This window comes from Trichocoleus sp. DQ-A2 (assembly GCF_039961915.1).
Classification (GTDB): Bacteria; Cyanobacteriota; Cyanobacteriia; order Cyanobacteriales; family FACHB-T130; genus FACHB-T130.
Map to the genome: position 1 here is coordinate 1 of NZ_JAMPKD010000030.1, position 57,671 is coordinate 57,671.

55 protein-coding genes and 2 pseudogenes (1 of these 57 running past the window's edge) are annotated in these 57,671 nt (G+C 46.7%); 31 read left to right on the forward strand and 26 right to left on the reverse strand.

Going from position 1 to position 57,671, the window contains the following annotated elements; genetic code table 11:
* The 4 genes and pseudogenes from NC997_RS23495 to NC997_RS23510 all read left to right on the forward strand — a co-directional run.
* A pseudogene (locus tag NC997_RS23495) lies at positions 1-335 on the forward strand (IS701 family transposase); the annotation flags it as partial.
* Between the two features lie 151 nt (positions 336-486).
* Positions 487-1,674, forward strand: a complete 1,188-nt coding sequence (purT, locus tag NC997_RS23500) for a formate-dependent phosphoribosylglycinamide formyltransferase (RefSeq protein WP_190525231.1) — start codon at positions 487-489, stop codon at positions 1,672-1,674.
* Positions 1,675-1,828: 154 nt separating this feature from the next.
* Positions 1,829-2,608: an S-layer homology domain-containing protein gene (locus tag NC997_RS23505; RefSeq protein ID WP_190525232.1), complete on the forward strand. Its 780-nt coding sequence runs from the start codon at positions 1,829-1,831 to the stop codon at positions 2,606-2,608.
* The gene (locus NC997_RS23510) at positions 2,608-4,575 is read left to right on the forward strand and encodes a WG repeat-containing protein (RefSeq protein WP_190525233.1); all 1,968 of its coding nucleotides are present in this window, start codon (positions 2,608-2,610) and stop codon (positions 4,573-4,575) included. The genes NC997_RS23505 and NC997_RS23510 overlap by 1 nt, the downstream gene beginning before the upstream one ends.
* Before the next feature lie 35 nt (positions 4,576-4,610).
* On the opposite strand, the gene NC997_RS23515 is transcribed toward NC997_RS23510, so the two are convergent.
* Positions 4,611-5,432 (reverse strand): M48 family metallopeptidase, encoded by an 822-nt coding sequence (locus tag NC997_RS23515; RefSeq protein WP_190525268.1) that lies wholly within the window; start codon positions 5,430-5,432, stop codon positions 4,611-4,613.
* Positions 5,433-5,814: 382 nt separating this feature from the next.
* On the opposite strand from NC997_RS23515, the gene NC997_RS23520 reads away from it, so the two are divergent.
* Positions 5,815-6,084: a GlsB/YeaQ/YmgE family stress response membrane protein gene (locus NC997_RS23520; RefSeq protein WP_190410490.1), complete on the forward strand. Its 270-nt coding sequence runs from the start codon at positions 5,815-5,817 to the stop codon at positions 6,082-6,084.
* A gap of 386 nt (positions 6,085-6,470) precedes the next feature.
* Here NC997_RS23520 and NC997_RS23525 read toward each other — a convergent pair whose 3' ends face one another.
* The 6 genes from NC997_RS23525 to fusA all read right to left on the reverse strand — a co-directional run bounded on the left by NC997_RS23525 (position 6,471) and on the right by fusA (position 12,850).
* Entirely contained in the window at positions 6,471-7,178 is a 708-nt protein-coding gene (locus NC997_RS23525; RefSeq protein WP_190525234.1) for a molybdopterin-dependent oxidoreductase, read from the reverse strand.
* A 159-nt stretch (positions 7,179-7,337) separates the two neighbouring features.
* A complete protein-coding gene (locus tag NC997_RS23530) occupies positions 7,338-7,946 on the reverse strand; it encodes a cytochrome b/b6 domain-containing protein (protein WP_190525235.1) in 609 nt (202 codons plus the stop codon).
* 93 nt (positions 7,947-8,039) lie between these two features.
* On the reverse strand, positions 8,040-8,402 hold the full coding sequence (locus NC997_RS23535; RefSeq protein ID WP_190525236.1) for a DUF4864 domain-containing protein: 363 nt from the start codon (positions 8,400-8,402) through the stop codon (positions 8,040-8,042).
* A gap of 159 nt (positions 8,403-8,561) precedes the next feature.
* Complete coding sequence (locus NC997_RS23540) at positions 8,562-9,680, reverse strand: response regulator (protein ID WP_190525237.1); 1,119 nt, start codon at positions 9,678-9,680, stop codon at positions 8,562-8,564.
* Between the two features lie 400 nt (positions 9,681-10,080).
* Positions 10,081-10,647 (reverse strand): Uma2 family endonuclease, encoded by a 567-nt coding sequence (locus NC997_RS23545; protein ID WP_190525238.1) that lies wholly within the window; start codon positions 10,645-10,647, stop codon positions 10,081-10,083.
* Positions 10,648-10,780: 133 nt separating this feature from the next.
* Positions 10,781-12,850 carry an elongation factor G gene (gene fusA, locus NC997_RS23550; protein ID WP_190525239.1) on the reverse strand — a complete coding sequence of 690 codons (2,070 nt, stop codon included), beginning with the start codon at positions 12,848-12,850 and terminating at the stop codon, positions 10,781-10,783.
* 147 nt (positions 12,851-12,997) lie between these two features.
* On the opposite strand from fusA, the gene NC997_RS23555 reads away from it, so the two are divergent.
* The 3 genes from NC997_RS23555 to NC997_RS23565 all read left to right on the forward strand — a co-directional run bounded on the left by NC997_RS23555 (position 12,998) and on the right by NC997_RS23565 (position 15,015).
* A complete protein-coding gene (locus NC997_RS23555; RefSeq protein ID WP_190525240.1) occupies positions 12,998-13,561 on the forward strand; it encodes a Uma2 family endonuclease in 564 nt (187 codons plus the stop codon).
* A gap of 93 nt (positions 13,562-13,654) precedes the next feature.
* Positions 13,655-14,308, forward strand: a complete 654-nt coding sequence (locus NC997_RS23560) for a hypothetical protein (RefSeq protein ID WP_190525241.1) — start codon at positions 13,655-13,657, stop codon at positions 14,306-14,308.
* Entirely contained in the window at positions 14,305-15,015 is a 711-nt protein-coding gene (locus NC997_RS23565; RefSeq protein ID WP_190525242.1) for a PIN domain-containing protein, read from the forward strand. The genes NC997_RS23560 and NC997_RS23565 overlap by 4 nt, the downstream gene beginning before the upstream one ends.
* Before the next feature lie 253 nt (positions 15,016-15,268).
* Here the strand turns inward: NC997_RS23565 and NC997_RS23570 are convergent, their stop codons facing one another.
* Both NC997_RS23570 and NC997_RS23575 read right to left on the reverse strand, forming a co-directional pair.
* Entirely contained in the window at positions 15,269-16,345 is a 1,077-nt protein-coding gene (locus NC997_RS23570; RefSeq protein ID WP_190525243.1) for a spore photoproduct lyase family protein, read from the reverse strand.
* A gap of 74 nt (positions 16,346-16,419) precedes the next feature.
* Positions 16,420-16,776 carry a hypothetical protein gene (locus NC997_RS23575; RefSeq protein ID WP_190525244.1) on the reverse strand — a complete coding sequence of 119 codons (357 nt, stop codon included), beginning with the start codon at positions 16,774-16,776 and terminating at the stop codon, positions 16,420-16,422.
* Positions 16,777-17,110: 334 nt separating this feature from the next.
* Here NC997_RS23575 and NC997_RS23580 point away from each other — a divergent pair, with 334 nt between their 5' ends.
* Positions 17,111-18,550 (forward strand): RtcB family protein, encoded by a 1,440-nt coding sequence (locus tag NC997_RS23580; protein WP_190525245.1) that lies wholly within the window; start codon positions 17,111-17,113, stop codon positions 18,548-18,550.
* Positions 18,551-18,696: 146 nt separating this feature from the next.
* Positions 18,697-20,004: a low temperature requirement protein A gene (locus tag NC997_RS23585; protein WP_242031261.1), complete on the forward strand. Its 1,308-nt coding sequence runs from the start codon at positions 18,697-18,699 to the stop codon at positions 20,002-20,004.
* Between the two features lie 193 nt (positions 20,005-20,197).
* Here NC997_RS23585 and NC997_RS23590 read toward each other — a convergent pair whose 3' ends face one another.
* Complete coding sequence (locus NC997_RS23590) at positions 20,198-21,769, reverse strand: dolichol-phosphate mannosyltransferase (protein WP_348257828.1); 1,572 nt, start codon at positions 21,767-21,769, stop codon at positions 20,198-20,200.
* Positions 21,770-22,528: 759 nt separating this feature from the next.
* Between NC997_RS23590 and NC997_RS23595 the strand changes: the two genes are divergently transcribed.
* From NC997_RS23595 to NC997_RS23620, 6 genes are all read left to right on the forward strand, one after another.
* Positions 22,529-22,660: a hypothetical protein gene (locus tag NC997_RS23595; RefSeq protein WP_277881788.1), complete on the forward strand. Its 132-nt coding sequence runs from the start codon at positions 22,529-22,531 to the stop codon at positions 22,658-22,660.
* Complete coding sequence (cofH, locus tag NC997_RS23600; RefSeq protein WP_190525246.1) at positions 22,657-23,817, forward strand: 7,8-didemethyl-8-hydroxy-5-deazariboflavin synthase subunit CofH; 1,161 nt, start codon at positions 22,657-22,659, stop codon at positions 23,815-23,817. Before NC997_RS23595 ends, cofH begins: the two co-directional genes overlap by 4 nt.
* Positions 23,801-23,941 (forward strand): hypothetical protein, encoded by a 141-nt coding sequence (locus NC997_RS23605; protein ID WP_190410479.1) that lies wholly within the window; start codon positions 23,801-23,803, stop codon positions 23,939-23,941. Before cofH ends, NC997_RS23605 begins: the two co-directional genes overlap by 17 nt.
* An 8-nt stretch (positions 23,942-23,949) precedes the next feature.
* On the forward strand, positions 23,950-25,644 hold the full coding sequence (locus tag NC997_RS23610; RefSeq protein ID WP_190525247.1) for a DUF3352 domain-containing protein: 1,695 nt from the start codon (positions 23,950-23,952) through the stop codon (positions 25,642-25,644).
* Positions 25,645-25,878: 234 nt separating this feature from the next.
* Positions 25,879-26,952, forward strand: coding sequence for a c-type cytochrome biogenesis protein CcsB (gene ccsB, locus NC997_RS23615; RefSeq protein ID WP_190430387.1), 1,074 nt, complete (start codon positions 25,879-25,881; stop codon positions 26,950-26,952).
* A gap of 121 nt (positions 26,953-27,073) precedes the next feature.
* Positions 27,074-27,916 (forward strand): KGK domain-containing protein, encoded by an 843-nt coding sequence (locus NC997_RS23620; protein WP_190525248.1) that lies wholly within the window; start codon positions 27,074-27,076, stop codon positions 27,914-27,916.
* Between the two features lie 223 nt (positions 27,917-28,139).
* Here NC997_RS23620 and fmt read toward each other — a convergent pair whose 3' ends face one another.
* Together fmt and NC997_RS23630 are read right to left on the reverse strand one after the other, a co-directional pair.
* Positions 28,140-29,138: a methionyl-tRNA formyltransferase gene (gene fmt, locus NC997_RS23625; RefSeq protein WP_190525249.1), complete on the reverse strand. Its 999-nt coding sequence runs from the start codon at positions 29,136-29,138 to the stop codon at positions 28,140-28,142.
* A gap of 79 nt (positions 29,139-29,217) precedes the next feature.
* The gene (locus NC997_RS23630; RefSeq protein ID WP_190525250.1) at positions 29,218-30,075 is read right to left on the reverse strand and encodes an OmpA family protein; all 858 of its coding nucleotides are present in this window, start codon (positions 30,073-30,075) and stop codon (positions 29,218-29,220) included.
* A gap of 658 nt (positions 30,076-30,733) precedes the next feature.
* On the opposite strand from NC997_RS23630, the gene NC997_RS23635 reads away from it, so the two are divergent.
* From NC997_RS23635 to NC997_RS23645, 3 genes are all read left to right on the forward strand, one after another.
* Positions 30,734-31,423: a hypothetical protein gene (locus tag NC997_RS23635; protein ID WP_190410893.1), complete on the forward strand. Its 690-nt coding sequence runs from the start codon at positions 30,734-30,736 to the stop codon at positions 31,421-31,423.
* 533 nt (positions 31,424-31,956) lie between these two features.
* On the forward strand, positions 31,957-33,525 hold the full coding sequence (locus NC997_RS23640) for an abortive infection protein (protein ID WP_347276052.1): 1,569 nt from the start codon (positions 31,957-31,959) through the stop codon (positions 33,523-33,525).
* A gap of 55 nt (positions 33,526-33,580) precedes the next feature.
* Complete coding sequence (locus NC997_RS23645; RefSeq protein ID WP_190525251.1) at positions 33,581-33,829, forward strand: hypothetical protein; 249 nt, start codon at positions 33,581-33,583, stop codon at positions 33,827-33,829.
* A 14-nt stretch (positions 33,830-33,843) separates the two neighbouring features.
* Here NC997_RS23645 and NC997_RS23650 read toward each other — a convergent pair whose 3' ends face one another.
* Positions 33,844-34,554 (reverse strand): VTT domain-containing protein, encoded by a 711-nt coding sequence (locus NC997_RS23650; protein ID WP_190525252.1) that lies wholly within the window; start codon positions 34,552-34,554, stop codon positions 33,844-33,846.
* A 174-nt stretch (positions 34,555-34,728) separates the two neighbouring features.
* Positions 34,729-35,760 (reverse strand): glycosyltransferase family 2 protein, encoded by a 1,032-nt coding sequence (locus NC997_RS23655; RefSeq protein WP_190525253.1) that lies wholly within the window; start codon positions 35,758-35,760, stop codon positions 34,729-34,731.
* A gap of 83 nt (positions 35,761-35,843) precedes the next feature.
* Between NC997_RS23655 and NC997_RS23660 the strand changes: the two genes are divergently transcribed.
* Positions 35,844-37,568, forward strand: a complete 1,725-nt coding sequence (locus tag NC997_RS23660; protein WP_190525254.1) for a glycosyltransferase family 39 protein — start codon at positions 35,844-35,846, stop codon at positions 37,566-37,568.
* Here NC997_RS23660 and NC997_RS23665 read toward each other — a convergent pair.
* Complete coding sequence (locus NC997_RS23665; RefSeq protein WP_190410468.1) at positions 37,565-38,203, reverse strand: hypothetical protein; 639 nt, start codon at positions 38,201-38,203, stop codon at positions 37,565-37,567. The two genes, NC997_RS23660 and NC997_RS23665, sit on opposite strands and share 4 nt — an antisense overlap.
* A gap of 206 nt (positions 38,204-38,409) precedes the next feature.
* Between NC997_RS23665 and NC997_RS23670 the strand changes: the two genes are divergently transcribed.
* Complete coding sequence (locus NC997_RS23670) at positions 38,410-38,844, forward strand: hypothetical protein (RefSeq protein WP_190410892.1); 435 nt, start codon at positions 38,410-38,412, stop codon at positions 38,842-38,844.
* Between the two features lie 80 nt (positions 38,845-38,924).
* On the opposite strand, the gene NC997_RS23675 is transcribed toward NC997_RS23670, so the two are convergent.
* The 3 genes from NC997_RS23675 to upp all read right to left on the reverse strand — a co-directional run bounded on the left by NC997_RS23675 (position 38,925) and on the right by upp (position 40,523).
* Positions 38,925-39,206 (reverse strand): YggT family protein, encoded by a 282-nt coding sequence (locus tag NC997_RS23675; protein WP_190410467.1) that lies wholly within the window; start codon positions 39,204-39,206, stop codon positions 38,925-38,927.
* A 78-nt stretch (positions 39,207-39,284) separates the two neighbouring features.
* A complete protein-coding gene (locus tag NC997_RS23680; protein WP_190525255.1) occupies positions 39,285-39,680 on the reverse strand; it encodes a hypothetical protein in 396 nt (131 codons plus the stop codon).
* Positions 39,681-39,872: 192 nt separating this feature from the next.
* The gene (gene upp, locus NC997_RS23685) at positions 39,873-40,523 is read right to left on the reverse strand and encodes a uracil phosphoribosyltransferase (RefSeq protein WP_190431668.1); all 651 of its coding nucleotides are present in this window, start codon (positions 40,521-40,523) and stop codon (positions 39,873-39,875) included.
* Between the two features lie 490 nt (positions 40,524-41,013).
* On the opposite strand from upp, the gene crtH reads away from it, so the two are divergent.
* Positions 41,014-42,537 carry a carotenoid isomerase gene (crtH, locus tag NC997_RS23690; protein ID WP_190525272.1) on the forward strand — a complete coding sequence of 508 codons (1,524 nt, stop codon included), beginning with the start codon at positions 41,014-41,016 and terminating at the stop codon, positions 42,535-42,537.
* Between the two features lie 183 nt (positions 42,538-42,720).
* On the opposite strand, the gene NC997_RS23695 is transcribed toward crtH, so the two are convergent.
* From NC997_RS23695 to NC997_RS23705, 3 genes and pseudogenes are all read right to left on the reverse strand, one after another.
* Entirely contained in the window at positions 42,721-43,599 is an 879-nt protein-coding gene (locus NC997_RS23695; RefSeq protein ID WP_190525256.1) for an IS982 family transposase, read from the reverse strand.
* Between the two features lie 75 nt (positions 43,600-43,674).
* Positions 43,675-43,938, reverse strand: a pseudogene (locus tag NC997_RS23700) (type II toxin-antitoxin system PemK/MazF family toxin); the annotation flags it as partial.
* Positions 43,938-44,144, reverse strand: a complete 207-nt coding sequence (locus NC997_RS23705) for a hypothetical protein (protein WP_190410464.1) — start codon at positions 44,142-44,144, stop codon at positions 43,938-43,940. The pseudogene NC997_RS23700 and the gene NC997_RS23705, both read right to left, overlap by 1 nt.
* A gap of 209 nt (positions 44,145-44,353) precedes the next feature.
* Between NC997_RS23705 and NC997_RS23710 the strand changes: the two genes are divergently transcribed.
* A complete protein-coding gene (locus tag NC997_RS23710) occupies positions 44,354-45,667 on the forward strand; it encodes a pentapeptide repeat-containing protein (RefSeq protein WP_190410463.1) in 1,314 nt (437 codons plus the stop codon).
* Between the two features lie 259 nt (positions 45,668-45,926).
* A complete protein-coding gene (locus tag NC997_RS23715; protein ID WP_190410462.1) occupies positions 45,927-46,880 on the forward strand; it encodes a glycosyltransferase family 2 protein in 954 nt (317 codons plus the stop codon).
* A gap of 126 nt (positions 46,881-47,006) precedes the next feature.
* Here NC997_RS23715 and NC997_RS23720 read toward each other — a convergent pair whose 3' ends face one another.
* Positions 47,007-48,008, reverse strand: coding sequence for a Gfo/Idh/MocA family oxidoreductase (locus NC997_RS23720; protein ID WP_190525258.1), 1,002 nt, complete (start codon positions 48,006-48,008; stop codon positions 47,007-47,009).
* Positions 48,009-48,429: 421 nt separating this feature from the next.
* Between NC997_RS23720 and NC997_RS23725 the strand changes: the two genes are divergently transcribed.
* Complete coding sequence (locus NC997_RS23725) at positions 48,430-48,726, forward strand: ferredoxin (RefSeq protein WP_190410460.1); 297 nt, start codon at positions 48,430-48,432, stop codon at positions 48,724-48,726.
* A 240-nt stretch (positions 48,727-48,966) separates the two neighbouring features.
* Here NC997_RS23725 and NC997_RS23730 read toward each other — a convergent pair whose 3' ends face one another.
* Entirely contained in the window at positions 48,967-50,583 is a 1,617-nt protein-coding gene (locus tag NC997_RS23730; protein WP_242033086.1) for a SpoIID/LytB domain-containing protein, read from the reverse strand.
* 299 nt (positions 50,584-50,882) lie between these two features.
* Here NC997_RS23730 and NC997_RS23735 point away from each other — a divergent pair, with 299 nt between their 5' ends.
* The 5 genes from NC997_RS23735 (at position 50,883) to NC997_RS23755 (ending at position 53,830) form a co-directional block, all read left to right on the forward strand.
* A complete protein-coding gene (locus NC997_RS23735; RefSeq protein WP_190410890.1) occupies positions 50,883-51,146 on the forward strand; it encodes a sulfiredoxin in 264 nt (87 codons plus the stop codon).
* Positions 51,147-51,295: 149 nt separating this feature from the next.
* Positions 51,296-51,847 carry a DNA starvation/stationary phase protection protein Dps gene (dps, locus tag NC997_RS23740; RefSeq protein ID WP_190525260.1) on the forward strand — a complete coding sequence of 184 codons (552 nt, stop codon included), beginning with the start codon at positions 51,296-51,298 and terminating at the stop codon, positions 51,845-51,847.
* Between the two features lie 145 nt (positions 51,848-51,992).
* On the forward strand, positions 51,993-52,607 hold the full coding sequence (gene grpE / locus NC997_RS23745) for a nucleotide exchange factor GrpE (RefSeq protein WP_190525273.1): 615 nt from the start codon (positions 51,993-51,995) through the stop codon (positions 52,605-52,607).
* 131 nt (positions 52,608-52,738) lie between these two features.
* The gene (locus NC997_RS23750) at positions 52,739-53,281 is read left to right on the forward strand and encodes a Dps family protein (RefSeq protein ID WP_190410457.1); all 543 of its coding nucleotides are present in this window, start codon (positions 52,739-52,741) and stop codon (positions 53,279-53,281) included.
* Between the two features lie 60 nt (positions 53,282-53,341).
* On the forward strand, positions 53,342-53,830 hold the full coding sequence (locus tag NC997_RS23755) for a hypothetical protein (protein WP_190410456.1): 489 nt from the start codon (positions 53,342-53,344) through the stop codon (positions 53,828-53,830).
* A gap of 267 nt (positions 53,831-54,097) precedes the next feature.
* Here the strand turns inward: NC997_RS23755 and NC997_RS23760 are convergent, their stop codons facing one another.
* The 3 genes from NC997_RS23760 to NC997_RS23770 form a co-directional block, all read right to left on the reverse strand.
* Positions 54,098-54,874, reverse strand: a complete 777-nt coding sequence (locus tag NC997_RS23760) for a DUF1350 family protein (RefSeq protein WP_190428694.1) — start codon at positions 54,872-54,874, stop codon at positions 54,098-54,100.
* Positions 54,875-55,056: 182 nt separating this feature from the next.
* Positions 55,057-55,578, reverse strand: coding sequence for a thermonuclease family protein (locus tag NC997_RS23765; protein WP_190525261.1), 522 nt, complete (start codon positions 55,576-55,578; stop codon positions 55,057-55,059).
* A gap of 262 nt (positions 55,579-55,840) precedes the next feature.
* Complete coding sequence (locus NC997_RS23770; RefSeq protein WP_190525262.1) at positions 55,841-56,104, reverse strand: hypothetical protein; 264 nt, start codon at positions 56,102-56,104, stop codon at positions 55,841-55,843.
* Between the two features lie 284 nt (positions 56,105-56,388).
* Here NC997_RS23770 and NC997_RS23775 point away from each other — a divergent pair, with 284 nt between their 5' ends.
* Positions 56,389-57,671, forward strand: the 5' portion of a protein-coding gene (locus tag NC997_RS23775) for a nucleoside transporter C-terminal domain-containing protein (protein ID WP_190525274.1). The gene runs 445 nt beyond the window's last position; the window shows 1,283 of its 1,728 coding nt (coding positions 1-1,283); its start codon is at positions 56,389-56,391; its stop codon lies off the right edge, out of view.

Below are 57,671 nucleotides of genomic sequence, written 5' to 3' on the forward strand. Positions count from 1 at the left end.
TCCAACATGTTGAGAGATGGTGGGAACTAATTTTTTGTGTTTACACAATGATTAGTTTAAATTCTCCAGCCTTTTTAGGCTTAAATCAATCTTGTAAAATTGAGACTGAGGTACAAAAAACTAGTTCTATTGATTTTTCAAATCATCAACAATAGAACCATGAATGCGGATGGAGAAATACTATAAATAATTGGCGTCTAATTATTCAACCACTCTTACTATTTTGGGTAATTTATCCCTAGCTAAACATTTTCCCTGATTCACATTTATTACTAGGATTTAATCATTTAATTGCTGCAATGAATCAATTTAAACCCTGCTATGCTTCTGGATAATTTTACTTATTTACTACTTGCTTACTTCGGAAAGTGACAGAAGAAGGTTAGGAAAGGATAATGTATAAATTTTAGGCGATCGCGATCTAAATAGCGCTGCTTAGTTTTACAATGAATTGGCGAAATCTGGTAGCTCAAAGTCAAAAAATCAATGGGACACTCTCTGAAGCTTCCTCAAAAAATCATGCTGCTTGGTTCAGGAGAACTCGGCAAAGAATTTGTCATCGCTGCTCAACGTCTAGGCAACCATATCATTGCAGTGGATCGCTATCATAATGCTCCAGCAATGCAAGTAGCTGATGAATTTGAAGTAATTTCTATGCTCAGTGCTGATGACCTAGAAGCCGTCGTGCAAAAACATCAGCCAAATTTAATTATTCCGGAAATTGAAGCAATTAGGACGGAGAAACTGATTGAATTTGAAAAGAGAGGGTTTACAGTCATTCCAACTGCTACTGCTACCCATTACACGATGAATCGAGACCGAATTAGAGAACTTGCCCATCAGCAATTAGGACTTAGAACTGCTAAATATGCGTATGCAACAACGCTGGAGGAATTTATTGATGCTTGCGACAAAATTGGGTTTCCCAATGTAGTGAAACCTGTGATGTCATCCTCTGGAAAAGGTCAATCGGTTGTCAATTCGAGCGATGAAGTTGAAGCGGCATGGAAGTACGCAATTGAAGGTTCTAGAGGAGATACTCAAAAAATTATTGTTGAAGAGTTCATTCCTTTTGAATTAGAAATAACCTTGCTAACGATTAAGCAGTGGAATGCTCCAACTATTTTCTGTCCTCCTATTGGTCATCGTCAAGAAAGGGGGGATTATCAAGAATCTTGGCAACCCGCAGCAATGCCAGAAAACTTGCTTTTGGAAGCGCAGGCGATCGCGCAAAAAGTTACTGATGCTTTGGGAGGCGCTGGAATCTTCGGGGTGGAGTTCTTTATTACCAAAGATTGTGTAATTTTCTCCGAACTTTCTCCCAGACCTCATGATACAGGAATGGTGACATTAATTTCTCAAAATTTGAATGAATTTGAATTGCATTTAAGAGCAGTTTTAGGCTTGCCAATTCCTAAAATAGAACTATTAGGAAATTCAGCAAGTGCAGTCATTCTGGCAAGTAAGCATTCAAATTCAATCGCTTTTATGGAGGTGCAAGAGGCTTTATCTGAACCGAATGTAGATATCCGATTATTTGGAAAGCCAAATTCTCGCCCTAACCGCAGAATGGGAGTCGCTTTGGCGAAAGCAAGTAATGTCCAAGAGGCGCGGAATAAAGCGACTAAAGCCGCTAGCAAGATTAAAATTGTTAATCAAGACGATCATTATTGATGCTTGATTATTAGAAATCCCCCAACCCCCCTTTTTAAGGGGGGCTAGGATAAGATTCTACCTTTTGCCAAAAAATATAGGGTGAAGCAAATATTTTGTCTTTAAATATGACAATTATATTAATAGATAAATTAGAAGTCAGGAGTTAGTCAAGTTGAACGAGCTTATCTTTTCTGATATTCAAAACCATTGGGCGCAAGAGTGTATCAAACAACTACATGAACGAAATCTAATTAGCGGCTACCCAGATGGCAGTTTTCGTCCGAATGCACAGGTGACGAGGGCGGAGTTTGCGGCGCTGGTGCGAAAAGCGTTTCCCAATACTGTCCCGATTCGGAATGCGATTAACTTTGTGGATGTACCTTCAAGTCATTGGGCTTATCAGGCGATTCAAATTGTTTATCGGGCTGGTTTTTTGTCTGGCTATCCAGATCGCACATTTAAGCCCAGCCAGCCGATTCCGCGAGTGCAAGCTTTGGTGGCTTTGGTGTCGGGGTTGAAGTATGGCGCTACCACAAATCCTAGCGAGATATTAAAAAAGTATTTTGAGGATGCAGCGCAGATTCCTAATTATGCAATTGGCGCGATCGCATCTGCAACCGAAAAATATCTCGTCGTCAATTATCCGAATGTCCGACGCTTTAACCCCAATCAGAATGCCACGAGAGACGAGATTGCGGCTTTGATTTGTCGCGCTTTGAGTATTCCTGGCGTGCCCTTGCAGTATATTCCAGGGATGGAATTTGTGGTGATTCAACCGCAATTTGATGAAGCTGAAGCTTTTTCGGAAGGATTGGCACGAGTCAAAATTGCTGACAAGTGGGGTTATATCGATAAAACAGGTAAACTCGTAATCTCGCCACAATTTGATGAAGCGGATGCTTTTTCTGAAGGAGTGGCACTGGTTAGACAATACGCGCCAAAGAGGCAGTAATGGAAACTCGCGGTGTCTGGATTACCACGACAGATAGCAAAGTCCTGAATTCTCGGCAAAACATTGCTGCGGCGATGGATTTCCTCGCTCAAACTGGGTTCAATGTGGTTTTTCCTGTTATTTGGAATAGTGCCTTTACGCTATATCCCAGTAAAGTGATGCGAGACAATTTTGGGGTCGAAATTGATCCGCGATATCGCGATCGCGATCCCTTAGCTGAAATGGTAACTGAGGCGCGTCGAGTCGGACTTGCGGTGATTCCCTGGTTTGAATACGGATTCGCCGCTTCTTACAATCAAAATGGCGGGCATATTCTCGCGAAAAAACCTGATTGGGGTGCCCGCGATAACAGCGGGAATTTAGTTAAAAAGAACAGTTTCGAGTGGATGAATGCCCTTGATTCTGAAGTGCAGGAATTCTTACTCAATTTAGTGCTAGAAGTTGTCAAAAATTACGATATTAGCGGCATTCAAGGGGACGATCGCCTGCCTGCACTTCCAAGCGAAGGGGGCTACGATCGAAGAACAAGCGATCGCTACTTTCAGCAGTTCCTCCAAAATCCTCCGCAAAACCCAAAAGATCCGCAATGGCTTCAGTGGCGTGCGGATATTCTCACCGATTTTTTAACTCGTCTCTACCAAGAAGTCATTAATATTAAGCCAGACTTGCTGATTTCACTGGCACCAAGTCCCCACGGTTGGGCACTTCAAGAATATCTGCAAGATCCCAAAGCTTGGAGCGATCGCGGGTTAGTTGATATGATGCATCCACAGTTGTATCGCCGCGATTTCTCTAGTTACAAACAACTGGTTGATAGTCTTGTCGCCCAGCAATTTACCGCCGCACAACTACCAACCCTGATACCCGGTATTTTACTCAAAGTCGGTGGATATCGCATCAGCGCCGAATACTTGTTGCAAGCGATCGCTTACAATCGCTTTCGTGGCATCCAAGGCGAAGTTTTCTTCTTCTACGAAGGTCTGCGAGAAGACAATGACGCCTTAGCGAAAGCCTTGCGTTCTGGCCCCTACTCCCAGCCTGCACCCTTTAATCCCTCACCATTAAAACAGCTTGGCTTTACCAATCGCAGAATTGGTGGCAAATATAGCTATATCGACACGACCGGGAAAAGTGTCAGCCAGCCCCAATTTGACTGGGTGGATTCTTTTCATAGCGGGCTGGCGCGGGTCAAAATGGGCTACAAGTGGAGCTTTATTGATACTACTGGAAAATTGATTAGCCGATTCCAATTTGATAGCGCTGAGTATTTTAGAGAAGGGATGGCAGCGATAAAAATTGGTAGCAAATATGGTTATCTCGATAATACGGGGAAACTCGTCATTCCGCTGCAATTTGATGAAGCTAAGTCTTTTTCAGAAGGGTTGGCAGCAGTCAAGATAGAGAACAAGTGGGGCTACATCGATCGGAGGAACACTAAGGCGCTAGATGCTCCTCAGGGTTGGATCAACAACTTTCTGCTTCGCTTCCAAACTATTTTTAATCCAAACACCCTCACAATTCCTCCGCAATTTGATAGCGCTGATGCCTTTTCGGAAGGAATGGCACGCATTGGTGTTGGTGGAAAATATGGTTATATTGACACGACGGGAAAGCTGGTAATATTGCCACAATTTGAGGACGCTAAATCTTTTTCAGAAAAATTAGCAGCGGTAAAACTTGCTGGGAAATGGCAGTATATCGATAAAACTGGGAAGGTGGTAATTTTGCCGCAATTTGAGGATGCTGAGTCTTTTGTAGAAGGGCTAGCAGCAGTCAAAATTGCTGGCAAGTGGGGCTATATTAACAAGATAGGAAAGCTGGTCATTCCTACAGAATTTGACAACGCGCAATCCTTTTCCCAAGGATTGGCGCTGGTTAATATTGGTGGATCGTGGCGTTCCGGTGAGAATGGGGAATTGTCTTTCAGCGGCGGGAAGTGGGGCTACACTCGGAATGTGCTGTCTTGAAGGGCTGAGGGCTGTAAGGGTGAGTTTCCCGGTCGCTACTGAGTTGCGGGTGGCAAACGCGATCGCACAGACTGAGCAAATTCCTCGCGTCCAATCTCCAATTGTGGTGGAACGCCGTTGGGATAGGTTTGAGAGATCAAAGCTTGTAGTTTTTGAATTCGGTTCTCAGGGTTGGGGTGGGTGCTGAAAAACTCCGGAGATTGACCGCCACTCCTGGCACTCGCCAGAATCTGCATCACTTCAACACTAGCTTTAGGGTTGTATCCAGCTTGCGCCATAAACTGAACGCCAAGGCGATCGCTTTCTAGTTCGTCCTCCCGTCCGTAGCGCAGATTGACAATCTGGTTCACTGCTTGGGCAATCACTTGTGCCTGCCGACCGCCACCTTGGTCGTCACTCGCCGCAACTCCAACCGCTGTTACCAGTGCTGTACCAAGTTGCTGCTTTGCCAAGCGTTCCGCCCCGTGTCGTCCCACAACGTGCCCGACCTCGTGCCCCAACACAGACGCCAGTTGTGCTTCAGAAGAAAGACGACGCAGCAAACCCGCAGTAATGAAAATTTGTCCTCCCGGCAACGCGAAGGCATTAATCGTTTGAGGGTCGCGCAGCAGATGAAATTCAAAGGGATAGCCGGAAGTCTTCGCCTTTGACTCCTGCACTACCTCATTTCCTACTTTGTCAATATACTTTTGTAGCGCCGGATCTGGGTACAGACCGCCAAATTTCGCCGCCATTTGCGATCGCGCTTGCAGTCCCAAGACGACTTCCTCCTTTGGCGAAAGTTGCACCCGCTGCTTTTCCCCAGTTACCGGGTTCTCCACTGTCGTAGTGCAGTAACTAACTAACCCAAATAGCATAAGTAACAGTGCAATTCCCAGCCGGATCAGCGCTCTCACTGCTTATTCCCCCGATTTATTCGTCCGGAGATTATCATACTGCTCGGCAATCTAACATCAGTCCGAAGGATGCTTTATTTAACTTTTTTGTAGGATAAAGGCAATTCTAGAGCTTGAAGCTAAGCGTTTATCTTCTTTTACCCCAATGTTAAATATTATTAATTGACTGGAAAGTTCGGTGCAATCAATAGAGGAATTAGCGCTGTAGGAACCTGAACGTGAAAAGAATACTGTTTGCCTATCTTTTGGGGTAAAGACACTTATATCGTGTGGCAGATAGGATTGCTCTATTTGAACTGTTAATCTGTAAATGTAAAGAAGAGACTATTAAGGAATCAGAACCATGAACATTATTGCTTGGATCGTTTTAGGTCTGATTGCTGGTGCAATTGCTAAAGCTATTTATCCGGGTCATCAAGGCGGTGGTATTCTAGGAACCATCGTACTAGGAATCATTGGAGCTTTCGTAGGCGGTAGTATCGGTACTTTCCTGCAAACGGGGACTCTACAATTAGCAGCTTCTAGCTTGAGCATTCCTGGAATCATTGTCGCTGTTTTAGGCGCAATTGTTGCAGTCTTCCTGTGGAACTTACTCACTCGCCGCGCCGCTTAAGTAGCGCTACATCTGCCACTTCGTTCGGCAGATTCACAATGCTCAATCTGCGATCGCAGCTCTTGGGCAAGTCTTGGGCAACTGATTAATTTTCAAGGAAGTGAAAATTGCGTTGTAATAGACGACAGGTAAGTAGTATACGCCTCGTCAGTAGGGGAGTATCATAGACTCCCCTACACTTTCAATGCAATGAGATCGAGGAACGCGATCGCTTGGAGCAAGATTGATATTTTTTGATTGAAGTATGATTCGGGAATTCTCAATCTTGCTATACATAGTTATTTTATGGCTTTGAAAATAGCTTTAAAATAATTGCCAGAGCCTTGCATCTACCATTCGTATAAAAGTTCAAGATAAAAATTGAAGTGTGAAACCGCAGGCTGCAACTATAGCCCTGCGAACCATTCATAACCTTGATCTTCCCAATAGCCCTTATAAGGTAACAAATCGCCAACTAGCGTAATGCTTGTCACCCATTTGCTTTGCTTGTAGCCGAGTTTAATCGGGGAAGCTAGACGTAGAGGGGCACCATTTTCAACCGATAAAGGTTGACTATTTTTTTGATACGCCATGAGAGTTTGGGGATGCAACGCAGAAGCGATATCCCAACTTTCGTAATAACCATCCGCCGATTTAAAGTAAGCATAGCGGACATTCGCTTTTGGTTGCGCTAGAGATACAATTTCCCGCAGTTGGATTCCCCCCCACTGCACAATTGCCGCCCAACCTTCGACGCAGACATGGCGAATTGTCATTGAGGATAAAGGCATTTGCTGAAGATCCGCCATACTAAGACTCAAAGGATTATTAACCTCGCCATTTACATTTAGGCGAAACGCAACAGGGTCTATTTGTGGCGTAAAGTCAAATGTATTAATAATTAAAGCATCTGGCTCAATCTGGCTAGCAGGAAATTCAGGTACAGGTTTTTGCGGATTTAGCAGTAACTCTTCAACACTTTGGTTGAGGGGTTCAAAAGCTTTACCTGCAATCCCCTCAAACACGCTGAACGCACAACCCCCCAGAAGTAAGCTAATACTAGAAAGTCCTGAGAATTGCAGAAATCTGCGACGGGGAACTTGAATCAAGTTCATAAAATATCTCTACTAAAATATTCAATAACTTAAATAGCAACCTCTTCCTTTAAGAGTTCCTGTAAGAAACCCAGTGAACTCATTTTAAAGAAGGAAACTAGATTGATAATGAGCTTTAGGATTGTTGTAATCCAACCTACAGCTCATTATAAAATACCGCTACCAGAACATAGAATCAATTAAACGAGAACCTCCTACTTTAAGAGCTAGCCAAGAGTGAACCATTGCAAAGAGTATGACAGTTGGCACACTCATAAAGTGAACAATTCGCAATGCTTGCCAATCGCCAAATAAATCAACAATCCAGTGAAATTGAGCTGGTTTATACATTCCCAGTCCGCTTAGCAAAGCGAGCAGTAAAATCGGAATAATCGCGGTGTAAGCAATTCGATGCCAAGCATAAGCAATGCGCTTGGGGTTGTGGCTCAATTGCAGTGCCTTCACATCCTTCTCACCTACAAATCGATGCTTCCAGCGCCGAGTTATCAAAATATAAATCCCGTACCAAACTAAATTTAGAGCAAATAGCCACATGGCAGCAAAATGCCAGTGTCTACCTCCAGCAAGCCAGCCGCCTAGCAAAAACAAGGGTGGAAAATGCCAACCACCGCGTCCGCCAAAAACCGGATTAGCATTGTAAATCTGTAGTCCGCTGGTAATCATTAAAAGCAAGCTAATAATGTTGATCCAGTGAAATGATTTTACCGCCAAAGCTTGTGTCGGTAGCAGTGGGGGGCGAGGTGTTTGGGAGGAAATAGACGAACTCATAGATTTATAAGTATAAATTTATCTTTTTTTGATTTCATCTTAAACACTATCTTCTCACATCAAAACTCAAAACTCTTCTTACCAATTTTCTATTCAAACCGTTTCTCCTTTTACTGGCACTAAATAACACCCAGTAATTTTCCATTTACCCTGAGATTGCTTTTTCATCAGATAAAGTGCCCTGATCAAATTCCCATCTCGATCGAGTAGAAGCACTTGCTGAGCTGGGAATCCTTCAATTGTGGTCATGTTCTCAAACATCACGGAACGAGGACGATGAACTGGTTGATAAGCAGCCTTCACCATCCTTAAAAAGTTGTCTGGCGTCCCGAATTGAGCTTGAATTTCAGAGCTAGCAAAGGAGAAAGCTCCTTCAGCATCGTCTTTCTGAAATGCTTCCAGTTGGTTAGAAATCACAGAACGGATAATCAGGCGATCGCTATCAGTTACTTCCATTTGTTGAGCTTTAACAGGTAAGGTGAGCGGTAAAAAAGCCAGCAAGAATTTCAGGAAACAACGGACGCAACGCATCTGAAAATTATTTTGACCTATCGGAGATTTTAATCTGGATTAGCAAGCCGGATTGGAATGAGCCAAGAACTCCGTTAGGCTCAATCAACCAGATTTAATCTGAGACAATCTATCTTGCATTTCTACATCCACCGACACCGAGCGAATTTTGCGCCCGATTGCTGGAGGCTGCCGCAGTTCGCATCGGAGATCCGCAACTAATTCGCACAAGTGTTGCGCTATGTCCCGATCCAATGGCGTCTCTGGTTGAAAGCTATGTTCAATCTGACGAGCTAGTTGAGAACCCCACGGAAAGCCAAACATCCCTAAAGAACCCGCTAGCTTGTGAGCTGCCCAAACTGCTCGGTGGCGCTGTTCCAACCCCAATTCGTCTCTCAATAAGGCAGTCGTTGCCTCCTCAACAACATCTATCCGAGAGATAATCTCTCCTTGCAAGCGCTCCCAAACTTTCATCACTGCTGCCTGCGTTTGAGCAAGCGTCGGCGGCTGGTGTAGGGCGGAGGATACCGCTTGTGTTGGAGGATGAGATTGAGCTGGCTTGAGGCGATATCCTAGCCCATAAACCGTCTCAATCAGATCGGTGGGAGCGCCCGCGGCTCTCAGTTTTTGCCGCAACCCTTTAATGTGAGATCGGACGGTTTCTTCAGCGGGTGGTTGCTCAAACGACCACAGGTGTTCCAGAAGCTCGCTGCGGCTAAAGACTTGATTCGGACAGCGCACAAACAGTTCTAGTAGCGCATACTGTTTGGGGGTAAGATGCAAGTTTTTCCCTTCATAGCGTCCCTCTAAGGTAGGCGGGTCAAGACCTAGGCTGCCATTCTTCAGAATTGGCGGCTTTAATAAACAGCAATGACACAGGAGAGTGCGGACACGAGCCGCTACTTCTTCTAAATCAAAGGGTTTGAGGACATAATCATCCGCACCAGCATCCAGCGCAATGACTTTATCGCCATCAATTTCATGGGCAGCGTATAAAAGAATCGGCATCAACCGCCCTAAAGAACGTAGCCGCTGACAAAGACTGATGCCATCCAGTGTGGGGAGCATCACATCTAGCAAAATTAAGTCATAAGTACCAGCCCGTGCGAATTGCCAGCCTGCTTGCCCATCGGCTGCCCGGTCAATTATATAATTGCGATCGCTGAGGGTTTTGGTGAGAGCTTGTGCCAAACGCTCATCATCTTCCACTAGCAGAATGTTCACTTTGAGATTTCCCCTAATCCTGATTCGCTTCCCGTCAAGCACTGGCGACAGACGCCCGCAGGCATTTTCTACATATATCAATTAATTTGTCAATAGTGTTTTAAAAAATAAGCATTTCTATGAAGTTATTTAAACTAAGTTTGCCTGATATTAAAGATAAAAGCAAAAAGGCAAATACTAATCATTACGATTGGCCTTATGCTGGCAGCAGTAACCGTAGCAGTGAAGCATCTTTTGAAATTGGCAATTGCGGTGGGTTTTAGAAAGATTTTTAAGTACGACAATCACTAACGATGGCTGTCTCTGCAACAATAACATCTAGCAATTTTTCGTTGTGCTATTCGATTCATCTTGGGTTCGCAATTCAAGGCAAATTGCGATCGCTAATTTCCGCTAACTTCTAACTAAACAACCGCGCCACAGGACAAGTAAACCCGGGAAGCAAGGGCGAAGTCAGTTCATTGCTGGCAAACAATGTTGCTGTTAGCACCAGTGTTGCCCCCTCCCGTCGATAAATCTGAATTTGCTGCAAACGCCAATCAACTATCCAGTATTCTCTGGCTCCCTGCGATGCGTAGAGTTTTAGTTTCACCTGTCTATCTCTGCGTTCATTCTCCTCGCCTGGAGATAGCACCTCAACCACCAACTCTGGTGCTGCGGTTAAATGCCCTGCATCATCTAACACAGCAGCTAATCGTTCCTTGCTTGCCCAAACTACGTCAGGAATCACGTTATCAGCATCCGTAAAAATGATGCCAGCACCACTTGCAGATTCTCCTAAACCAGTCTGTCGCGACCAAAAATTCAACTCTGTACAAATATTGCTACATACCCTTTGATGACCCCAGTGTGGTGCGCGTGTCACAAATAATTCTCCATCCACAATCTCATAGCGATTCCCGTTATCTGGCAACAACTCCAGATCGGCAACTGTCCAACGTACTCGATCGGTAGTGGTCTGGCTCATCAGGTACTCCTTGAGTGTGTTACTCCATTTTATTAGTGCAAAGAAAAGACTGAGAACTAGATTTTCAGTCCTCAGTCCGCGAAGAGAGTGCCGCTACGCGAACACTCCTTAGTTCTATTTTCAGATGAAGGTTTTAGCCGCGCAGATGGGCAGCGTTTTCCATCAGTTGCTGTTGCAGGTTGGCGGGTACCGGCTTGTTGGAGGTAAACTCCATTGAGAAGTTAGCTTGACCGGAAGAAAGCGATCGCAACTGTGCAGAATAACCGAACATTTCCACGAACGGCACTTCGGCACGGATGACGGCGTAGTTTTCCATCGTCTCAGAACCCAGCAGGACGCCGCGACGAGACGAGAGATCGCCCTGCACTCGCCCGACAAACTCGTTAGGTGTCTCCACTTCCACGAGCATAATCGGTTCGAGGATCACTGGCGCTGCTTTGGCAAAAGCTTGCTTGAGTGCAAGACTAGCCGCAGTTCGGAATGCCATTTCCGAAGAGTCAATCGCGTGGTAGGAACCCGCTTCTAGTATCGCTTTGACACCAACAATCGGATAACCGATGAGATGTCCGCTAGCGATCGCTTCGCGGAAACCTTTCTCGCAAGCGGGGATGAATTCTTTAGGAATTGCACCACCAACCACCCGATTCTCGAACGCAAACGGGTCTTCACAGGGTTCAATCCGACCGATAACATGAGCATATTGACCGGGACCGCCGCCTTGCTTCTTGAGCCTGTAGTCGAAGGTTGCCGACTGGGTAACGGTTTCGCGGTATGCTACGGCGGGCGCACCGACGTTAACTTCGGCGTTGTATTCCCGCTTCATGCGTTCGATGTAGATTTCTAGATGCAGTTCGCCCATCCCCGAAATTAGGGTCTCCTTGGACTCCGGATCGATGCTGACGCGGAAGGTGGGATCTTCTCGTGTAAAGCGATTGAGCGCTTTTGACATTTGATCGGCATCTTCCCGTTTCTTAGGCGCGATCGCTAGCGTCATTACGGGTTCTGGCACAAATATCCCCTCCAAAGAGAGGTTAGTTCCGTCCGAGCAGAACGTATCGCCAGAAGCGCAGTCTACACCCAACAGAGCTACAATCTCCCCTGCGGCGGCACTTTCGACCTCCTCGCGTTTGTTCGCGTGCATGCGTACAATTTGGCTGACTAGCACCCGTTGGTTGGTGCGAGTGTTGTAGATGCGTTGTCCCTCACGCAGCGTCCCGGAATAGATGCGGGTATAAGTCAGTTGCCCGTACTCATCTTTGGCAATTTTGAAAGCCAAGGCAACCAGTGCGGCTTCCGTGTCTGGATAGACATGAATCGGCTCATTGGTCGAAATCGCGATCGCTTTCACCACTTCTCTATCCACTGGTGACGGCAAGTAAAGAGCAACAGCATCTAATAAGTTCTGAACCCCCTTATTTTTGAAGGCGGAACCTATCAAAACTGGCGTTAATTGCAAGCTTAAAGTTGCCCGACGAAGGGTTTCCCGAATCATTTCTTTGGGAATTTCTTCGCTCTCAAGTAGCATCCTCATCATTGATTCGGAGAAGATAGAGAGTTGATCGAGCATCTTTTCTCGTGCTTCTTTTGCCTCATCCTGTAAGTGTTCGGGAATCGACTGAATGACGCGAATTTCGCCTTTTTCTCCAGCAAAATAGTTTGCCGTCATTTCAATCAAATCAATGACGCCTTCAAACTTATCCTCGCTGCCGATAGGATACTGAAGCAGTACCGGGTTCAAACCGAGTTTTTCTCGCAGCGATCGCACGACTCGGAATGGATTTGCACCTGTCCGATCCATCTTATTAATGAAGGCAATACGCGGCACTCGGTAGCGCTTCATCTGCCTATCTACAGTGATAGATTGCGATTGCACACCAGCAACCGCGCACAGCACCATAATCGCACCATCAAGAACCCGCAATGCACGTTCAACTTCAATCGTGAAGTCCACGTGTCCAGGAGTATCGATCAGGTTGATCTGCGTATCATTCCATACGCAAGTTGTCGCTGCTGAAGTGATGGTAATGCCTTTTTGTTGCTCTAACTCCATGTAGTCCAATGTCGCGCGATCGCTACCTCCCCGAACTTCGCCAATCTTGTAAATTTTGCCCGTGTAGTACAGAATCCGCTCGCTGAGGGTGGTTTTACCAGAGTCGATGTGAGCGGAAATACCAATATTACGGATGCGCGTTCGGGGAATCATAGGACAATGCTCTACCTTATTAGAGCCATGAAAAGACGTTTGCCACTTGTGCGGCAATATTTATACTACATGAATACTACAAAAGTGTCAAGGGTGTGGGAAGTGCAGCTAATCTAGAATATATGGCTACTCACAAGGATTGCTTTTATGAGTCAAACAGTAAATCAAGAGGTACGCTGGACTACCGCAGATTTGGAACTATTACCAGAGAACGGTACGCGCTACGAAATTATTGATGGAGAGTTGTTTATGTCTAGATCCCCCCACTTGAGCCATCAACGCACTTGTGGCAATATGTACCGAAAGTTACAAGATTGGTCAGAAGACACTGGGCTGGGGGAGGCGTTTATTAATCCAGGCATTATTTTCACGGAAGCTGATAATGTAGAGCCGGATGTGATTTGGATTAGTAAAGAAAAATTAGCTGCTCTGGTAGATGATTCAGGACACCTAACAGGCGCACCAGAGTTAGTTGTAGAGGTATTATCTTCTGGAGTGCAAAATGAACGCCGAGATAGAGAAGCTAAGCTTAAATTATACTCAGTCCGAGGAGTACAAGAATACTGGATTGTTGATTGGCGCTTGCAGAAAATTGAGGTTTATCGCCGTAGCAACTTGATTTTACTATTGACTGTAACATTGTTTAGTAATGATGAAATCAGTTCACCTTTATTGCCTAATTTTAGTTGCCTAGTTTCAAAACTTTTTTAAAGCCAAGAATGAGTAATTGTACTATCATAGTATAACTTTAAACAGCTACATAGATAGCCAGTAATGTGCCTAGTTAGAACCAAGGAGAAGTTAGTGAAGGTATTTCGTGACTTGAAGCTTACTGGACAACCGGAAACCTTGCAAGAGGTTATTCAAAAGATAGAAAAAATTCTCGATAACGGTTGGTATAAGGACACACAAGCAGAAGCCGAATTAAATTCTCGTCAGGTATACGACTTAACGATGTACTGCTTTAGTTGCTCAGAAACTGAGGCGCGTCGAGCAAGTAGCCTGTGGTTTGGAGATCCTCAGTACGGCAAGTTATCGGTATCTAACATAGTTCCGCAGAAAGTTTCCGAACTCTCCTACGATGAGTACAACCATATTTTGGAGGAGTTTTTCAACCGCTTTGTTGTCCCTGCGCTAAAGGGTATGGAAGAAGTGATAATTGACTGGACCGATCCAGAGTTTGACCTTGAGGAGTCGGCAAGTCCAGAAGGAGCTTTCTTTTTACTTAAGTTTTCTGAGGCTGCGAATAAGTCTACAGCAGCTTCTCACCCTATGGACGAGGAACGCTGGTATGCCTTCCTAGTCGCCGCCCACAAAAATAATGCGGCTCTCGATTCTTCTAATCTAGTGCGTTGGCTAAGGGAAGAAGGGGGCTGGTCGGAAGACATTGCCTTTAAGTTGGCAGCTCAGTATGAGTCTGCTAGGTCACTATTAAACTACTATGACCGCAGTAAATGAAGACTCCTGTAACGATTTTAGATGCCGCACAGTACATAGCTGTCTCTCCTGCGCCAGTTGTACTCATAGATACCTGCACGGTGTTGGATGTTATTCGGGCACCCCAAAGGGAATCTACTCACATCATTTCTGCGGCAAGCAACATGACATCAAGAGCATCAGTGAATCCGAAACAACTCTGGGTCGTTGCTACAGAACTTATCGATAATGAGTGGAAAGATAATTGTCAGAAGGTTGAAGATGAACTAACAGTTCATATCAAGAAGATTGATAGCCAGCATAGTAACCTACGGATAGCTGCAACATACTTCCATCCTGTTAATCTGGTTAAGCCATTAACATTAGGAGGACTTAAACTACCGATGCACTTGCGTCGAGTAGCTCAATCTTTACTTGATTCAGCTGTTCTTATCGCTGATGATGGTAATTACATAATCCGTGCCAGAAACCGGGTGAGGAGGGGAGAACCACCGGCTCAGAAGGGTAAGCAGGAATATAAGGACTGCGAAATTATTGAACACTACCTCGCTTTTTGTAAGGAGCTACGCGACAAAGGATTTCGAGAGAAGTGCGTGTTTACTTCATCTAACACGCAAGACTATTGCGACAGCAAGAAAAAACTTCATCTCAGTTTACAGACTGACTTTGATGCACTAGGGCTTGAATATGCAAGAGATATCGCCCACGCATACTCGTTGGTGAAGTAAAAAGCAACACAGCGATCGCTCTCCTTGCAAAACTGCTTACGCGATCGCTTCTTGTCCTTTGTTCCAGCTCAAGTTATTCAGCGCGATCGCGTAGTATTGGGAACGCGAAGTGTGTAGACGCCGAAAAGAAGGAATCAGCTGGATCAGCTCTCCAGAGCGATCGCATTCTCCCCCTTGGCAAACTTGCTCAAAATATAAAAAAAGCTGACCTGTAATTTTAGTCAGCTCATCAGATTAGATTTAGCGACAAGTCTTAAGTCCAGTAGAGAATACGACCTTGAGGAAAGCGCTTAGTAATCTCACCTTCAAAAAAGCGCCGTAGCGTCTTCATCGTGTCAGTGTCATAAACATACTTGGTACCGCCAAACTTGTTACGCTTAACAGTGCGTGTTTCTTCGTCCATGTCCAGCTTTGATTGGGGATACCAAGTTTGCAAAACCTCTTTTGAGCCAGGGGTGAAGCGGTGGGAAATCAACTCGAAAGTCAGGTCACAATCGAAATCGAGTGCTTCGCTAATCGAGTCAAGCAAACGAGTGTAGTGTGTCTCCCAATCCTCTATCGGCATAATCGGTGCAATCACTAAACCCACTGGATACCCGCCACCACCAGAAGATTGAGGTAAAGCCAACCGCCGCAAAGCTTGCAGCCGGGAAGCGACTGAGGCTGTACCGCCTTCAAACCGCCGAGACACCGGATCGGCATTCACACTGATTCGACAACGGGTGTGACCATTGTGTGGTAAGTCGAGTAATTCATCCACCGCATCGAACTTGGAAACCCAACGCAGATGTCCGTTCGTCCGCGTGCCAAAGTAGCGGATACATTCTGCAAGGCTGCCAGTTAAATGTTCAATGCCCAAGGGATCGGTGTAGCAGCTAACCTCAAAACTTGTGGCGTCGCTTCCTTCGTAAGCTGCTAGATTCTCCAATATTTGCGGCAAGTTCGCAAAGACGCGAATTACTGGTGGCCCTGATAAACTACCAGCTAAATAACAGTATTGACAGTGTGCTGGACAGCCTTCCGCGATGTGAAATTGCCAGTCAGCCGATGGAGGGATGGGGCTAAGTTTGAAGGAACTAGGCGGTGCGGTGACGACAGCGAGGGTACGCTTAGCAATGTTGTAGGTATCGCGATCGCTCTCGCCACGCAAACCAGTGAGGCGGTTTCGCGGCAACTCTTCGATAGGTAAATTGAGCGACTGGACGCGAGAAAGTATTTGCTGACCGTAAGGCTCTTCTAAGGCAGCGGGTGTGAATAAAACTCGCTCCGGCATCCACAAACGAGTGGATGGCGCTTCGGGTGAGGAAATGTTGTCTGCGATCGCGTGCATACTGTCAGATTCTGCGTATTGATCAATTTGGAGCTGAAGTCAGGGGCGATCGCGATCGCCCCTTCCCGATGACCTTAATTTTCTAAAACTTGGCGGATGCGTCGTTCCAACAGTTCCAGATCCAGACCGCCTTCATCACGGCTAATCCGACGCACCGTTGAGTTAACGTTGCTCAAATCCACCAATAAATCTTGGAGAATTTCTTGCTGTTGACGCGCTTGGGTGACTTCACGCGGTTCTTGTACCAAGTCACGAACGATGGTGTCTTCAGCCCGCGAGGCAACGATGGGGTCAGCTTCTCCCTGTAGATGAACGAAGGTTCGCCGCCCCGGTCCGCGCTCTTCCTCAATGGGGATAATTGCTGTCACCTGGTCGGAGCGCACGTATTTTCCGAATCCTAGATGGACTAAAACCGATGATTGTAGTTTCATTTAGAAGAATGTTTATTTTGTCCCTTACTTCTATTTTAAACGCCCACCAAAAGACCTGAGACCTAGAACTGGAGCGGGTTTTACTCCCTTAAGAGTAGTAGTATCCGGTGGCGATCGCGCGACTTTTTAACACGGTTATTATTGACGAAAAAATGTCTGTTCGCGAAAAAGAGTTATCTGCATCTTGACAAATTACGATTTTTATGGAAGTTTGGGATTACGGTAAGGATGTTGCCTTCAACTTCTTTGCATCCAGACTGCGGCTGCTGAACCGAAGTCTCCTAAACTCTTCACAAAATTGGGGTCACACTGTGACCCGTAAAGGAACTTATTCATGCAGCCAAAAAATCTGAATAGACTCCTCCGGGCTTTGACCCGTGAGGGACTTGACGTAAGTTACGAAAATAGAACTTACTCTGTTCGCCTAAATAATTCTCTCGACGCACCAGCAGCAGAAGTTCTGCTTCCCGAAGATTTTCCCGTAGAAGCTAAGGCGCTTAAGCAACTAGCAAATCTAGCCAATGTGCGTCATCCTAGCGGGGGTCATGTTTGCAAGTGCTGTGCTACGCCTGACTTTCATCCTGGTGATGCTGGGGTTGCTATTGGCTCAATTTTGGAAACTAAAGGGATGCTAATCCCTGCTGCTGTCGGTTCGGATATCAACTGCGGGATGCGATCGCACGTTGTAGACTTGTCGCTTGAGGAATTTTTGGCAAAGCGCGATCGCTTCGTGGAATTGATGAAAGGCGATTATTTCTTCGGAACTCGCGATGTCACCATGACAGCCAAAACTGCTCGTGCCTTGTTCCAGTACGGGATTCCCGGCTGGTTGGATGCAATGCTAGATTCCCCTATGGGTAGTATTGTCAAGTCTGACTTAGACCAATTGGCGGCGGAATGCGATCGCGTCTACTTAGGCGGTTCCATGAACGGCGATGTCAAGTTTGCACCAGAGGAACTAATTCCAGAAGACGGGTTAGTGCGGGATGGTGGACTAGCTACCATCGGCGGCGGGAACCATTTTGTCGAAATTCAGGTGGTGGAACGGGTAGAAGACAAAGCGACAGCTTACGCCTGGGGGGTCCGAGAAGGACAACTGGCGTTTATGATTCACTCAGGTTCGCGCAACGTGGGGAAGTATATTGGGGGAATGTGGCGCGATCGCGCTAAATCTGCATGGGCTAAAGGTGCAAAATACCCTGAATTTGGTCTTTTTCCCCTCTCAGTTGCAGCAAATCCGGAACTTGTCACCCGTTACCTGCAAGCTGAGGCGACTGCTGCTAATTACGCCTTTATTAATCGGTTGCTGTTGGCGGAACTGTTGCGCCTGCGCCTGCGGGAAGTTTACGGTAATGTCGAGGCTCCCCTCGTCTACGACTTGCCACATAATATTACCCTCAAAGAAGGTGCTGGATGGGTGACTCGCAAAGGTGCTTGTCCCGCCCATCCCGGACAACCTGTGATTATTCCCGGTTCGATGGGTGCTGCATCTTACTTGCTGATTGGCAAAGGGAACCCGAAATTTTTAAGTTCTGCTTCTCATGGTGCAGGAAGAATGAGGTCGCGTTTCGATCTCACCCGCCAAGGTGCAGACCAAACTGAAGCAACTTTGGGCTTAACGGGAGTAGACTGCATCACTTTGCGCGAAGAACGCAGAATCGAAGAAGCACCCGCAGCGTATAAGCCAATTGTGCCTGTAATTGATGCCCAAGTTGAGGAAAAAATGGTTAGCGTAGTGGCAAAGATGAAACCTGTATTGACTTTTAAAGCGTAGGAAAGAATACTGTGGCATTGGAGCGATCGCGGTGTTGGATAACTGGTATACAGTAAGGCGATCGCTCATTTTACCCACTGCTTGCGATCGCTAAGATTCCAACATCTAACACACCAGATAGTTTCTATTTTCCTCTGTTTAGAAGGATGAAGAAGGAACCGCAGAACATAAGGAAGTTGGCATTGCGGGCGATCGCTACAGAAAGATTCGATTTTCTATGGGATATTATCTGCATAATCCTCTCGGAAATTAGAGAGTGCAAGATGATTAAAACTTTGTGGCAACCTCCCCGCCTGCGGACGCCTGAAGAGAACGAAAAAGAACGCCGCGCGACTTGGTTAGAACTCTTTTATGACTTGGTATTTGTGGCAGCGATCGCGGAAGTCGCGCATACTCTTAACGAACACGTTTCGCTACCGGGTTTTTTGGGTTATATGCTGCTGTTTGTGCCGATTTGGTGGTCTTGGGTTGGGGCGACTTTTTACGCAAGTCGGTTCGATACTGACGACTTAGGACACCGACTACTGACATTACTGCAAATGATTGCGATCGCAGTGCTGGCAGTAAACGTGCATTACGGCTTAGGAAAAACTTCCGACGGCTTTGCCCTTTCCTACGTAACTGTTCGATGTATTTTAATTTTCCAGTATCTAAGTGCTGGATACTTTGTGGTGGCAGCGCGGAAGTTGACAACTTGGTACGTGATAGGCTTTAGCATCGCCGCCGCCATCTGGCTAATCTCAATTTTTGTCCCAATTCCTTGGCGTTTTTGGCTTTGGGGATTGGGATTTTTGATTGACTTTGGCACACCTCTCACCGCCAGACAGTTGGCTGCCAAGGTGCCGCCGAGCTTTTCACACATCCCAGAACGTTTAGGCTTATTTACGATTATCGTGTTGGGTGAGGCGGTAATTGGCGTAGTCAAAGGCGTTTCTCAGCTGCAATGGGGTCTTGCATCTGCCACTGTGGCTGTGCTGGGGATGATAGTTGCTTTTAGCCTGTGGTGGATCTACTTTGACAGCGTGGATGGCTCACCTCTGCGGAGGATGGGAACTGGCAACCTGAACTTTGGTTTAATCTGGCTCTATTCCCATTTACCCCTCGCCATTGGCATTGCTGCTGCTGGTGTAGGTGTGGAACATATTGTCGTGTCCAGCAAAACGGCAGGAGCGTTACCCAGTAACGAACGATGGCTGATCTGCGGCGCTGTGACGATGTGTTTGATAGCCTTGGCGGTGATTCACCTGATTACCTGTACTTTAGGGACAAAGCGACATCGTAAGATTTTAGCCGCCTATCGTTTGGGTTCTGCGGCTTTTATTCTGGTGATTGCGATCGCGGGTGCGGCTTTGTCACCGATTACAGTCGTTAGTTTGGTAGCTTTAGCTTGTGCTGTGCAAGTGGTGCTGGGTTTCCTGATAACCCCTCACGTTCAGCCTGAGGCAAAGTGCTGATCGATACGATAAAGGTATTCAGCCAGCCTCAGGCTTGGGAAAGCGATCGCCTACTTTCCTCAAAATTGCGTGCGCTCGCGAGAATTCCAACCTCTAACGCACTCGATAGTTTCTAGCTTCCTCCCTCTAAAGGGATGAAGCAGGAACCGCAGAAGAGGATGAGGCTGGCGCTACGGGCAAACAGCTTAACAATTTATCTTCGATTGCTGAAGGCAGGAACCGCAGAAGAGGATGAGGCTGGCGCTGCGGGCGATCGCTGCCCAATCGATGCCTGGAATATAGGATAATTCCCATATTTTCCTAAAGGTAAGAATTCCATCGTAAACTGCTGGTTTTTTAAAGGCAGCTTTACCTCTTCAGGCTTTTTCTCAGAGATTTGGCAGGAACGAGTGTAATAGCAGACATAAATAAACTTCTCTTTTTTCTGCTCAAGTAACACCTCGCCCAAAGTTTGTAAATCCTGAGGTTCTTTCGTCAGGAAAAATACTTTTTCAAGTAGGGGTGCTTGGAGAACTTGAGCAACATATTGGTTGGACATCGCGACTACTGTTTCTGGTTGCGATCGCAAAAACTGAATAGCTGGAGAAATCCCTTGATAATTTTTACTGAGATAAGCCGTACCGGAGTAGGTGTTTTTATAAACCCCAATTATAAAAAGCACCAAGAAAATAACCGTACCTATTTTTTTGATACTTCTGTTCGCCAATCTCCGGACAAATTCAAACTCTTTGATTGCGACTAAGCAAATTAGCGGTACCAAAACCAGCAAAAATCGAGACCCCCATTGTTTGCCTCCAGCACCAGCCGGAACCATTACCGCAACCGCTACAGTAAATAAGAAACAGATTGCATAGATAACCGTCATTCCCAAGCTTAGTTTTAGCTTTTGTCGGCTAAATAAACTCACTCCTAAATATAAAATTGCAAATAAGGTTAGGGGAAAATACTCAAACAAGCCAGAACTCATTTGATTAAAATTTGCCACCGCCACTAATAATCTATCGACTAGCGAGAATTTCTCTACTATCTGAACGGAATGCATTCCTAGAGGATGCTTATAAATCAATGTATTCAGCACAAAGAAGATGGCAATCGTTAAAAATGTGCTGACAACAAAGAGTTCCTTTCTTCTCGCTAAAAACTGAACTTTTTTTAATTTTAAAAAAGATGCAGCATAAACCAGGACAGTCAAAAACGCGACGATGCCTAGAATTTCTTCTCTAAACCAAACAGATAAGCCAATAAATACCCCACTTAATACAGCATCTTTTTTAGACAACCCTTCTGTTCCCGGTATTAATAAAGTTGCCATTCCGTGAAAGCAAAGCGCTACAGCGAGGCTATGTTCCCAATACATCGCGCTATAGATAGATAAAGGGGAAGCAAAAATTAGGATGGCAAGCGCGATCGCTGTACTAAAAGCTTTTAATTTCAACCGTCTGCAAGCAAAATAAAAACTTACCCATACAGCCCAAGTAGCAATCAAGGGAACGATGTATAATCCTCTATAGCCGAAAAGCGCTTGGAAAGGTGCGGTAACAAGGGGAAAAGTAAACGGAAAGGTAATGAAGTACTGCCCAAATCTGTTATAAACAAACGGTTCTTGAAACGGGTATAATCCACTTTGCCAAAGATTCCGAACCCAGTCTTCTACAGGTAAGTTTAGGTCAAAGCGAAACTGCCCGCTGCTAAATTGCTTCGCTAACAAAGCTTTAAGCCCAGCATCTCCACTAAAAAAGACATCGTTTGGGAGTTGCGATTGCAAAAACAGTGAAAATAAAACGCCCGCTAAAATGACAAGTAAAGGAAATCTATATTGGTTGATTTTAGCTTTACTATCAGAATTGCTAGGATCGGATGTAACATCTCTCCACGTTTTTGACATATAATTCTTCATTTTTTATTTCCTCAACTTACAAGCATTAATATTAAAGACAATATTCACAACCGGCTCCCATTTGGGTAGAGATTCCTCCCACAATTTTTACTAACCATCCCTTTACCTGGGTACTGTAAAAATCAGCTACTTACGTAAAATCGGGCAATCCCGAAAATAGGTTCGCTATATTTTACGCAATTAGACTGAAATTCTACGACAAAGAATAAGCTATCTTTACTAAATCTTCAAAAAATGACCATTTTTCACCTGAAGTTGTAAAGATTGGGTGAAGTAATGTCTAAACTATACAGAGATGAAATAAAGGCTGAGCCACTATGGTCGCAACTAATAAAAAAAAGTGCAATCTGTAAATTTAGAGACGGTTTTTATCGATAGTCTTCCCAACAAATCGATAATTTAACTAAACTGCCCTCCGGATGCATAGAGAGATAAATTTTGATTCAATGCTTGTAAACAATTCGCTGAGACAATAGCTAACTCTTTCTCCAGCCGATTTGCTACCGCGCTCATGGGTGTCCGATTATAAATAATTTCTATTTCATACCATTAAATTGCTCAGTATTTCCCTAAATTTTGCCAGTCTAGAAAATAACCTAGAGGCTTGGTGAAAAATTAGGCAAAATTTTGAGTTTAGAGCAAATTTCGCTACCCGATGAACCCGTGAAACTGACTGCTGGCGCTACTAGCGAACTCCCAGAAAAAACATTTACTGCCAAAATTGAGAAGAGTGACCTACTTTACCGGGAAGTGCTGTGACGACTAAAACTGTTGATGCCATTCTTGAGCGTGCCCTGGCAGGTGGCGATTTGTCACAAGAAGAGGGAGTTGTACTATTAAAGCAAACCGATCCAGATGTCCAGTCAGCGATTCGGGAAACATCTGATAAGCTGCGACTCAGGCAAGCGGGTGAGACTGTCACCTACGTGATCAATCGCAATATTAACTTCACCAATATCTGCGAACAGCACTGTAGTTTCTGCGCCTTTCGCCGGGATGAAGACGAAGAAGGCGCATTTTGGTTAGAGAGTCCCCAAATTTTGGAAAAAGCGGCTGATGGAGTCCGGCGGGGGGCGACGGAGATTTGTATGCAGGGGGGACTCCATCTTGGGGCAAAAATTAATGGTGCTTCTTTGCCTTATTACCTGCAACTGGTGAAGACAATCAAAGAGGAATTTCCCCAACTGCACCTACACGCCTTCTCTCCCCAGGAAGTGCAATTTATTGCCAGGGAAGATGGTCTTAGCTACGAGTCGGTGATTGCGGCGCTGCGAGATGCCGGTGTTGGCTCAATGCCGGGAACTGCGGCGGAAGTTTTGAACGATGAAGTGCGGCGCGTCCTTTGTCCGGAAAAGCTAGATACCGCAACTTGGCTGGAAATTGTGGGGACAGCACACAAGTTGGGAATGCCAACCACTAGCACCATGCTTTCCGGTCATATAGAGACACCAGAACAGCAGATGCAGCATTTAGACAAGTTGCGATCGCTCCAACAAACGGCTGTTACCCAAGGATATCCTGCCCGGATTAGCGAATTCATCCTATTACCTTTCGTCGGTCAAGAAGCCCCCAAACCCCTGCGTCGTCGAGTGGGGCGAGATCAACCAATTTTAGAAGACGCCCTGTTGCTGACTGCTGTGGCGCGAATTTTCTTAGGAAATTGGATTCCCAACCATCAACCCAGCTGGGTGAAACTCGGTCTCGCGGGTGCGGTAGAAGCTCTGAAATGGGGCTGCAATGACATCGGCGGCACCTTAATGGAGGAGCATATTACAACAATGGCTGGGGCAGTGGGTGGCACCTGCATGGAAGTGGAAACTTTGCAGTCAGCGATTCGTTCATTAGGGCGTCCTTACCAACAACGGGATACACTCTACAGAGTGCTAAAGAGGGACACGGTTGCTGTTCTCTCCTGAGCGGGCAGTTAATATTTGGCTCGACTCAGATCCGGGCGTCAGCGTTGCACAGCATTGGCATCCGAATCAGTCGGTTGTTGCTCAAGATGGCTCGCCCGAATGCGAAAGCTCCTACGACTCTTGACTTGGTTTATGCCTCAGAAAAATCAACGTTCCCTTCTGACTGTGGCAGCTGCCGTGTTGCTGATTGCTGGCGGCGCAGTAACTTACTGGCTGCTGATGCAGCGGAATCTATTTCAGGCTGATGTCCCGGTGGGTGCCGAGATGGTTCCCCAGGATACCTTGCTCGCCGTGTCAGTCTCGACTGATGAAAAGCAATGGCAGCAACTGCGGCAATATGGCACTCCCGCTAGCCAAGCCGCATTTGGCAAACAACTCGCCGAACTGGAAAAAAATCTCCTCACCGCTAACGGCTACAACTACCAGCAAGATATCAAGCCTTGGGTGGGGAAAGAAGTCACGATCGCTTTTTTGTCACAGCAGTTACCCCAGAATCCCAATGCTGTCCCGGTTGGTCAACAATCGGTGGTGATGGTATTGCCAATTGAAAATCCTCTGCAAGCAAAGCAAGCGCTAGAAAAATATAGAAACCCGACCTCTAGCAAGTTCGTTGAACGCATTTACAAAGGCATCAAGATTCGAGAAACCCAAGGCAGTTCTGCCCAGAATTTCTCAACGACGCTGCTAGAGCGTTCCTTAATTGTTAGCACCGATCCGAAAGGGACGGAGCGTGTCATTGACGCTTACAAAGGCGGTGCCTCCCTAGCGGATACTCCAGGTTACGCAGAGGCTTTGGGGAAGATTAAAGCGGGTGCGCCGTTTGCCAAAGTGTATTTTAATGTGCCGGTGGCAACAGCAATGGCAGCCACCTATTCAGCGCGATCGCTTTCTCCCCAAAATCTCGCCTCGGTTCAACAAAGGCAGGGAGTCGGCGCGACGGTGACACTGGAACCGCAGGGACTTCTGTTTAAAGGAGTGTCTTGGCTGAAGCCGAATAGCGAGACAAAGTATGTGGTGGAAAACAACGCCAAAAGTATGCCTCGGCGTCTCCCCGGCAATACTCTGATCGTGACCTCTGGTGGCAATTTGCAGCAGTTGTGGCAAGATTACGTCCAAGGTGCCCAAGCGAATCCGCTGATCCGGGTTAGCCCAGAACAGATGAAAGCCGAGATTCGGTCTAAATTGGGTCAAGATTTAGAGCAAGATTTGCTGCCTTGGATGAAAGGCGAGTTTTCTCTGGCTTTAATTCCCACACCTCCCGGAACTCCCTCGATTTTAGGTGCTGGGGTGGCGTTCCTGGTGCAAACAAGCGATCGCCCTAGAGCTGAAAAATCCCTCAAGCAGCTGGATGAGGTGATGGCACAGCAATATAAGTTTCAGGTACAAGAAACGACGCTCAACGGTCAACCAATCGTCAATTGGACGTCGCAACTCGGTGGCTTAGCCGCCACTCACGGCTGGTTAGATGGTAATGTTGCTTTCCTGACATTAGGGGCACCCGTTGCTAGTACCCTCGTCCCCAAACCCCAAGCGACTTTGGCGGACAGCGAGTTATTCAAACAAGCGATTCCTCAGCAGCTCAATGACAAGAACGGTCTGTTTTTCATTGATGTTGACCGTACCATTAACGCTGGGAATCTGTCGCTCTCGCAAGTCGATCCAAATCAAAAAATCTTTACAAACGCGATACGCTCCATTGGCGTCACGGGTGGCATCAGTAGCGATCGCAGTAGCCGCTTTGATATCTTCGTCAACATGAAGAAAGTTGGAGATCTCAGTCCTTCGCCAAAAGCCAGTCTCTCTCCCAGTCCTAGCCCTTCTCCTTAAAGTTTCGGTTTTCAACCCCAAGGTACGCTAAGGTTCGCGCTAAGGTACGCAAAGCTCAATAATTCCTTTGCGTACCTTGGCAATTGCCTTAGCAGGATGACAGCGTTAAAAAAAATAACAATTAGTTGGCTAAACCTGGGTGATTCTACCAAGCCTCAGAGCGACCAGAACCGATAGGATCAAAGTGGCGCTTGTGTGAGCGACTTAGATAACAATTGCTGGAAAGAATACAAGATGAACCTGGTTGCACTCCAGAATGGGTTAGATAATATCTCCTTCGCCGTCCTGTTTGCGACGATGTTGATGTACTGGATAGGAGCAGCTTTCAATGGCATCCCCTATCTGTGGGCTTTATCGACGGCAGGGATGGCGATCGCAAACCTCTGCATTGCCGCCCTACTGGGCGCACGATGGCTGGACGCAGGCTACTTCCCTTTGAGCAATCTCTATGAATCCCTCTTCTTCCTAGCTTGGGGGATTACCACGATCCATCTGATTGCTGAAAACATGAGCAAAAGCCGCTTAGTAGGCGTCGCCACGTCACCCATTGCAATGGGTATCGCCGCTTTTGCCGCCTTGACATTGCCATCTACGATGCAGTCGTCAGAGCCTTTAGTGCCGGCACTAAAATCCAATTGGCTGATGATGCACGTCAGCGTCATGATGCTCAGTTATGCCGCGCTGATGGTGGGATCGCTGCTTGCGATCGCTTTCTTGGTGGTAAGTGGCGGTCAGAATGTCGAACTCCGAGGCAGTTCTGTCGGAACCGGCGGATTTCGCAGTAAAAATGACCCGGCACGCCCCTACCGTCTGCAACGCGCCAGCGATTTCGTGCCCCAGCCACAAGGAGCAACCAGCGAGTCATCTTCTGCTGTGGAGCGTATTTTTGAAAGCAATGGCAGCACCAAAACAGCCGTTCTCGATTTAGTGACCTCCCAGCCTTCCCAAGAAGGGGTATCTGAATTACCAACCCTTTCGCCCCAGCGCCTGAGCCTTGCCGAAACCTTAGATAACATCAGCTACCGCATCATCGGTTTGGGATTTCCCCTCCTGACGATTGGAATTATTGCCGGTGCCGTCTGGGCAAATGAAGCTTGGGGTTCTTACTGGAGTTGGGACCCCAAAGAAACTTGGGCACTGATTACCTGGTTGGTATTTGCCGCCTATCTCCATGCCCGCATCACCAAAGGCTGGCAAGGAAGACGACCGGCAATTTTGGCGGCGACAGGCTTTGTTGTCGTCTGGATTTGCTATCTTGGGGTCAATTTACTAGGAAAAGGACTCCACAGCTACGGTTGGTTCTTTTGATCTTTTAGTCAATTTGCGAACGGCTTTTAACAATTCGCTATTCGCCATTAGCAATGACTGATGACCAATGACCAATAAGGAATAACTCTTTAAACTATCAATTCAACCGGGGGAGATGGTTGTGGATAATCAGTTCGACTCGCTAGCCAAAGGTGAAGTTCTCTCTGTGGATGAGTCTTCCCAAATTTTAATTGGGCACCGCACATTCAGAGTCGGTGAATTCGCAGATGCAATCAGAACGCAGTTGGAATATGGTTTAGGTGGATGGACAGAAGAAAAGGATGGCTGGTTTAGCGACCAAGGCATTCCTTGCGAAGTGCTGAAATTCGGCTCCAACGGCTGGCAAAAGGGGAAAGTCAGATTTAGCTTGGAATTTTGCCCGGAAGATCCGCAGACGCAGCAGTCATCAACCATTGAAGACAGTGAGCCACAAAGGGCACCGATCCCAGCCACCTTGGATGAGGAAGTGTTAGTTGGAGCCGAAGCACCGTTAATCTATGAGGAAGAGTTAATTCTCATAGAAGTGCCAGAATCCGCTTTGGAAGAACTGGAAATGGCACCAGAAGCAGCCTTTGGTGCGGACGATCTGGATCTCACTGGAGAATCAGCCTTTGGTGCGGATGATTTGGAAATGGCACCAGAATCAGCCTTTGGTACGGATGATTTGGAAATGGCACCAGAAGCAGCCTTTGGTGCGGATGATTTGGAAATAGCACCAGAATCAGCCTTCGCCGTGGACGAACTGGATCTCACCGGAGAAGCAGCCTTTGGTGCGGACGAACTGGATCTCACCGGAGAATCAGGTTTCGGTGCGAACGATCTGGATCTCACCGGAGAATCAGGTTTCGGTGCGAACGATCTGGAATTTCCAGAATTGTCTGAAAAGGAAGAGAACCCATCAGACTCGCTACTCGATGATGTCTGGCAAGACATGAATGAAGCTAGCTGGCGTAACAATCAGTAGGGAAGCGGAAATTGGGCGAGTAATCATCGCTCACAAGCCAACCGATACCAGACTTACGAAGAAGGGGCGCTGTTATATGACAGCCCCTCTTTTTCTGTAGTTGATTTAATGAAGGCGCACGCCGCTTTACCTGACAGTTTTAGAACGACTTGGAAAGTGATCGGGGATCTTTATTACCAACAAAATTGAAAATTCAGACCGATAACAGTAAGTCTTCTCCAACTCAAACCTCAAAATCCAATCTCTCCCCCACTGTTAAGCGAGTACCATTCGCAAAGTCCCAACCAGACTGAGGGCGTTTTCCAGCCATCTGTATTTCTCGCAATAACAACAGTCCATCGCCAGTTTGAACAATTGGGCCAAATCCTTTGACAATGCTCACCACCTCGCCTGGATGTGACGAACCAGAGGACAAAGAAGACCAATCCGATAGCACCTTTAATTCTGGGGCGATTTGCCAGTAAGCCTCTCCTAGAGGGGCAGTAGCACTGATTTTGAGCGGATTCCCCCGAAATGTTGCCACACAATCCGGGAAAAAGCCCCTGACTTGGTTATGTAATGCGATCGCGCTTTTCGACCAATCAAGACAATAATCCGGTTTTTTAATCAGCGGCGCATAAGTCGCCTGCGATTCATCTTGGGGGATTGGTTCAATTTCCTGGCGTTCCAGCTTCAGGAGGGTTTCTACTAATAAATCTGCCCCAATCTCGGAAAGCTTTTGCGCCAAATCTTGAGCATTATCCAACAGTCCAATCGGCGTATAAGCTTTTAGCAGCACTGCACCCGTATCCATCCCCGCATCCATCAGCATCGTTGCGATCCCCGTTTCTGTCTCGCCATGATAGAGGCACCACTGGATGGGAGCAGCACCCCGATGCTTGGGCAAGATCGAGCCGTGTACGTTGATGCAACCCAATTTGGGCATATCTAAAATTTGTTGGGACAAAATTTGTCCGTATGCCACCACGACAAAAACATCTGCATTTGTCTGTTTTAGTTGAGCGAGCGTTTCCTCGTCTTTTTTAATCCGCTGCGGTTGCCAAACAGGTAGCTGATGCGTCAAGGCGACTGATTTTACTGGAGAAGGCATCATTTGGTTGCCCCGTCCCCGACGTTTATCCGGCTGCGTAACAACGCCTAAAACTTCAAATTCTGGATTAGCGAATAACCGTTCTAAAGTAGGGACGGCAAATTGTGGGGTGCCAAAAAATATGACTTTCATTTCCTTAGGGAACGGTAATTGGTAATTGGTCTTGATTGAAAAGCAATTTTTCCCTTAACCATTAGTAAAAAAGTAAAAACTAAGGGTTAATAATCGCAATTTCGATGCGGCGGTTTCGTTGTCGGTTGGTATCGCTATTATTTTCTACTAAGGGAAAAGTTTCGCCGTAACCAACAACAATCATGCGATATTTTTTCTCCAAAGCAGTGAATAAATACTGCTCAGCAGCTTGGGCGCGTCGAAACGATAGCGCTTGATTGTCTGTAGATTCACCATTGTCATCGGTGTGAGCAGCAATTTGAATTGTGGCACCTGGGTAGTTCCGTAAATCGGCGATGACATTGTCTAAAATTACGGGTGCCTGTGGTAGCAGAACACTATCGCTGTTTTTAAATAATAAGTCGCTAGGTAGGGTGACTTTCAAAGCATCCGATGGTACAGAAACCCTAGAAGCGTTAGTGACTTGATTGGAATTGGGAACGCGATCGCCTTGAAGTTGCTGGGAGATTTCTTGTAGACGTGCGGCGAGGGGTTCGCTGGAACTCTGGCGACCGACTTGGGTTTCCAGTTTAGTCGTGCGATCGCGCAGTGCTTGCAATTGCGCCTGTAACTGTTGCAGCTCTGCTTCCAGTTGCCGTCTTTGTTCCGCACTCAGTTCTACTGGCGGACTGGCGCTGGTGACAGCAGGGGACGGCTTAAAAGTAGAGGAGGCGGTGGATGTCTCTAGTTTGGCGCGGCGCAGCACTTTCACAACTAGGGGCACCTCTGGCGTCAGGTCGGGAAAGACTCCCGCGAGGACGAGACCGAACAGCCACGCCAAGCCACCTCCCACCCCCAGCAACAGCACTCGCCAGAGTAAAACCAGTAAAAACCTCCCAATGCCTGTAGATTGGCGAGGAGAAGTGTTATCGGCAAATGGTGCTTCTTGTTTTGTCACCCGTTTTCCTATTTTTATCCAGACAACAGATTAACACTCGATAATGCGATTAAGCTTTTTTCGTTGTCCGAGGCAATAAAAATGGGCGATCGCATTATTAACTTGCGCGAAGAGACATTTGGGAATACTTTTGGGATATAACCCTGGAGTGCCGTTGTGATGTTATTAGGTAGCCCTCAGTCACTGTCTAGGCAAGTATGTAGAAATCAGTCAACCTGCCGCCAAGAAAATTTCTTGCCTTAGATTAATTTTTAATCGCTTTTCGACCGTCTTGTGGAAAAATATCATAGCAAGAGCGATAAGGTGTTTCACCCATCAAGCCGGATTCATTGAGATATGATAAATTTTTTTACATCTTTTGTTTTTTTTGACAGGTTTTGTGGATATACATATAGATATAGGGACGCTGCACTGTTCCTTGGGCGTTGCTCCTCACACAAGAAACGCCGTTTAGCAACCCCACCCCCAATCAATGTTCATTCGCCTCTTCCGCTCAGGATGGTGCTCTAATCAACCATACCTCCCGCTTATTGCGGCTGCGCTGCTGATGGCTCCTAGCTCATTTGCCTTAGCTGGCACGGCTGCGTCTACAATCGCAGGTCCCTCTACCATGCAATATCCGCAAGCCCGAAAGGAATTATCTGAAGCTGCTCCCGACATGACTCAAGCAGTAGTGCAAATCGACCCCCTCGATAGCCCTCATCCCGTCCCGTGGAATTGGGTAATGACTACTCATGCAGAAGTCACCGCCAACGGCGGCACTGGGGTACGTTACTATCGCAGCCCCTCTTTAGTGTCTCCTGATGGTCAGTATGCTGCTTACAGCCGGATTCAGTTGCAGGTGCAACCGGAGTTGTACCAATGCCGCATTTCCAGCGTCATGTTTGTAGAAAATTTGAGGACAGGGGATTTACGAACGATCTCGGCGTCTTCTCCTTTGGCTGACAATCCCTTTGTCAGTAACGAAGAAGCGGATATGCCGGGGATCATCGCCATCTTGATCCCCATTTCGTGGTCGGCGAAAGGCGATCGCGTCTTAGCACGGCAATTTGAAGGTTTATTTAGTACGTCCGATGCTTCTGACTATGCCGTTGTTTGGGATCGTCAGCAGAATCGTACTACGACTCTCTCTCCTGACCGCGATGATTACACCAACGCGGTGTTGTTAGGCTGGAGTCAAACTAATCCCGACCAAGTTCTGTTTCGAGCAGGCGAATTGGGCGAGGAAGAGTGGCCTCTATGGGCTGTTGATTTGAAGGGTCAAACCGTAGCCGCAATTGAGGATCAACCCCTCATTTTTGGTCAGACGATTACCCATTCTTGGGCAGGGCCACAGGCTCATTTCTAAAGGAACAAAATCAAGGATGAAGGATGAAAAAGATTGAAGGTGACAAAAAAAGTTTTTTACTCATACTGTCAGCCGGAATTTTAAACTTCATCCTTCTTTTTTTCTGATGAATCTAGCTTATAGCTGCCAATATTTATATATTTTTAAATTAAATTTTGATTAAATCTTTGATTAAGTCTAAACGATTTAAACGAGTCTTTTTAAGAGTTATCGTTAGCCTGACTTTTTTGCTTTTGGGTTCCGGCTTTTTTATTTATTATACATTAAAAAGTTCTGCTAACAAAAACAATATATCAAATTATGAAATTTACCTCAAAAATCAATTAAATCAACCAAATTCTTATCCGGTTAATTATCCTATCTCATCGAGTGTTTATCAACCCGTCAGCGTGTGGACAGGACGCCTAATATTACTACCGAAAGAGCAGAGACAGCTTAGAAAATCGGTGCTCTTTGAAGTTTATAATGCTGATTCCGCGCATCAGAATCTAGTAGGAAAAATTGTAAATTTAGAATGGAGCCGGGACGCAGAAGTGCAAAGATTTGTCCAGGCTGTAACGCAAGATGTCAAATTTATTCAGGCAACTGAAGATAGTAAAAAAACGGGGAATTTGCATCCTGACCGATTAAACAATTGGCAAAATGTCGATCCCTTAGAATCCTTGGCTGGAGCGCGACCTCAAGATGATGTCGTCGTGGAACTCAAAAACCCAGTTGTTGTCACCAGTAACCAAAAAGAACGCCCCTCGCTGAGGATTCCTCAAGAACCCGTACAAGTCACGGGTCGGATTTATGCTTTAGTGACAATTATCAAAAGAGAGGAAGCAGATAGCGTTAGCGCAACGTCTTCTTCGGATCGTTTTGTTGTACGTCACTTTAATAAAAAAACAAAACAATTTGATGGACCTTTAGAAACCATTCGGATTCCTCAAGTGCCATCTGACCGCAACGGGATTACTCGGTCAACAAATCGAGGAATTGAAAAGTCTCCCCTCAATTCCGCAGGCTGGTACATTTATGGGACAAAAGATGCCGAGGGAATATTTGTCACCCAGGCAATTGAACCCCGCGCCCTGATGCGTTTGCAACCGGATGAAGTGCGGGTAAATCGGAAATCTGCTAATTCCTATCTGAAAAAAGAACTTTGGAAAGGTACTGAAGGTCAAAAAGGAACCGCCAAGATAGTTTTACTCGATCCAAAAAGTCAACAATTTAACGAGGCGGTATCGAAATGGCGCGAGGGAGATCGAGCAATTGTCCTTCATACATACGGTGGAATTGGGGGTAAAAAACCCGAACCCGAACCACTGGGCGTAGTTACGGGACATTTTGCTTATGGCATTGCGACAGTCGTGCGCGATCGCTTCACGGATGAGTTACGCTTTGACATCGAGTATCGGCAAGTTTACGCCCATAACCCTGATGGCATTATTGCTGGGACAATGAAATGGTCTACTTACATGGGAGATTTACAGCGGGGTTGGGTGGGAAATCGACCTGTATCCGATGCGCTCGTCAAGCTAGATGCTGTGACGCAAGATTATGATTTTGATGGCATCCAACTGTCACCCATGAAAGAATTTATGCGCCAGTTGGATATCATGATGGCACGCTACCGGATTGGAGATGGAACGGGTAGTTCAGTAGTGACACCCTCAACTTCTTGCGTACAAGATGCTAACCAAGCGCTTTTTGTGACAATTAAGCAGGTAGAGAAACAGGTGGCGTCGAATCCTCGCATTCAAGAGTGGTTGCGGCGTCATCCCAGCGACACCCAAACCTTACGATTTCAGCAACTCGTGAAATTAGGGCGATCGCTTGAAAAGCAATTAGCACCCCTAGGGATTATTCGTTCCGATTGGCAAGAAAACGCTGAGAATTTAGCAGGAACCAGGACAGCGGACGGCACCCTTACCACTGTCTTGAAGGCAGCAACAACTTGGCGAACCATGTTACCTCGACGGGCGCATGATGAAATTGCCACGATTTTGTTAAATAATGGAGCCGCTTTGTGGGTAATTCGGACGAACCAAGTGGGGGGATTTAATCCAGATATTGTGCCTCGTGCCCCTACGGCACTTTTAGGGCACCGCACGAATTGAGAAAAATTTATCCATCCCATCAAACAGCAGAAACTACCAGGAGGCACGAGTAGCAATGGTGCAGCAACCAATACAGGAGGAGCGACCACCACTTTACAGCTGCGTTATTGCAATTGATAGCGTCACCGGACGCCAAGAGGAAGAAATAATCGCTTTCGGCGTATCTGTTGATGATGCTAAAAAGCAAGCTCAGCAGTTGTTAGCAAACTATGGATGTGATGAATCGCAAATTCTCAAGTTAATCCAGCAGGCAAGAACTGAACCCGTATCTCCCTGGTGTTCCCCTGAAAATAGACAAGGTTAATCTGAATGCGATCGCTACTCGTCTGCTTTATCTAAAAGATTTTGAAGGCGCTTCCGTTCGCTCTCTTCTAAAGCTTTTCGAGGATCGGTACGGCGACGACGATACCAAGTCGCGCCCCCAACCAACATCGCAATTAATAGCAAGGCACCAATTAAGGGCAAGAAATCACCCGTTTTTAGCGCCCGTAAGCCGTAACTTCCTAACATTACAAATGGCAACACTCCAGGGATGGTTCCCAGAATGGTTCCTAGTAGATAATCCCGAAAGCGAATTGAAGTCAAACCAGCGGCAAAATTAACTAAGCCGTAGGGAATAATTGGCTGTAGGCGGATGGCAAACATATAGAATAAGCCACCCTGAATCATCTCCGCATCAATCGCTTGCAAGCGTCCGCCTAACTTTTGAACGACAAATTCACGCCCCACCGTGCGCGTAAAGGCAAAAGCCACTACAGCTGCAATCACGGCGGCAATACTCGTCCAAAGCGTCCCCAACCAAGGACCAAAAATTGCGCCACTGGTAAGATTTAGTGCTGTAGAAGGCAAGATTAACAGTGTCGCCAAGGTATAGAAAACGATATAAATAATTGGTGCCCAGATGCCAGCTTTATTCAGCCATGTTTGGAGTTGAGCTGGATCGATGCCTCCCAAAAAATATACTGCGAGTCCCGTCGCTACAATGCAGACGGCAGTCAATAGGAAAATGCCACTTTTAGCGTTCAACAAAAACTCCTTTATTTTTAGCCATTAATCATTTGTCATTAGTAATAGGACTTACGCAGAGATTTCCCTAAATCCCTCGATAAATTGAGGGACTTTTCCAGTTCTCCCCCTTTTTAATGGAGATTAGGGGGATCTATATTTCAAGCTTTCAGCGTGTAAGTCCGGAGTTGTTCTTGATTAGTCTTTGCTCACTCGTTCTTCGGATATTACTAAAGACTCTTGAGTGCTGATTTCTGACTTGTGACGCTTTTCGGTTGGTTCTTGACTTTTGAAACCATAAGCTTCGCGCACTAAATAAAGCGGACGTCCTTTGACTTCTTCGTAAACACGACCAAGATACTCGCCAATGATTCCCAGTGTTATTAACTGGATACCTCCCAGAAATAACACCGCCACCATGATGGAAGCATAACCCGGAAGATCGATCCCAAAAATTAGAGTGCGAAAGAATAAGAAGCTAGCGTAAATAAATGACAAAAAAGATATCGTAACGCCCACGTAACTCCATACTTTTAAAGGGAGAAAACTAAAGGAAGTAATTCCATCTAGGGCAAAGTTCCATAGACGCCAATAGTTCCACGTCGTGGTTCCCTTATAACGTGGAGGACGATCGAATAAAACAGAAGTTTGCTTGAAACCTACCCAAGCAAAGAGTCCTTTCATAAACCGGGTTCGTTCTGGCAGTAGCTTGATGGCTTCTACCACACGCCGATCGAGCAACCGAAAGTCCCCGGTATTGCGGGGGATGGGGACGCGACTCATCTTGCCAATGATCTGATAGAAAGCTTTGGCTGTAGAGTTTTTCAGCCAACCTTCATCACGCGATCGCCTAGTTGCATAAACGACATCATAGCCTTCGCGCCATTTGTCTACCAGTTCCTTAATTAACTCTGGCGGATCTTGCAAGTCGGCATCAATTGGGATTACCGCAGCACCCGCAGCGTAGTCAAGTCCGGCACTGAGGGCGACTTCTTTGCCAAAGTTGCGGGACAAGTTGACGACTTTAATCGCTGGGTTACGATAATGATGCTCAATTAGACACTTTAGGGTATTGTCCTTACTGCCATCATTGACGCAAACAATCTCGTAGGTTGTATTTACGGTTTCTAGTACCGATAGCAGCCGCTCAAACAAGTAGTCAATATTGTCCTCCTCGTTGTAAAGCGGTACTACCACAGAGAGTTCTACTGGGTCAATATCTAAGGACATAAAAAAACAAAGACAAGCTAATATATGTCAAGTTTCACCTAACTTGACTGCACTTTAACCTAAATTCTAATTTCGTCAATATTATGAGCCGAAGCTTCACAGTTCCTAAATCATCGCGGCGCTGGTTGTCGCTGGAGATGTTGCTCCTAGGCGCGATCGCGATCGCTGTTTTGTTAAGAATTATCTATCTAGGCAGCCGAGAATTTTGGTACGACGAAGTTCTATCCCTGATCCTCGCCAGCGGTCACGGCGTTGACTATCAAGCTCCGGGAGCGCAACCCGTCAACCTGCGGGACTACAGCGCTTTATTGATCCCACGAGCCGGTGATGTCGTAGGAACGATCAAAGATGTCTATAAAGGTATCTTGGGCGATGTCCATCCGCCCCTTTCTTATTTCAGCCTGTACTTCTGGCTACAGCTATTTGGCAATAGCGAAGCTGCCTTACGAGGTCTAGGCGCATTGCTGAGTGTAGGTGCAATTGGCGGTGCTTACGGATTAGGACGTTTTGTGATGGGACATCGCGGCGGACTGATTTTTGCTGCCTTACTCGGTACAAATCCTTTCTATTTATTCCACTCTTTAAATGCCCGGATGTATGGCCCGCTGATTTTATGGACGATTCTCAGCACCTGGGCAATGCTGCATCTGGTTGACACAAAAGGAGCAACAGAGAGTGTCCGAGCCTCCGAGTGGGAAATTGAACCAGACGCCACGCCATCATCCCATCATCCCAGCAACCGCTCATCGATTCTCTGGAGTGCGATTCTGATTGTTTCAGTCGCTGCTGGACTGCTGACGCAGTATCTTTTTGTCTACTGGGTGATGACCCTAGGCATCTTTGTCCTCATCTTTGACCGGCGGCGGTGGTGGCAGCACGGATTGCGTTTGGGGGCGGGTGTATTGCTGTGGATGCCTTGGTTTGTTTGGGGAACTCGGAAGCAGGGGCGTCTGGGTGAAGTGGGCAATCAGTTTTCCAAGGGAAATCATTTCGCAGATGTTACCCAAACCTTGAGCAGTCACTTGTTACTGGGAGACTGGGTGGGAGATGTCGTCAAAACTCCCGCAGAAGCGACCCTCGCGATTGTGGCAGGGTGCCTGATAATTTTGTTACTAGCCGGGTGTACCTTTAGCCTCTGGCGGCAAGGAAAGCGTCGTACCTTATTCATGGCTTTGTCACTGGGAATTTTGCCCCTGTGCATTGCATTTGCAGTGGATATTCTCGCTGGCAAATACACGATTGGCTTTGGCGGTGGAAGGGCACTGATTTTTGTTTTGCCTGGATGCTTGCTATTAATTGCTTTATGGCTGGAACGGGCGGCGGGACGCTGGCGCGGAGTAGCGGTAGCAGGTTTGCTGCTGTTGTATCTGGGCATCAGCATCGGGGACTTCAGCACGAGAAACCGCTCGATGTTCCATCAGATAGCAGATTTGATTCAACAGGAACCTACAACGCCAACTTTAATCGTGATGAACTCCCGCGCTTGGGGTCACATTCTGCGTTTGGCTTATTATCTTCCTCCCACTGCCCCGGTTCAGCTATTAGCCCAGCATCCTGCCGACCTTGCACCTGCTTTAGAAAAAGTTCTGACAAGCGGACAAGCAACGCAATATCCTCGGATTCTCTGGTTAGAGAGCGCTCGTCCTGTGAATAAGGCTCCCAAAACGGAGGCAGAAAAACAGCAAATTCAGCAGGAAATCCAGCGAGTTTTGCAATCTCGTTACCAGTTGGCGCAAACGCAGCAGCTATCGGGAACCACGATTCTGGATGAGTTTGCGGTTAATCTTTACAAGAATCGGAATCTCTAATTTTTGGGCCATTGCCAGTTAAAACGATTCCATTCGTAAATGCCTTGAATCTCATACTCGCTGCCATTCTCAAACCGGATAATGCAGTTAGTATGAGAGACCCCGCTCTCTGTGGTCTCGTAAACCCCAACCACCGTGCAGGGAAACCATTCGCGGCTACAGGGGCCGTTTTCTTGCACCCACTCCCACAGACCATTAGAAACCTCAATGCGATCGCCTACTTTCAGCTTTAACCCTTGCTTGCCCTCCCGCTCATAATACTCAGCCAGATGAACCGGCTGAATGCGATAGAGCCACCCAAAGCCATAGCGATCGCGTAAAAATTGCATCGCTCCCGAATCTTGATTATTTAACCAGTCATTGAGTAAGGTAATCTTCCAAGAGCGATTTTGTCTTTCTTGTTCCTTGACAAATTGCAGTAAAGCTTTGACTTGTTCTGCTGTAAGTTCCTCCAATGGATTCGCACCATCGGCATTTTCATCACCACTCGCCGGGTTCTCCCCTTGGGCACCCAGCAGTTCCTTGACAAGAACTTGCAGCAGAATTTGCTTCTGCATATCGCTGAGAGGATATACAGCCTCCTCACATAGACTAAATGCTGCTTGCAGTGCCGCTTCAATCTCAGATCGGGTCACAATCAATTCCTTACTTTGGAATGGATCGCCACACAGCAGAGCTATCTCGGTGATTCTGAGTGGGAATGCCCAGACTTAGAGCGCTCATTAAGGGCGATCCCCTATTATCGCAGAATTGTCAAGATATCCCGAAGCTCCTGTTTGACTAGATTCGCGCTAAGCTGAGGGGTGAAGTTCCCAAAAAACCTGAAGTCATGGTACGGTTTATGCGATTTCGAGCTGTGTCTATTTTTTTCATCTCTTGCCTTATCGGAGTTGTGAACTTGCTGTTTACTCCTCCGGCTTTGGCATTGACACAGATTAAACTGTCTGAACTTTCCTACCATGACTGCCCATCTGAGTTAGCAGATGGGGCGGTTATGAGTACCGGCGCTTCCAGAGCTGCGAGTTGCTACATTGTTACCGGCAAAGCTCAAAATGACTCTGATAAATATGTCTACAACGCCGATATTTTTGGTCGCATTTACGACGCGAATGGCGACTCGGTAATGCAAAACCGAACGCGCCTCGGTTCGATCGAAGAAGTACCGCCTGGAGTCAGCGATTTTGAACTCAGGATCTCGGTTGCTGCAAACCAGCCGACACCCTTACAGCTCAAGCAATTCAAAGCCGCTGGATTTAACGGTACAGTCCGCCGTTAACAAGCCCGCCGTTAACATCTGATTGCAAGGATTTTAGATTATAGATTCACTCCAAAATCCAAATCTAAAATCCTTTGACCCTAAAAACCCGGAGTGAATTGAATGCTGGAGAACAATCCAGCCAGAATTTGCAGCACAAAAATCGCTAAAATCGGGGAGATATCCAGACCACCCAACGGCGGAATAATCGAGCGAAAAAGGTTGAGGTAAGGGTCTGTAATTGGACTCAAGGTAGAAGCTATCTGGTTCATCCAATTGACTGTCGGAAACCAAGTTAAAAGAATCCGTACAATCAATATGAACATATACATGTTCAGAAAGGTGGAGATCGTATTGATCAGTAATTCAGCTGAAGAATTCATCGGTGTTGAAGGTTCCTTGTTAAAATTGGTGAACGCTTGAAACTTGAAGACAGTTTAACGGATTTACCGGATTGAAACTTAGGAATCTTGATTAAGCGATGTTCCTAGGGAACGACCCCTTTCAGAAATTCGTGCTGTATCTGAGGAAGAAAATCGCTCCCGCTCTAGTTCTGTACTTTTGCCATTTACAGTGCCTAGCTGTGTCCGGACTTCATCAATTGCTGCATTTAACTGAGCAATTTTATCCTCTAAGCCTCGCCGTGCAAATTCAATACTTTCTGAATCCTTTAGCTGACGCTTTTTCCCCTTGCTCAACTTCGCTTCTGACGAGCCAGGATTGAGCAGAGAGGCGTCAGTTGTGTCAGTTTCGGACGCGCGTCCAGAAGCAACCAGCGCTCCGACAATTCCACCGACTAGACCGCCAACTATCGTTCCAGCCAGAAATCCACTGCCAAAACTATCGCGCTGACTCATCTTAAAATTACCGTTGTTTTTTTTCTTGTTGCAACTGTTTTCAGGTTAACTTTTTGCTGACCTCGATGCCTACCAGTCTAAGGAGTCATCTGTTCAGTTGTCAGTCGTCCTAAGTAAGAAATCTGAACACAGATTTCATCTTTGATTGCTCATCTTTTGGATCGTGCGTTGGATACCGCTTTGGATACCGCGTCAGGTGCCAAACGTGCGATCGCCTGCATCTCCCAGCCCCGGTACAATATACCCGTGGCTGTTCAAACCCTCATCAATCATTGCCGTATAGACAACCAAGCCCGGATACGCGACAGAAAGCTGTTGCAGGGCGGGTGGCGCTGCTACAACCGAAATAATCCGCATTAAAGCTGGGTCAACGCCTCGCTGTGTCAGTTCTGCGATCGCCCTCATCATGGTTCCACCCGTCGCCAGCATCGGATCGCAAATTAAAACCCGCGTTTGAGGGTCAAGCCGTTCCGGCAATTTATTCAGATAACAGCTAACTTCCAGGGTTTTCTCATCCCGCACCAAACCGATATGGTAAATCGATGCCAAAGGCAGCAACGTCTGCGCCCCGTCTAATAACCCCAATCCTGCCCGTAAAATCGGCACCACAACCAGTGGCACCTCTGGATTGATAAATGTAGCAGGACATTCAGCCAGGGGCGTCTGTACGGTTGTTTCTATCGTCGGCAACCATTCTCTAGTTGCCTCATAAGTCAGCCAGCGCCCCAGTTCCGTCATCGCGCTTTTAAACAGCACCGATGGCGTCGCAGCATCACGAGCAACAGCCAGCCAATGTTTAATCAGTGGATGGGGAGGAACATAGACACGCAGTTGGAGAGTCATAATTGCGATTTTGGCAGTCAGATGCCAGCTCAAAGACCTGACCTATCATAGAACCTCCTGGGATGTCTGAAAACCCAGATTGATTCTGGGTTCGGTTTCTTTGTCACCAAACCCCACGCCAAAAGCATTTGTGGGGTAACGAAAAGCCCACAATTCCAACTAACTTGGTTTTTTCTATTGAAAATAACTTGCAATAGTATTGACATATATTTTCAACAAGGCTATATTTATTTTCAGTGTTCTCCTCTCATTAAGGATCGGCAGGTGGGGCTGGTTAGCAGTAGCAAGCTAGTCCCCATTTTTTTTAAGAGGCAAGACACAAGCCCAATAAAAGCAGCCTTTAGCTCATGCAGTCGCTCATATGAGTCTGGTGAGATAAATTAGACACCAAAGGGCTTGAGTTATTGGTTGAGTTGTTGGCAGCGGGGCATTTTTGTGTTAATCCCTAATAGGGATTGAAATGAGTAAAATTTTCCCTTACTGCTGCCTCATGCCTTCAACTACCGTTAAATCTCCAACTGCACAAACGTTTGATGCCATCGTGATTGGCTCTGGAATTGGAGGGCTGGTGACAGCCACCCAACTGGCAGCGAAAGGCGCTGAAGTTCTCGTACTGGAAAGCTACTTAATTCCAGGTGGCAGTGCCGGATACTTTGAGCGGCAGGGATATCGGTTTGACGTAGGGGCGTCGATGATTTTTGGGTTTGGGACTCAGGGCACCACCAATCTGCTCACCCGCGCTCTAGATGCTGTGAATGTCAGTCTGGAAACCATCCCCGATTCCGTCCAGATTCACTACCATCTTCCCGCCGGTTTGGATCTAAAAGTTCATCGCAATTATGAGAAGTTTTTGCAAGAACTCACTGCCTACTTCCCCCACGAACGGGAAGGGATTCGACGCTTCTACGACGAATGCTGGAAAGTTTTCAACTGCCTGAATGCGATGGAATTGCTGTCGTTGGAAGAACCCCGGTATCTGACACGGGCATTTTTTCAGCATCCCTTAGCCTGTCTCGGCTTGGTAAAGTATTTGCCTCAAAATGCTGGTGATATTGCAAGGCGATACATCAAAGACCCGCAGCTACTGAAGTTTATCGACATGGAGTGCTACTGCTGGTCAGTTGTCCCCGCTGACCGGACACCGATGATTAATGCAGGGATGGTGTTCTCAGACCGGCACTACGGCGGCATTAACTATCCTAAAGGGGGTGTAGGGCAAATCGCCCAAAAACTGGTGGAGGGACTGGAAAAAGCTGGGGGACAGATTCAGTACAAAGCCAAGGTGACGAAAATTATTACCCAAGAAGGTCGAGCGGTAGGCGTCGAGTTGGCAAATGGAAAAGTCTATGGAGCCAAGCGGATTATTTCCAATGCAACGCGCTGGGATACTTTCGAGAAGTTACTGCCAGCGGAAGAAATGCCAGCGGCTGAGAAGAAGTGGCAAAATCGTTATCAGAAATCGCCGGGTTTCTTAAGTTTGCACTTAGGCGTTAAGGCAGATGTGCTGCCGCTTGGTACTGATTGTCACCACATTTTGCTAGAAGATTGGCAGAAGATGGAAGCGGCGCAAGGCACGATCTTTTTGTCGATTCCTACGTTACTCGATCCGGATTTAGCACCAGAAGGTCATCATATTCTGCACGCCTTTACCCCTGATTGGATTGAAAATTGGCAGGGACTTTCTTCTAGCGAATATGAACAGAAAAAGGAAGAGGCAGCAGGACGAATCATTGAGCGGCTAGAGAAGATTTTCCCCGGTTTAGATGCAGGGTTAGATTATCTGGAAGTCGGGACGCCCCGCACGCATCGGCGCTTTTTAGGTCGTGCAGATGGGACGTATGGCCCAATTCCTAGAAACAAGTTATTAGGACTATTGGGAATGCCATTCAATCGAACTGCGATTTCGGGACTTTATTGTGTGGGAGACAGTACGTTTCCAGGGCAGGGTTTAAATGCGGTGGCATTTTCTGGTTTTGCTTGTGCCCATCGCGTGGCGGTAGATTTGGGGTTGTAAGGGTTTTATCGAACCCCAGACGACTCCCTAGGGAGCAGAGGAAAGAAAACAGCGGATTTCTGGCTGCTGATTGCACAAGTTACATTATTTGAAATGCCCGAATCATCACTTCGTTCAATTGTTGCATTTGCAGAATACCCAACTCTCCTAAGCGTCTGATGATTAATCTAACCTGAGTTCGGGTTAAGCCGGAGGGAGGAAAAACGCATTGATATTGAGAGAGGGCTTCTTAGGCTGATGGCAATAGGCAATTAATCCACAGACCAAATTCACCAAGAAATTGACCGGACTGCGATGCCTAGAATGCTCAATGTGAGAGATGTTTTTCAATTGGTCGATAATTGTCTCAATTATGGAGCGTTTGCGGATAAGCAGCTTATCTATCAGTGGCATCAGCTTATTCTTCATATTGCGCTTCGGCTTAGTAATCAGTTGAATCCCCATCTGGGTTAATAGCTGCTCAAACAACTTTTGCGATATATACCCTCGGTCAGCCACCACCTTACCAGACAACCCTTTGAGTAGAGTCAGCACAGGCTTACGGTCATCTATATTGCCAGCAGTGACAGCGATATTCAGCAGTTCCCCTTGGTCATTACAAACCAGATGTAGTTTAAAGCCGAAGAACCAATCTACACAAGTCTTACCTCGCCTGCCGATATCCTTGAACACCTTGTGGCTTTTGATTCGTCGGTTATGACAGACCGCAATCTTGGTCGAGTCCATTACAGACACACCTGTACACTGACCAAAACAACTGTGTAGATAGGTACTTAAAGGAATCAGGGTGGAAGGCATCCATTCTACAAAGCGTTGATAACTCACCAACTTGGGAAAGGCTGCACTCCACTGTCCATGTACCTTCTCTTGGTAAAACGCTTTAAAATTCCGGTAATGAGATTGATGAAATGCAATCTCGATGGTCATAATTTCGCTCAGGCACAGTTGACGATGGCGGTGGCGATGTTTGAGTGCATCCCTCATCAGTTGTTTATGCCACAAAGGTTCAAAAAGAAGGCAGAAATCATCGACAGAGCAAAAAAGTTCTTCTAGACTAAGCATGGGACGAGCCTGTAAAGCTGTTGTGTGATGACTTTTAGCTTACTCGCTTGTCCCCTCCTTATCCCGAACTCAGGTTAATCTACGTTCAAGGGTAGCAATTCGAGTTACCCTAACTTTAGAAGAAACTAGCAATCCCGTGCAGGAAAATTCTGCGTCTGAAATATTGAGAGCAAATTCTTCAAGACTTAAGCTGGTGGCATTTTGAGAGGAAATGAAGCAAAGAGTCACTTCATCTATTGCAGAACTTGCCGTCAGCACTAACGCAGGACGTAATTTTGTTGTACTTAAGTCTGTAAAGGGAAAATTAACTAGGACAATATCTCCTTTTTTAAGTCTCACTAGATTGCTTCTCCATCCTCGAGGGTGTAAATATCAGGTTCATTGTGGAGAAAATCAAAAGCTCCTCCGCTTTGTACAAGGTGCGCTAATTCAAGGGTTGAAGGGTAGGGTATATTGCTAAATAGTTTTTCTTCAAGTAGAGATCGCTCATCCGGTGGCAGAGATAAAATAACTTGGACTAGGGATTCAACTAATTGGGTATTCATGGATTATTCTCCTGGTTTCTGTTGAGTTGCTTGTTTTATGATAGCGATCGCGCCTTTCTCGAACTACAGGAAAAAGAGGAAACAGAGCGATCGCATTCAGCGCCATTTGCCCTTAACACTTGCCTGCTCTATTAGATAAAATCTTGTTGACTGCCACAGCCGCTACCATAAAGCATGGGTTTACTGCGCCTGCTTGACGAATTAACACAATGACGACAGAGCCTAATCCTTCCCAGTCCAATTCACCGTCAAACGCTCAAGATAGTGGCAATGGTAACAGACCTGCTGTGAACAGCCCGTCGCAGATGCAATCGCTGACACCGTCCGGACGGAACCAATACGAGCAACATTTGGCTACCATGCCGCGATCGCTGGTGCTGTCCAAAAAGAATCCAGTTGTTCCGCAAGGAACGCCCATCGTCCTGATAGCGATCGCCTTAGTCATCCTAGGGTTAGCGATTAATAACTTCTGGATCGGGATATCAGGAGCGATCGTCGGGCTAGTCGTATCGCTGCGGATGCTATGGCTTGGTTTGGAACCCGTGCTGGATGAGATGCTACCGCCAAAACAGCGAGCTGTCATCGTCGCCATCGTCGGAACAATCTTATCGCTCATCAGCTTGCTCAAGTTTTCTGGTATCAACCAAAACATCGGCAAGTGGTTGAACCAGCAAAAATGGGATGAACTCGGTTCCCTGGCAGAATGGACAGGAGCTGTAGGGCAAATTTTCATTGCCGTCATCGCCGTATACGTGGCGTGGCGACAGTACATTATTTCCAGAGACTTGACCATTCAGCAAAACTCCCTGACCATTCAGCAAAACCTGATTACTCAGCAGCAGACGATCGATACTTATTTTCAGGGCATCTCCGACCTAGTATTAGATGAAGAAGGATTGCTCGAAGATTGGCCTCAAGAGCGGTTACTAGCCGAAGGGCGTACCGCCGCTATCTTGAGCAGTGTAGACGCCAGCGGGAAAGCCAAAATTCTGCGGTTCTTGTCCAGTTCTAAATTGCTAACTCCCCTAGAACGCGATCGCCGCCTAGGTCGAGCTATCTTTGACGGACTGGGAGGCTATGCAGAAGACCGCGTCAACGGCGTGCGCGTTATCGACTTAGGAGTCATGTTAGCGAAGGCAGATTTGTCTGGCACCGACTTGCGCCGCACAGACTTAAGCGAAGCCAATCTTGTTGGTGCTAACTTAAGCAATTGCGATTTAGTCAAGGCTAATTTCTCTCGCACCATCTTGTATGAAGCGAATCTTGCCGGTGCCGATTTCAAAGCCACCCGCTTGTTCTATGGTCCGGGGGAAACTGCGACCCCTCGCACTCATACTCAACCTCCCTACGCTAACTACAAAACAGGTGCTTATACGGGCGCTGTAGTAGAAAATGCCGACTTCACCGACGTTGAGGGACTCTCGGAAGAACTGCGCCAATATTGTTGTGCTTGGGGTGGCGAAAAAACCAGAGCCACAATTCCCGGTGGTTGCGAAGGCATTCCTAACAAATTGGAACGATAATTCGTAGCTGTTAGCGATTAGTCATTAAATAGAGGGACTTAATTATTTGCCGGATGAGTAGGGCGACTAAGCGTTACTCATCAAACCTTATCAATGTATGGTTTTGTCCCTCAATCCAAACGACAAAATGACAGGATTAAATTCAGTTATCCTACTTAGTCATCAGTCCTTTGCGATTGACGAAGAGCGAATAAGTAATGACACTTGACCAATGACAGCGATTCACTAAAAGTTATTGGCGAATCGTTAACAGCTAATTATGAACCCCAAATATTCCTTCATCATTCCCATCTATAACGAAGAGAAAAGCATCCCCGAACTTTATCGGCGGATGAGTGCGGTGATGGAGCGGCTAGATGCCCCAACGGAGCTAATTTTAGTCAACGATGGCAGTCGCGATCGCTCTTTGCAAATGCTGCGCGAATTGCATGAAAAAGATCCGCGAGTTTGCTATCTGAGCCTTGCCCGCAATTTCGGTCATCAGATTGCTGTCACCGCAGGTCTTAATTTTGTTCGGGGTGAAGCAATTGTTATCCTTGATGCCGACTTACAAGATCCCCCAGAATTAATTCCAGACATGGTGGAAAAATGGCAACAAGGCTATCAAGTCGTCTATGCTCAGCGCATCAAACGCCACAAAGAAGGCTGGTTCAAGCGCTTCACCGCCTATGTGTTTTATCGTCTTCTCAAGCGTCTGGCAAATGTAGACATCCCTACCGATACAGGCGATTTCTGTCTAATGGATCGACAAGTCGCAGATATCCTTAATTCGATGCCTGAGCGCAATCGTTATATCCGGGGACTGCGTTCTTGGGTCGGCTTTCCCCAAACCGCCGTCTACTTCGAGCGTCACCCCCGCTTTGCTGGCGAGGTGCAGTACACTTTCAGTAAATCTTTGTCCTTGGCAGTGAATGGATTAGTCTCCTTCTCAAAAGTACCGCTGCGGCTATCTACTTATGTCGGCTTATTCGCGGCAGCGATCGCTCTGGTGATGGCAATATTAGTTCTGTATTGGCGCATTTTTGTCCCCAATTCTCCTTTAACCGGGTTTACCCTGATTCTGGTAGCAATTTTCTTTCTCGGTGCCGTGCAACTGGTAAGTATCGGTATCCTAGGAGAATATATTGGGCGCATCTACGAAGAAGTCAAAGGCAGACCCCTGTACACTTTAGCGGAAGTGGCTGGTTTTAAAAATGTAGCGAGTCGCAAGTAGAAAAGGAAAGCTTTTTTAACGCAAGAAATGTAAATATTTTCATAAAATCTGGCAGAGATACTCTTCAAGTTGAGCAGGCGTTACAAAGTGCGTTAACACAAAGTTAATTGACTACCCTAACAGCGCTTAAACTAAAATTGTCTGCCCAGTTTCTGCTGAACGACGGGCGGCATCGGCAACTTTGAGGGCGTATAAGCTAGCCTCTGGGGTGACATACAGCTGTGTGCCTTCAATCAAGTGGTCTAAAACCATGCTGGTGTCTTTGGCAAATAAACCCCGACGCCCTGCCACTTCAATTGGTGTTGTCTCGTTCTCTTTGATTAGCTTGCCCTCATCTCCATCGAAAATTAATCCCCCCTGTTCTCCGTGAACCTCAAAACTTCGGGATGGTTGCCAGAGATTTTCCCCTTTTCCATAAATCACCTCTGCAACCACGCCGCTAGTAAACTTTAGCTGGGCTGTGCAAAAACAGGATTGGTAGAACGCCCCCTCGCCCCAATACCGTGCTTGACAGCTAACGGTAGCAACAGTTCCAAACAAATCAGTTAGGCGATGGATGCGAGAGAGGGCACCGCACAGAGGAAAACCAAACAATTCTGGGTGATAAGTCCAGCGTTGGGGTGCTGGGTGCTGGGGATTGATGGTGCTGTAGCGGGCGTAAAAGACTTCTCCAATTTCGGGTAAGGATTGCCGCAGTGCTTGATGCAAACCGCCCAAAATTTCTATATGCTCGACGTGCAGGAGTTGATTGCGATCGCGTGCTAAGGCAATGAGTGCTTCTGCTTCGGCAACGTCCAAGCACAGCGGATATTCGACAATAACGTGTTTGCCAGCTTCAAGTGCGGCACGCGCGATCGCTCCATGCTGCTGGTTCACCGTGCAGATGACGATCAAATCGATATCCTCGCGCCCCACTAAATCTTCCCAAGATGAAACGGCTTGGCAAGAGTAGGTTTGACTAAATTCCTTTATGCTGTCTGGGGTATGTCCGGCAACGGCTACTAGCTGGGTTCTATCTTGGGATTGAAATGTTTGCGCCCGGAGTTTAGCTGCATATCCAGTTCCCACCAGCCCGACACCGATTGGGAGCTTGCCAGACCACGCAGGATGAGACACTGATGTTGGCATTTTAAAAATGTGTTGTTGCTAACAGTAAAAAATCATCCGGTGATTAATCTCTAAATTTTTCAGTTCATCTGTCTGAATTTAAAGATTAATTGTTGTTATTAATTCTTTCTATAATTACAGCTAATATATTTACCCCGAAGAAGGTATCTCGATGTTCTTGAGGAATTGTCAGCTGAACATCGTATCACTGGTCTACCATTCCATTGATAAGTATAAGTAATTAGGATTGAATCTTAAAAGTTTATTACGAATACCATTCACACCATCTATTGATCTCGTGTTGAAGGCTCTGGTTTTTCCCGTAGTATCTAAAGAGGAAGTGAACCTAGTAAGCAAACCTTTACCTGAGCTTAGTCTAGCGAGGAAGGTCGCTCTACTCTGAATTACTACTGCCATTTCGACTACTTGAGAGGAACGCTACATGGCTTATAAAGTAAGGTTAATTAACGAAGCCGAAGGGCTGGACACCACGATTGAAGTTGAAGGCGACGTCTATATTCTTGACGCCGCAGAAGATCAAGGTCTCGATCTGCCCTACTCCTGTCGCGCTGGTGCTTGTTCAACCTGCGCTGGCAAAGTGACTGAGGGTGATATCGATCAATCTGACCAGTCTTTCCTGGATGACGATCAGATTGAAGCTGGCTATGTCCTGACTTGCGTGGCTTATCCCAAGTCGGATTGCACCATCATGACCCACCAAGAAGAAGAACTCTATTAAGAAAACCAGTCAGTGGTTGGTTGTCAGCGATCGCAGACAAGAAAAAACAACGTACAACGGATATCAGTAAAAGACGCGCTATTATTGGCGTCTTTTCAAACCAGCAACTGACTTGTATGGGCGGGTTGATCGATAGGATGGACTATTTACAGATATCTGGATTAAACCCGCCGCCAAATAACTGACAACTTCTAAGCTTTTTAGCAGGGACACTCTTCCAGTGTCCCTGCTTGATTGTTTTCAGGAGTTGGGCAACGCTTTTGTATTTTGATCCGGGCCGAAGGTAATGGACTGATTAAGAGGCTGAATTTGGGCACCAGGATAGTAGAAGTTGAGAATCTGCTGACTTGACCAACCCGCTTTCGCTAAATTGAATGCGCCGGTTTGGCTCATGCCGACGCCATGCCCCAATCCGCCCCCAGTAAAGGCATAACCTTTTACGGTTTTGTCTGCGCCATAGATAGGCTGTAGATAGAAAAGGGTGCTGCGGGGTGGTCGGAAGGCACTGCGGATATCATCCTTATGGATCTCAACCACGCCGGTGTCGGTTTGCACCGCCAGTCGGATAATCCGTCCGGAGGGCGATCGCTCTGCTACCCGCAATTGCTTAATTGCTTTAAAGGGAGTATGGGGAGTCTTTGTCCGCTTGAGATAAAGCTGCAAATCTTGGGTAATCTGAGCGATACTGCTGGCTTTACTCCAGCGAAACCAATTGCCGCCAGTTTCGTGAAATCCTTGTTTCAGGCTGATAAACCGCTGGAAATTTTGTTCTTGAGCCAAAGACAACTGCGGGTTCCAAATTGTCCCAGATGAATCTACCACGGCTTGGAGATACGGGCGATCTGGGCCATTCCAGACATCATTAAAGGGCGCACTGATGCCACCGCTGGTACTGGAATAAAGGGCATCCACCAGTTCATTCTGGTAAGTTAGCACTTGACCTTTCGTCGCCGCGATCGCTTTGTCTGTCGTCGGTACAGTGCCGGTGAGACCCTTGTAAACTTGGCAGTGGGTGTCTGCACACAGTTCGTACCCATCCACTGTAAACCGCCGTAAGTTCCGCAGTGCATAAGTCCGAGCAATGATTGCCTGCGCTTCCGCCGCCGCATAGGGGGCACCGCCGTCCAGTTCGTGCGGTACAACGCCCCGCAGATAAATTTCTAACGGTACTTGATTGACCAGGGTGTAAGTGCCGTAAGCGTTGGGTTGCAGCCGCAACGAGCCAGCGTAGAGAACGCTATTTTTCGAGTTTTTGCCTTTTGTCACCTGGATCGGGTTTTTGCCAGGGATAATCTCTATCTGGTCGCGATCGTACCGAAAACCATTCACCACGAGAGACGCTTTGGGCACTTTCTGCACCACTTCCGTCTCCAAATACGCAGCGCGATCGCCTTGAGCTTGAAGGTTCTGCAACAGCCAGCGGCGCACTAAAGGCGTTTTATAAACATCGCGTTTTGCCCACACCTGCCAGCGTTCCGGCTGCGCTACCTCAACCTCAATTCCCTTGGCTTGCCACGCTTTGGCACTGTCTTCCGCCATCTCAAAACTCCGATAAATGCCCAGGACAAGCCGTTCCTCTAAAGCAGGTGCTGGTAGAGGTTGCATGGTCACTTCTAGCTTGGCACTGGTGGTTTGCAGGGTTTGTTGGCGATCGCCTGTATTAAAGCGCAACATCAAGCGATCGCCCGATGTTGCCTGCAACGTCATTTGGTCGGGTTCCTCACCAAATCGCTGCACAACCCCCACTTTCAGTTCCACATCATTGCTACTGGGTGCCGGTCCAGACGCCGCTGTGAGTCCTATCAGCCCAAACACCGTCAAAATGGTGCGGGACCAGTGACCTAAACGTTTTCCCATCCCAGCCGGACGAGTGAATTTCCGACTTTGCGATTTGGTTTTTACCAAATTCTGCCTCAAGGTACATCCCTTTTTTTGCATGGACTATCTGAGGATAGAAGATTTTTCTTCAAAGCTGACTCTATATTTTGTCTCAACCTACGCAGCTAGTTGTTCCATCTATTGTGATAGACGCCAGGACGAATAGATCGGGGATGAACGACAATCTTCAGCTTAATTTAAAGTATCCAGTTGTCAAGTCGAAGTCATTCCGAGTATGATTTAGAAAGAAACAACAGATGGAGACAGCTACTCGTCCTATGGTAAGGGTGCAAGAAATACCCCTGCAAAAGATTCATCGTCCTCTGCCGCGACAAACTGACCAAGCCAAAGTAGCGGCTTTGATGGAATCCATTCAAGAAATCGGTCAGCAAGAACCCATCGACGTGCTGGAAGTAGATGGAGAATACTATGGTTTTTCCGGCTGTCATCGATTTGAAGCTTGTCAGCGCTTAGGTCAAGAAACAATTTCTTGCCGGATTCGCCGCGCACCGCGCTCTGTTCTAAGAATGCATTTAGCTTGAGTATTCAAAAACAAGCTTTCCAGCTCAAAATTCAGCCTGTACTGCGAATTAGTATCCTCGATCGCAGTTTATCTTGTCCTAAGCGTGCAAAGATAATCTACAAAAGTCTGTGCTTTTCTATACACTTCCATCTAAAAGGATCAAGGAATATGAGTAGTATCAATCATCATCAACGTCTATACCCAACTAGCATTGACATTGCCGCAGAAACTCGCTCTAAAGTAATCGAGCTTCTAAACCAAACCGTAGCAACCACCCTTGACCTAAAAACTCAGGTAAAGCAAGCGCACTGGAATGTCAAAGGGATGGACTTCTACCAGTTACACCAACTTTTTGATGAAATCGCCACTGAGTTGGAAGAATTCACCGATCTATTTGCCGAAAGAGTCACCGCTCTAGGAGGGTTGGCAATGGGAACGGCTCGGATGGCGGTAGCTGCGTCTATCTTGCCAGAGTATCCGATTGATATCATCGACGGCAAAGACCACATTATCGCGTTGGCGGAACGCTTTGCACCTTATGCCAAGTCGCTGCGCCAAAATATTGATGCTTCAGCCGATTTAGGCGATGCCGATACCGCAGACCTTTACACAGAAGTGTCTCGCGCCATTGATAAGCGGTTGTGGTTCTTAGAAGCGCATCTGCAAACTGGAACGCTAACCTCTGTTGGCACAAGACAAGCAGTTGCCAGCAAACACTAAATTAGCTGTCAGATGGGGCGCACAAGCGGTGTGCCCCTAGGAGCTTTCAACCATTAAAGCGCACCTGCGGGGGCTAACTGAAAAAGCAAACGTGGTAAACGAAGCAGATTCCGTACAGCAATTTGCTCACCAGTTACAGCAACTCATGCAACTGGCGGGGATTTCCAGTTTTAAAGCCTTGAGTCGGCAAGCTGGAGTTTCAGAACGACAAGTCAAGCGACTGCGACTGGGACAAGTTTCGCAGATGCGAGTAGAAACCCTAATCAAGCTCTCCCAAGCGTTGAAAGTGTCAGTAACCGAGTTACTGACCACCTTTGGGGATAGGAAACCGCCAGCGCTGGGAGAGCAGATAAATCGGGAGCATGAGTTGGCGTCTTTACAGCAAGAGTATCAGCTGCTGCGATCGCTCTTAGAACAGCAGCGAGAAACTTTAATGCAGGAATTCCAGATGTCGAGTCTGCAAGTTTTAGAATCTTTTTTGTTGTATTGGCCTACCGCAGCCGCCAGAGCTTTAGAGAATCCCCAGATGGAAGCTGTGAAATTGCTGCCATTAGTCCGACCTGTGCAACAGATGCTTTCTCAATGGGGAGTGGAAGCGATCGCATCTGTCGGTGCAGAACTCCCTTACGATCCGCAGTTCCATCAACTCATTAAAGGAACTGCTCAACCTGGAGAAATTGTGAAAGTCAGTAATCTCGGCTACCGCCAAGGAGAGAAACTGCTGCACCGCGTCAAAGTCAGTGCTATATCCAAAGCTTGAGCCTACCCATCTGACTACGTTCAAACCCACGCAATATCAAGCGCTCGACTAATCTCCCCTTTGGCTGATGAATCCCCTGTATAGATTTGTTGCACTAGTAAGAGTGATTATCGCTGGAGAACACAACAATTATGCGTCCTTTAAACATAGGTTTAACAGAAGAGCAGCGTCAAGGCGTGACGGATTTATTAAATAAAGATCTGTCGGATGCCTACCTGCTATTGATCAAAACCAAAAAGTACCACTGGGATGTGGTTGGCCCTCAGTTCCGCTCCCTGCACCAGCTATGGGAAGAACACTACACCGCGTTGACGGAAAGCATTGATGCGATCGCTGAGCGAGTTCGCGCCTTGGGTGGTTATCCCGTAGGAACTGCGGAAGGCTTCCTGAAGTACGCTTCTATTAAAGAAGATCCGGGTACTCTTCCCAACGCATTTCACATGGTAGAAAACCTCGTGTCAGATCACGAACTGGTTATCCGCAACCTGCGCGAACACATCGATCAGTGCGGTGATAACTTCCACGATCAAGGTACCGCTGATTTCCTCACCGGCTTGATGGAACAACATGAGCAAATGGCTTGGATGTTGCGTTCCTTCATCGAAGGTGAATCCATTCAGCCAGACGGCAGACTCTCAGCAGAAGGTTTGAAAGTTCCCGTCAACATGAAGTAATTCATTCGGAAAAGTAGACACTGAGGAGGTAGATTAAGTTCTACCTCCTCAAGTTTTTTTATGCAGCCAGAACTGAGTCCTACTGAAGCAATTAAATTAGCTAAACAAGTAGCTAATTTGCTACCATCACCACCACGAATTTATCAGAATCAGAATGGGTGTGTTCAAGAATGGCCTGATTCCCCTGGTTCGGAAAATATTTTAACTTTACAGTATGTAGGCGGTGTTTGCATTCCAACTGAGTGCTACCCTAAGATAACGCTGCTCACTATTACCTTTGAAGGCGAAGCTGCTAAACAACAAAACGATTCGGTCACTCTAGTTCAAAAATTAAAGAATAGAATCTTTTCCCAAAAAAGCAATTCCTCCGTTCACTTACCTGTGGGAGGGGAAAACATAATATTTGTTTGTAAGTGGGACAGCCCGTATAAAAGAGGGGAACTTAAACACAGTTGGTGGTTTCATGTTGCTACAGACCACCAAGTTAAGTTTATTCTTGAGTCAGGAGATAATTTAATTTCCTACGATGATGGGCCGCCGCGTTGCTGAAGTAAACAATAAAATTAGTAGGACTTTCGCAGCTAGTTGATGCTCATCAAGAAAGAAAAGCACAATCTATTATTGTGCTTTGCTAATAGCAATCCTATTTGAGTGATGAGATGCCAGCAATGTCAGATACCCTAATTCTCTCTCGAAGCCGGAGATCTTGCCTTTAGGAATCCTTTAGGACTGCTATAACACGAGCTTTCTTTCTTGCCTTGTTCAGCCTACACGCAGCAGTTACACCATTGCTGCTACTAAATATTCAAGTAATTGTTAAGTAGGAGAGAAAGGCTGTAACCAGCGGAGAATTTCTCTTTTCAACAAATTCAGCTCTTTGTATAAAATTTCTTGCTTTACCCATTGACCAACAGCATCAAACGGTGTGAAGTCCTTTCCCGCTTGCCAATTGACATCTTGACCAAGCGGTGTAATATGACTTCCTGGTAACATTTGCATTGCTACCATCCCCGAAAATCGCTTCTGCAAAACCTCAGTTAAGCCAGTTGATTGGTCAAGCGTATCGTTAGAAAATTTAATCAGTAAATTTCGCGGAATACTGTATTTATCAGCGATCAACTTGTTAGTTTCTACCGGCGAAGGTGTAAACTCGACATTAAAAGCTGGGCTGAAATTAAACTGCTGCACAAATGGGATGGCTTCGCTTGCGGTGTAGTTATTAAAGGAAATCAGGATATTCCCAGCACGTTCCACTGAAAAAAGACTACCAATGAGTAAATGCAGTTTGCAACCCATGCTGTGTCCAAGTCCGTAGATTGGGAGATATCGCCGCCGCAATAACGCTTTTGCCCGTAATTGTTCGATGGCGCTATCGAAGCTCAGGAGAACGTTGCCTGCGATCGCGCTATGATCCAGCGTATTCACAAACGGCGTCGCAATCACCGCATAGCCTTGATTCCCCAGTTGTTCTAACAACCAGCGATAAGTGACGTGGGGTGCAGCCGCCACAAATGCGCCCCCAAGAAAATGCACAATTCCTACAGGATGTTGGGGAATTAACACCCAATTACCGGATATTTCTTTCCAGTCCATGAAGCGATATTCGCGTTGTTAATACTTCTTCATCTTAAAGCTTGCTTGCCGGAGGTGGGCAGCGATAAGCCTAACGACTTCACTTGGCTAACGCACTGACCAAAAGAGAATGCGATCGCCTTTGTTTGCCCAGCGCTTTTTGCTAAGACCCAAAGTATATTCCTTGTCTTCGTTCCCGCTCACTAACCGCGACTACCCTGAGTGCGGCGGAAATCCCACGGCATCATCGGTTGAGCTTGTTTCCAAAAACCCAAACGTTGCTTTTTAGCTGCTGCCTGTGCTTGTAGATATTGGTTTTTGGTAGCAGCGCAATTGTTTAAATGTTGCGGGTAGACAACGGCTTGACCTTCTTGCACCATTTGAAGGTTTACTGACTGATTGCCTCGGTAAACTTCCGCCACAGTGCGCCCAGACTTGTCTGTATTCACCACCCTTAGCCGCACGCTCTGACCAGGGGCTAGAAGCTGCTTGAGGCGATTAGCCGATCGATCGCCCCACGGTTTCTGCTCTCTTTCAGGCGCATCAATACAAGCTAGCCGAATTCTGAACTGTTTGTTGCCTTGGCTTACCGTAACATCATCTCCATCTCTAGCACTTACTACTTGAAATGAGGCGTTTTGGGCTAAACTGTTGCCGCTCAAAGAAACAAAGGCAATCGTTAACACAGCAGCAGGCAGGGTTTTTGCAAACGTTGATAGATTCATGGCAGTCGTTGTAAATGCCTTGTAAAAGATGTATGTAATTTCTAAATTACCGAGCTGCGATCCGAAGGCTGCGCGGTAGCGCAATCGCTCTTTTGTCTACGGCTAACACAATCGTGCGATAAGCCTAACGGCTTCGCTTCGCTAAGGCGCTCAACCAGAGAAAATGCGTGAAACGTTCGCGTAGCGTTCTCGTTCCTCGAAGGGGTTCCCGAAGGGTAGAGTCGCTATCCCGTAGGGAGTCGCGCTTTACTTCTATAAAGCATCACTCGTCAATCGTTGGAGGCTCGCGCTTTAATAAATCAGAGGGAGGGCGATCGTTACTCCATGCCCACCAGACACTACCGCACTGGCACTGATAAAACTCCTGCCATTTTCGGCGATAATCTTCTGTCATCACGGGCGATCTCCGGTTGAGCCAAACCTGTTGCGCTTCCCTGGAGGAAGCCCGACAGTTAGGACAGCAAAACTTGCGGGCGTGAGTAGCAGATTCGATCCATTTGGGAGGAACTGAGTCAAAAGCTTCCATGTATTGAATTTGTGGGTAATTAACTGCCCAAGAGCAGCATTCTTCAAGCTGGGACTGCTCTAGCTAAGTTGTTTCCTTGTGTTTAGGAATTCTTAAGTTTGAATAAGATACAGGCTTCTGTGCTTATTTTAAAGCTGTAGTAGTACTGAAGCGCCTCATTTTCAGTTATTGTCTTGGGTGTCCCGTGTCATCCTTCTCCAGGCGGGGATAAAGCCGAAAAACGCGCTCATTTGCAGGGGACGGCAAACTGGGAAGCACTCTCTCAAGAAATAAGGATTCAGCCCATGTCTCATCCTTTTTATCTCAACCTTATCTCCTTTTTCGGCCTTTTTGGTTTATGCGCGATCGCGTGGCTCTTTTCCGAACACAAGCGAATCATTCCTTGGCGCGTCATTATCTGGGGCATTGGTTTGCAATTAGTCTTGGCTTTTTTGGTGTTCAAGTTTCCCCCCACGCGAATCGCACTGGAGCGGTTTACGACCTTACTAGACGCGGTGTTTGTCGCTGCTGACACTGGGGCGCGGTTTGTCTTTGGGAGAAATATTGTCCCCATCCCCGGTCAAGATCCACCAATCAATCTTGGCTATATTTTTGCTTTTCGCGCCTTACCGACGGTAATCTTTTTCTCCGGACTGATGGCGCTCCTCTACAACATCGGCGTCATTCAAGTCATCACCGAGTTATTTGCCAAATTATTTTATTGGACGATGCGCCTGAGCGGGGCGGAAGCGCTCAGCGGTGCCGCGAATATTTTTGTGGGCATTGAGGCGGCGATTGTCGTTAAGCCTTATCTGCCAAAAATGACCCGTTCGGAACTGTGCGCGATTCTAGCGTGTTGTTTTGGTACGGCTGCCTCCTCAACCCTGGCAATTTATGTCAGTTTCCTCAGACCTGTCTTTCCGAACATTCTGGGACACTTAGTATCGGCGTCGATTATGGCTATCCCCGCCTGTTTTGTGATCTCAAAAATTTTAGTGCCAGAAACCGGAACACCGCTGACGCTGGGCGGTATTCCTAGCGAGAAAACAGCCAAGGAATTTGAGCAAAATGAGTTTGAGGAAGTCGAGAAGGAAGGGACGTACAAACAGGAAACAGTCGCTGGAGAACCCATCGAGCGAGTTAGCCCCTTAGATGCGGCGATTGTCGGCTCTTTGGATGGGGTGAAGATGGCAGTAGCGATCGCTGCCGTGTTGATCTTAATCTTGGGTTTAGTTTCTTTAGTGAATCAATTTTTTGGTTGGTTGGGCGGTTTACCCGGAGCAGTCGGTGACTTATTCAAAGTTGTCACTTTAGCAAATATTCAAGGAGTCTTGTTTTATCCCCTAACAATCTTAACCGGCGTCCCTTTTAGCGAATCTTGGACGGCTTCTGTGATTATTGGGCGACGACTCCTCGAAACTGCAATTCCTCCCTATCAAGCGTTAGCAGAAGCCGCCCAAGCCGGAACTGTAAGCGATCGCACGGTGTTAATTGTCAGTTATGCCCTCTCCGGATTTGCCCATCTAGCTTCAGTCGGCATTTTTGTGGGTGGCACCATTGCCCTCATTCCCTCGCGGCGCAAAGATAT

Excerpts from the sequence above, each read along its gene's own strand:
- NC997_RS23575 (WP_190525244.1), bottom strand. The coding sequence starts at position 16,776 with ATGAAACTACAATCATCGGTTTTAGTCCATCTAGGATTCGGAAAATAC.
- NC997_RS23555 (WP_190525240.1), top strand. The coding sequence starts at position 12,998 with ATGAGTCAAACAGTAAATCAAGAGGTACGCTGGACTACCGCAGATTTG.
- NC997_RS23675 (WP_190410467.1), bottom strand. The coding sequence starts at position 39,206 with ATGAATTCTTCAGCTGAATTACTGATCAATACGATCTCCACCTTTCTG.
- NC997_RS23535 (WP_190525236.1), bottom strand. The coding sequence starts at position 8,402 with ATGGAAGTAACTGATAGCGATCGCCTGATTATCCGTTCTGTGATTTCT.
- NC997_RS23660 (WP_190525254.1), top strand. The coding sequence starts at position 35,844 with ATGAGCCGAAGCTTCACAGTTCCTAAATCATCGCGGCGCTGGTTGTCG.
- NC997_RS23545 (WP_190525238.1), bottom strand. The coding sequence starts at position 10,647 with ATGAGCCAGACCACTACCGATCGAGTACGTTGGACAGTTGCCGATCTG.
- NC997_RS23510 (WP_190525233.1), top strand. The coding sequence starts at position 2,608 with ATGGAAACTCGCGGTGTCTGGATTACCACGACAGATAGCAAAGTCCTG.
- NC997_RS23730 (WP_242033086.1), bottom strand. The coding sequence starts at position 50,583 with ATGGGAAAACGTTTAGGTCACTGGTCCCGCACCATTTTGACGGTGTTT.
- ccsB (WP_190430387.1), top strand. The coding sequence starts at position 25,879 with ATGAACCTGGTTGCACTCCAGAATGGGTTAGATAATATCTCCTTCGCC.
- NC997_RS23755 (WP_190410456.1), top strand. The coding sequence starts at position 53,342 with ATGCAGCCAGAACTGAGTCCTACTGAAGCAATTAAATTAGCTAAACAA.
- NC997_RS23765 (WP_190525261.1), bottom strand. The coding sequence starts at position 55,578 with ATGAATCTATCAACGTTTGCAAAAACCCTGCCTGCTGCTGTGTTAACG.
- NC997_RS23585 (WP_242031261.1), top strand. The coding sequence starts at position 18,697 with ATGAAGAAGGAACCGCAGAACATAAGGAAGTTGGCATTGCGGGCGATC.
- NC997_RS23680 (WP_190525255.1), bottom strand. The coding sequence starts at position 39,680 with ATGAGTCAGCGCGATAGTTTTGGCAGTGGATTTCTGGCTGGAACGATA.
- NC997_RS23655 (WP_190525253.1), bottom strand. The coding sequence starts at position 35,760 with ATGTCCTTAGATATTGACCCAGTAGAACTCTCTGTGGTAGTACCGCTT.
- fusA (WP_190525239.1), bottom strand. The coding sequence starts at position 12,850 with ATGATTCCCCGAACGCGCATCCGTAATATTGGTATTTCCGCTCACATC.
- grpE (WP_190525273.1), top strand. The coding sequence starts at position 51,993 with ATGCAACTGGCGGGGATTTCCAGTTTTAAAGCCTTGAGTCGGCAAGCT.
- NC997_RS23635 (WP_190410893.1), top strand. The coding sequence starts at position 30,734 with ATGACTCAAGCAGTAGTGCAAATCGACCCCCTCGATAGCCCTCATCCC.
- NC997_RS23515 (WP_190525268.1), bottom strand. The coding sequence starts at position 5,432 with ATGCTATTTGGGTTAGTTAGTTACTGCACTACGACAGTGGAGAACCCG.
- NC997_RS23710 (WP_190410463.1), top strand. The coding sequence starts at position 44,354 with ATGACGACAGAGCCTAATCCTTCCCAGTCCAATTCACCGTCAAACGCT.
- upp (WP_190431668.1), bottom strand. The coding sequence starts at position 40,523 with ATGACTCTCCAACTGCGTGTCTATGTTCCTCCCCATCCACTGATTAAA.
- NC997_RS23695 (WP_190525256.1), bottom strand. The coding sequence starts at position 43,599 with ATGCTTAGTCTAGAAGAACTTTTTTGCTCTGTCGATGATTTCTGCCTT.
- NC997_RS23520 (WP_190410490.1), top strand. The coding sequence starts at position 5,815 with ATGAACATTATTGCTTGGATCGTTTTAGGTCTGATTGCTGGTGCAATT.
- NC997_RS23750 (WP_190410457.1), top strand. The coding sequence starts at position 52,739 with ATGCGTCCTTTAAACATAGGTTTAACAGAAGAGCAGCGTCAAGGCGTG.
- NC997_RS23720 (WP_190525258.1), bottom strand. The coding sequence starts at position 48,008 with ATGCCAACATCAGTGTCTCATCCTGCGTGGTCTGGCAAGCTCCCAATC.
- NC997_RS23530 (WP_190525235.1), bottom strand. The coding sequence starts at position 7,946 with ATGAGTTCGTCTATTTCCTCCCAAACACCTCGCCCCCCACTGCTACCG.
- NC997_RS23570 (WP_190525243.1), bottom strand. The coding sequence starts at position 16,345 with ATGCACGCGATCGCAGACAACATTTCCTCACCCGAAGCGCCATCCACT.
- NC997_RS23705 (WP_190410464.1), bottom strand. The coding sequence starts at position 44,144 with ATGAATACCCAATTAGTTGAATCCCTAGTCCAAGTTATTTTATCTCTG.
- NC997_RS23645 (WP_190525251.1), top strand. The coding sequence starts at position 33,581 with ATGGTGCAGCAACCAATACAGGAGGAGCGACCACCACTTTACAGCTGC.
- dps (WP_190525260.1), top strand. The coding sequence starts at position 51,296 with ATGAGTAGTATCAATCATCATCAACGTCTATACCCAACTAGCATTGAC.
- NC997_RS23725 (WP_190410460.1), top strand. The coding sequence starts at position 48,430 with ATGGCTTATAAAGTAAGGTTAATTAACGAAGCCGAAGGGCTGGACACC.
- fmt (WP_190525249.1), bottom strand. The coding sequence starts at position 29,138 with ATGAAAGTCATATTTTTTGGCACCCCACAATTTGCCGTCCCTACTTTA.
- NC997_RS23580 (WP_190525245.1), top strand. The coding sequence starts at position 17,111 with ATGCAGCCAAAAAATCTGAATAGACTCCTCCGGGCTTTGACCCGTGAG.
- NC997_RS23770 (WP_190525262.1), bottom strand. The coding sequence starts at position 56,104 with ATGGAAGCTTTTGACTCAGTTCCTCCCAAATGGATCGAATCTGCTACT.
- NC997_RS23760 (WP_190428694.1), bottom strand. The coding sequence starts at position 54,874 with ATGGACTGGAAAGAAATATCCGGTAATTGGGTGTTAATTCCCCAACAT.
- NC997_RS23525 (WP_190525234.1), bottom strand. The coding sequence starts at position 7,178 with ATGAACTTGATTCAAGTTCCCCGTCGCAGATTTCTGCAATTCTCAGGA.
- NC997_RS23670 (WP_190410892.1), top strand. The coding sequence starts at position 38,410 with ATGCGATTTCGAGCTGTGTCTATTTTTTTCATCTCTTGCCTTATCGGA.
- NC997_RS23565 (WP_190525242.1), top strand. The coding sequence starts at position 14,305 with ATGAAGACTCCTGTAACGATTTTAGATGCCGCACAGTACATAGCTGTC.
- purT (WP_190525231.1), top strand. The coding sequence starts at position 487 with ATGGGACACTCTCTGAAGCTTCCTCAAAAAATCATGCTGCTTGGTTCA.
- NC997_RS23735 (WP_190410890.1), top strand. The coding sequence starts at position 50,883 with ATGGTAAGGGTGCAAGAAATACCCCTGCAAAAGATTCATCGTCCTCTG.
- crtH (WP_190525272.1), top strand. The coding sequence starts at position 41,014 with ATGCCTTCAACTACCGTTAAATCTCCAACTGCACAAACGTTTGATGCC.
- NC997_RS23610 (WP_190525247.1), top strand. The coding sequence starts at position 23,950 with ATGCCTCAGAAAAATCAACGTTCCCTTCTGACTGTGGCAGCTGCCGTG.
- NC997_RS23715 (WP_190410462.1), top strand. The coding sequence starts at position 45,927 with ATGAACCCCAAATATTCCTTCATCATTCCCATCTATAACGAAGAGAAA.